Source organism: Actinoplanes sp. NPDC051537 (genome assembly GCF_055586105.1).
The window spans coordinates 1-57,376 of sequence record NZ_JBVJIU010000007.1; the positions used below are offsets into that span (position 1 = coordinate 1).

A 57,376-nucleotide genomic window follows, 5' to 3' on the forward strand; every position below is an offset into this window, starting at 1 on the left:
CCTGCCCCCCCCCCCCCGCCCCCCCCCTCCCCCCCCCCCTCCTTTCCTTCTCCCTCCCCTCTCCCCCCCCCCCCCCCCCCCCCCCCCCCCCCCCCCCCCCCCCCCCCCCCCCCCCCCCCCCCCCCCCCCCCCCCCCCCCCCCCCCCCCGCCGCGGGGTGAGGTGACGTCAGTACTTGAAGGCGCCCACCAGGTTGCGCAGCTCCTCGGCCGTGCGGGCCACCTCGTTGGCGGCCTGGCGGGTCTGCTCGACGCCCTCGGCCGACGTGGCGCCGGCGGTCGAGACGTCGGCGATGTTCAGGGCGATACGGTTCGAGCCGTTGGCGACCTCGCCGATGCTGCGGCTCATCTCGCCGGTGGTGGCGGTCTGCTCCTCGATCGCGGAGGCGATCGTGGTCTGGAAGTCGTTGATCTGGGCGATCACCTCGGAGATGCGGGAGATGACCTCGACGGCGCCGCTGGTGTCCTGCTGGATGGCCGCGACCCGGGCGCCGATGTCCTCGGTCGCCTTCGCCGTCTCCTGGGCCAGGTCCTTGACCTCGGAGGCGACGACCGCGAAGCCCTTGCCCATCTCGCCGGCCCGGGCCGCCTCGATCGTGGCGTTGAGGGCGAGCAGGTTGGTCTGCTCGGCGATCGCGGTGATCAGCTTGATCACGTTGCCGATCTCGGCCGAGGAGTCGCCGAGCTGGCGGATCGTCTCGGTGGCGCGGGCGGCCTCGGCCACCGCGACGGTGGCGACCTGCGCCGACTCGCTGGTGTTGCGGGAGATCTCGCGGATCGCGAGGCCCATCTCCTCGGAGCCGGCCGCGACCGACTGCACGTTGCGGGAGATCTCCTCGGCCTCGGCGGCGGCCGACGCGGTCTGGGTGCTGGTGTCGCCGGCGGCGTCGGCGATCGTGCCGGCCACGGCGGACAGCTCGGCCGACGCGCTGGCGAGCATGTCGGCGTCGCCGGCGATCGTGCGCATCGACTCGCGCAGCTCGTCGAGGGTGCGGTCGAGGTGCGCGGCCATCACGCCCAGCTCGTCCTTGCTGGTGATGCCGCTGCGCATGGTCAGGTCGCCCTTGGCCAGGCCGTCGACGACCTCGCCGAGCCGGCGGACCGGCTTGAGGATCGAGCGGACCAGCGGCACCGCGAAGGCGATCATGATGATCAGGCCGAGGAGGGCGACGATCAGCGCCAGCATCCGGGAGAACCGGACGGTCTCGTCCATCTTGGCCTGCTCGGCCTCGGCCGCGGCGGTGGCGCGGTCGGTGAGCGCGCCGAGCTCGTCGTCGGTCTTGTGGTTGCGGTCGGCGATGTCGCCGATCCGCTTGACCGCGGCGGCCCGGTCGGACTTGGCGTCGTTCGCGAAGTTCTTGACGAACTGGCTGAAGTCGACGAAGTCGGGCCGGATGGTGGTGAACGTGGCCAGCATGTCGGCGGCGAGGCCGGACGCGGCGACGGCGTCGGCGGCCTCGGTCGAGGACTGGATGTCGTCGGCGACGTCCTGGGTGACGTCCTGGCCGAGCAGCGAGCGGTAGGCGTCGACCTTCAGCTCGCTCTGCCGGGTGTCCAGGTGGTGCAGCGCGGCCAGGCCCTGGTCGAGCCCGGTGATGACCCGGCTCTGCGCGGCCAGCTTGTTCTGGCTGTAGAGGTTGATGCCCGCCAGCGAGGTGAGCAGCACGGCCCCGGTGCCGACGATGAGCCCGAGCCGGGAAGCGACTCCGATGTCTTGCAACTTCCGCATGGTCTCTGCCTCTGCCTCTGTTAGCCGAGCGTGGGTGGTTGCCACGCTGATCGGCGCGAGAGTCAGCTCACATGAGGCCGACAACCCTAAAGCAACAAAAGGGACGTCTTACCATTCGGCGACGATCTCGTCGACGGAGGCCGGAACGGCGGGGGCGGGCGCGTCCGGTGGGGTGCGGGCGAATCGCGGGGCCGGCGCCGGCTGCGGGACGCCGCCGACCTCGACGAAGGTCTTCCGGGCGCGGTGGTGCGGGTCGGCGGGGGCCTCGGCGGGGGAGAGCACGGGGGCCACGCACGCGTCGGTGCCGGCGAAGATCGAGATCCAATCCGCGCGCGTACGGGTGGCGAACACCGCCTCGAAGCGGGCGCGCAGCTCGGGCCAGCCGTCCCGGTCGTGCTGGTCCGGAAGGGCGGCGCCGGCCAGGCCGAGACCGTCGAGCAGCGCCGCGTAGAAGGCCGGCTCGAGGGCGCCGACCGCGACGAAGCCGCCGTCGGCGGTCCGGTACGTGTCGTAGAAGGGCGCCCCGCCGTCGAGCAGGTTCTCGCCGCGCGGCCGGGGAAACAGGCCGGACCCGTGCAGGAACGCGGTGAGCAGCGCCGAGCCGTCGACCATGGCCGCGTCGACCACCTGTCCGCACCCGGACCGCTCCCGTTCCAGCAGCGCCGCCAGGATCCCGACGGCGAGCAGCATGCCGCCGCCCGCGAAGTCGCCGATCAGGTTGAGCGGGGCGTGCGGCCGTTCCCCGGCGCGGCCGATCGGCTCCAGCGCCCCGGCGAGCGCGATGTAGTCGATGTCGTGCCCGGCGCGCGGCGCCAGCGGGCCGTCCTGACCCCAGCCGGTCATCCGCGCGTACACCAGCCTGGGGTTGATCTTCTCGCAGTCGATCGGCCCGAACCCGAGACGCTCGGCGACGCCCGGACGGAAGCCCTCGACCAGCACGTCGGCCCCGGCCGCCAGCCGCAGCAGATCGGTGACCCCGGCCCCGGTCTTGAGGTCGAGGGTCACCGTCCGGCGCCCGCGCTGCAACGGGCTGGGCGGCGCGACGGACCCACCCGGCCGGTCGATCTGGATCACCTCGGCGCCCAGGTCGGACAGGATCATGCAGCCGAACGGGGCCGGGGCCAGGCCGGCGAGCTCCACCACCCGTACCCCGGAAAGAGGCCCGCTCATGCCGGCACGAAGCGCTCGCCGTAGCGGGCGGCGAGCTCGGTGGCCCGTCCCGGGAAGTCGGTGTGCTGGTGCGCGAACCGCAGCACCCCGCCGGTCCACGCCGGGTAGCCGATGCCCAGGATCGAGCCGACGTTGCCGTCCTCCTCGGTCCGCAGCACCCCCTCGGCCAGGCATTTCCGGGCGTCGAGCGCCTCGGCGAACAGGAACCGGTCCTGCAGGTCGGCGAAGGGCACGGCGCGGCCGGCGTCGGTGGCGAGCTCGGCGAGGCCCTCCCACAACCCGGCGCGCTTCCCTTCCGCGTACGCGTAGAAGCCGCCACCGGCCGCGCGACCGGCCCGGTCGTGCTTGTCGACCATGGCGTCCACCAGGTCGTGCGAGGGCAGCCGGGCGAACGACTCCCCGGCCGCCGCCTCGAACTGCCGGCGGATCCGCTGCACGAGCGAGAGGCTGACCTCGTCGGCGAGCGCGAGCGGCCCGGTCGGGTACCCGGCCTGCAACGCGGCCTGCTCGATCGACGGGGCCGGGACACCCTCGGCCAGCATGCCGATCGCCTCGTCGATGAACTTGCCGATCACCCGGCTGGTGAAGAAGCCGCGCCCGTCGTTGACCACGATCGGGGTCTTGCCGATGCGCCGGCCGAGGTCGAACGCCCGGGCCACCGCCTCGTCCCGGGTCCGCTCGCCGACCACGATCTCCAGCAGCGGCATCTTCCCGACCGGGGAGAAGAAGTGCATGCCGATGAAGTCGGCGGGCCGGCTCACCCCGGCGGCGAGGCCGGTGATCGGCAGCGTGGACGTGTTCGAGGCGAGCAGCGCGCCGGGCGCGAGGACGGGCTCGACCTCGGCGAACACCTTCGCCTTGAGCGCGGGGTCCTCGAAGACGGCCTCGATCACGACGTCGCAGCCGCGCAGGTCCTCGACGTCGGCGGTGGTGGTGATCCCCGGGCCCGCCGCTCTCTCCGCGAGCGCAGGGGTCACGTCCTTGACCACGACCGGGATGCCGGCGCGGGCGCAGGCCTGGGCGATCCCGGCGCCCATCATGCCGGCGCCGAGCACCGCGACCTTGGTGGCCGGCAGCACCTCGGCGCGCGGCCGGGCCAGGCCGCCGTTGACCGCGCGCAGGTCGAAGAAGAGCGCGCCCATCATGTTCTTGGCGATCGTGCCGGTGAGCAGCGTGATCAGGTGCCGGGTCTCGATCGGCTGGGCGGTCTCGAAGTCGACCTGGGCGCCCTCGACGGCGGTCGCCAGGATCGCCTCGGGCGCCGGCAGCCGGTTGCCCTTGAGCTGCTTGCGCAGGGTGGCGGCGAAGGCCGGGAGCTGGGCGGCGAGCTTGGGGGTGGCCGGGGTGCCGCCGGGCATCCGGTAACCGGGCCGGTCCCAGGGCTGGGCCGCGTCCGGGTTGGCGGAGATCCACGCGCGCGCCTTGGCGATCATCTCGTCCGGCGACGAGGCGACCTCGTCGATCAGGCCGTTGGCCTGGGCCTCGGCGGGACGGTACCGCTTGCCGGTCAGCAGCCAGGACATCAGAGCAGGAGCAAGACCGAGCATGCGTACGGTACGGGTGACCCCGCCCGCGCCCGGCAGCAGTCCCAGGGTCACCTCCGGAAAACCGAGCCGGGTGCCGCGGGCGTCGAGGGCGATCCGGTGGTGGCAGGCGAGCGCGATCTCGAGGCCGCCGCCGAGGGCCGCCCCGTTGACGGCGGCGACGACCGGGCTGCCGTACGTCTCGAGCCGCCGCAGGTCGCGCTTGATCGTGCCGAGCATCTCGAACAGCGCCGGCGCGTCGGCCGGGGTGGCGGTGCTCATCATCGGCACGTCGCCGCCCGCGAAGAACGTCGTCTTGGCGCTGGTCACGATCACGCCGGTGACGTCGTCCCGCTCGGCCTCGAGCCGGTCGAGCGCCGCGGTCATCGCCGCGACGTACGCCGTGTTCATCGTGTTGGCCGACTGGTCGGGGTCGTCCATGGTGAGCGTGACGACGCCGTCAGCGGCGCGCTCGTAGCGGATCATTCAACCGTCTTTCTCTGCAGTGCGGCAACGCCGCCTTGACTAGGCAAGCCTCTCGATGACGGTCGCGACGCCCATGCCGCCGCCGATGCACAGGGTGATCACGGCCCGGCGCTGGTCACGCCGTTCCAGTTCGTCGAGCGCGGTGCCCAGCAGCATCGCGCCGGTCGCGCCGAGCGGGTGGCCGAACGCGATGGCGCCGCCGTTGACGTTGACCTTCTCCGGGTCGAGGCCGAGGTCGCGCTGGTACTTGAGCACGACGGCCGCGAACGCCTCGTTGATCTCGAAGAGGTCGATGTCGTCCACGCCGAGGCCGGCGATCGCGAGCGCTTTCCGCGTGGCCGGGATCGGCCCGGTCAGCATGATCGTCGGTTCCGCGCCGGTCACGGCCGCCGCGATGATGCGGGCGCGGGGGGTGAGTCCCGCCTTTTCGCCGGCCTGGGCTGACCCGATCGCGACGAGCGCGGCGCCGTCGACGATTCCCGACGAGTTCCCGGCGTGGTGGACGTGCTCGATCCGCTCGACCCAGTGGTATTTCTGCAGCGCCACCGCGTCGAAGCCGGCCGCCTCGCCGACCCCGGCGAAGGACGGGTTGAGCTTGCCGAGCCCCTCGCGGGTGGTGTCCGGCCGCGGGTGCTCGTCCTTCGCCAGCACGACCAGGCCGGCCGGGTCGCGCACCGGGACGATCGAGCGGTCGAAGTGCCCGGCGGCGGTCGCCTTCGCCGCCCGTTCCTGCGACTGCACCGCGTACCCGTCGACGTCGTCGCGCCCGAAGCCCTCGACCGTCGCGATCAGGTCGGCGCTGATGCCCTGCGGGACGAAACCGGTGGCCAGCGCCGTCTCGGGGTCGAGGAACCAGGCGCCGCCGTCGGAGCCCATCGGGTTGCGCGACATCGACTCGACGCCGCCGGCCAGGATCAGGTGCTCCCAGCCGCCGCGGATGCGGGCCGCGGCCTGGTTGACCGCCTCGAGCCCGGAGCCGCAGAAGCGGTCGAGCTGCACGCCGGCGACGGTGTCGGGCAGGCCGGCCAGCAACGCGGCGCTGCGGGGCAGGACGCCGCCCTGCTCGCCGATCGGGGTGACGATGCCGAGCACGATGTCGTCGACGGTGGCCGGGTCGAGGCCGGGGTTGCGCTCGCGGATGGCGTCGATCAGGCCGGTGACCAGCGAGATCGGCTTGACGCCGTGCAGCGACCCGTTCTGCTTGCCGAGTCCGCGCGGGGTGCGGACCGCGTCGTACACATAGGCTTCAGAGGACACGGGCGATCAGCTCCTTCATGATCTCGTTGGTGCCACCGTAGATCTTCTGGACGCGGGCGTCGGCGTACATCCGGGCAATCGGGTACTCGGTGGTGTAGCCGTAGCCCCCGAAGATCTGCAGGCACTTGTCGACCACCTCACACTGTCCCTCGGTGAGCCACAGCTTGGCCATGGCCGCGGTCGGCACGTCGAGCTCGCCGCGGGAGTGCCGGCCGATGCAGTCGTCGAGGAAGATCCGCGACGCCCGGGTGCGGGTGGCGCAGTCGGCGAGCACCATCCGGGTGTTCTGGTGCCCCATCAGCGGCTTGCCAAAGGCGGTGCGCTCCTTGGCGTACGCGACCGAAAGCTCCACAGCCCGCTGCATCGCAGCGACCGCGCCCACCCCGATGACGAGCCGTTCCTGGGGGAGCTGTTCCATCATCTGGAAGAACCCGGCGCCCTCCGCCTTTTCGCCGCCCAGCAGGTTCCCGGCCGGCACCCGCATCTCGTCGAAGAACAGCTCGGCGGTGTCGTTGGCGTGCAGGCCGATCTTGTCGAGCAGCCGTCCCCGGGTGAAGCCCGGCGTCTCGTCCCCGAGCTCGCACACCAGCAGGCTGATTCCGGCCGCGCCCTGGCTCGTGTCGGTCTTGACCGCGAGGATGAGCAGGTCGGCGAGGCCGCCGTTGGTGATGAACGTCTTCGACCCGGTGACCACGTAGTCCTCGCCGTCGAGCACGGCCCGGGTGCGGATCGCCTGGAGGTCGGAGCCGCCGCCCGGCTCGGTCATCGCGATCGCGCCGACCAGCTCGCCGCTCGCCAGCCCGGGCAGCCAGCGCTCCTTCTGCCCGGTGGTGCCGTAGCGCCCGATGTAGCCGGTGACGATGCCGCTGTGCACGGCCAGGCCGAGGCTGCCCTCGCCGCACATGGTCTGCTCGTGGATCAGCACCGCCTCGTGCGTGAAGTCGCCGCCACCGCCGCCGTACTGCTCGGGCACGCTCAGCCCGAGCAGGCCCAGCTCGCCGGCCCGCCGGTAGTGCTCGCGGTCGGGATGGCCCTGCCGCTCCAGGCGCTCGGCGTGCGGCAGGACCTCCTTGGCGAAGAACGCGCGGGCCAGCTCGGCCAGGTCGTCGTGCTCGGGCTTCAGCCACGGCGGGGCGTAGCCGTCCAGTCCGGGAGTGGGCATGCCGTCACTCTCCCGGCATTGTTGGCAGTGTGTCAACAACGCCGTTGCCGTAAGGTCCACTTCGTGAGTGTGGACGCGGGCCAGCGCCGCCGGCTGGAGCCGGACGCCCGGCGCGAGCAGATCCTGTCGGTCGCGGTACGGCTGTTCGGCGAGCGCGGCTACGCCGAGGTCTCGACCGGCGACGTGGCCCGCGGCGCGGGGGTCGCACGGGGTCTGGTCAACCACTACTTCGGGACGAAGAAGGAGCTCTACCTCGAGGTCATCCGGGTGATGCTGACCGTGCCCGAGGTGGCGCTGACCCGGTTGCCGCCGGCCGGACTGCCGGCGCGGGTCGACGCGATCGTCGCCTGGTTCCTCGACGTCGTCTCCCGGCACAGCACCTCGTGGCTGGGCGCGATCACGGCCGGCGGCATGGCCGGCGACACCGACGTCGACCGGGTGATCGCCGAGGCCATCGACGTGGCCGCGGACCGGGTGCTGACCGCCGTCGGGCTGCCGGTCACCGGGGGCGCGCTGCACGCGATGGCCCGCTCCTATGTCGGGCTGGCCACCTCGACCGCCCGCGAGTGGCTGCAGCGGGGCGAGCTGACCCGTGCCCAGGTCCACAAGCTCCTGGCGGCCACCCTGCTCACGATGGTGGACCAGGTGTTCCCCGACGCGTGACCGTTCGGGTGACGGTGCGGGCCGCGCACGAGGCGCGACGATGGGTATCTGTGCGCCCGGTCGGGCCACCTCAGCGGTGACCGACGCCCACGCCGAATCCTGGAGGCGGACCCATGCGCAACTTCCCGAAGCGCCACAGTGACGACACGCTCCTGTTCGTACCGCCCGCCTCGGCGGTGGCGGAGGCCTCGCCGGCCGATGACGCTCCGGCCGATTCCTCGCCGGCCGATGACGTTTTCGCCGACAAACCGGCCGGCCATCTCGGGGTCGCGTCGGTCAAGCCCTTCGGCCACGCCGCCGGCCACACCGATCTGGTCAAGGGCTGGGGCCACCTCCTCGCCCAGGCGCTCGGCCAGGTGACCGCCGTGCTCCACCAGCACGGCGTTGCCGCGTCGCTCGGCGCCGGCACCTACCTCGGCGGCCCGGCCGGCGTTCTGCCGATCACCGGCGACGTCGACGAGGTGCTGTCCATCCTCGACCCGGACCAGGCGGCGAACTGGGCGCGCGACCCGATCCACTTCGACGGCACGTTCGCCTTCGCCAGCAAGCCCTTCGGCCACGGCCTGGCCTTCGCCGAGGTGACGGTCGAGAACCCGCCGACCCCCGCGTGGGAGCCCCTGCCCGCGGGCCTGCGCCGGCCGGTCGTGGCGGTGCTCGACACCGGCGTGCGCGCGCACGCCTGGCTGCCCGCCACCCCCGCCGCCGACCCGGTGCTGATCGAGGCCGAGCAGCAGGACCCGCCGTGGCGGCCGGAGCTGGGCGGCGAGGGCAAGGTCGTCGCGCACGACGACGCGGGGCCGGACAAGGCCGGGCACGCCACCTTCATCGCGGGCATCATCCGGCAGGCGGCCCCCAGCGCCCAGATCCTGTCCGTACGCGTGATGAACGACCAGGGCCGGGCCAAGGAGTCCACGGTGTGCCGCGCCCTCGACTGGCTGATCGACTACCGGGAGCACCACCCGGTCGACGTGGTCTGCATGGCGTTCGGCCGCGAGCCCGGCGACGACTCCGACGGGCCGCTGGTTGCGGTCATGAAGCAGAAGCTCCAGACGCTCGCCGACGCGGGCGTGCAGCTCGTCGCGTCGGCCGGCAACGACCACAGCGCCGACGACGTCTATCCCGGCTCGTTCGACATGGTCACCGCCGTCGGCGCCGGGTTCGGCGGCTATCACGCCGGGTTCAGCAACTTCGGCCCCTGGGTCGACCGCTACCGGGACGGGGTCGACGTGCTCGGCATCCTGCCCGACGGCAAGTGGGCCCGATGGACCGGCACCTCCTTCGCGGCGGCCAACTTCGCCGCCGACCTCGCCCGGCCCCATGCCGCCGGCTGACGCGTCCCCGCCGGCCCGGCTGCCCGACAGCTCGCGCCCGGCCGGCGGTCCGGCGCCGGACCGCCGGCCCGAGAGCTCGCGCCCGGCCGACGCCGACGCTCACCTCGGCGCGCTGCTCGAGCGGGCCCGCGACGGCGACCGCGAGTCGCTGCGCGAGCTGGTGCGGGTGCTCGACCCGGTGCTCTGGCGGGTCGCCCGCGGCCAGGGCCTCAGCGCCGAGGACGCGGCCGACGTCGTCCAGACGTCCTGGCTGGAGCTGCTGCGCCGGCTCGACGAGATCCGCACCCCGCGGGCCGTGACGTCCTGGCTGATCACGGCCACCCGCCGCGAGGCCTGGCGGCGCCGCGAACGGGCCCGGCGCGACGTCCCCGACGGCACCGGCGCGCTGTCGGCGGCGGTCGATCCGGCGCCGCCGCCCGGCGAGCGCCTGATCGAGGACGAGCGCGACCGGGTCCTGTGGACCCACTTCGAGCGCCTGTCCGAGCGCTGCCGCGACCTGCTGCGCATCGTCGCCCAGGTGGACCGCCCCGACTACACGGTCATCGCCTCGGCCTTCGGCATGCCGCACGGCAGCATCGGCCCGACCCGCTCCCGCTGCCTGGCCAAGCTCCGGTCCATGCTGCTGGCCGACCCCGCCTGGAGCACGTCATGACCGACTTCGACGAGTTCGACCGCGACATCCTCGACCGCATCGCCCGCGACGACCCACCACCGCCCGACCTCGACGAGCGGGTGCTGTTCGCGCTGGCGCTGACCGACCTCGAGGCGGAGGTCGCCCGCCTGGCCGACGCGACGCCGGCGCTGGCCCGGGCCGGGGAGCAGGCTCGGACGATCACCTTCGACTCCACCAGCCGTACGGTGATGATCACCATCGTCGAGCGAACCGACAACCTGGTCCGCGTCGACGGCTGGCTCGCCCCCGGCGGCGCCCTCACGGTCGAGTTGCGCCTGCCCGAGCCGGCCGCGTCCCGGGTGGTCACCGCCGACGAGAGCGGCCGCTTCGTCTTCGACGAGGTCCCGCACGGCCTGGCCCAGCTGCTGATCCACCCGCCCGCGACCGGAACTCCCCGGGTGGTGACGCCATCGCTTCTGCTGTGACCGAGCCCGGCGCGCCGCCCGGGCTTCCGCCCCGGGCCGAGCGGCTCTATGCCGCCGGGCGCGCGGCCAGCGACGACGGCCGTCCGGCGCTGGCCGTCCGCCGGATGCGGGCCGCCCTGCGCGCGGCCGACCGGGCCGGGAACGCCGACCCCGCCGCCCGCGGCCGCCTGATGGTGAGCCTGGCCTGGTCCGAATCGGAGCGCGGCCGGGTAGCGCTCAGCTTCCGCCTCCTCGACGACGCCGAGCCGCTGCTGCCGCCCGACCGCCGCCCGGTGCTGCACGCCCAGCGAGCCGCCCTGCTGTGGCGAAGCGGCCGCCACGAGGAGGCGATGGCCGAGTTCGACCGGGCGGTCGGCGGCATCCACGAGCGGGACAGCCCCCTCGACCTGGTGAAGGCCCTCAACAACCGGGGCATCCTGCACCTCGACGCGGGCCGCGTCGGCGCCGCCCGCGACGACCTGCGCCGCGCGCTGCGCCTGGCCCGCCGCCACGACCTCACCCTGGGCGCCGCGCTGCTCCGCATCAACCTCGGCTGCTTCGACGTGGTCTCCGGCGACCTGCCCGCCGCGCTGGGCGCGTTCGCCGAGGTCCGCCCGGTCTACGAGCGGATAGCCCCCGGCCGCCTGCCGGCCCTGGCCGTCGAACGGGCTCGGGCCCTGATCGCCGCCGGCCTGTTCGGCGAGGCCGACCGCGAGCTGGCGGCTGCGGTCGCCCAGATGACGACGCAGGGCCAGGACCACAACCGATCCGAGGCCCTGATGACCCGGGCCGAGGCCGCATTGCTGGCCGGCCGCCCCCAAGCAGCGGCCTCCTGGGCGGCCGAGGCCCACGCCGGTTTCATGCGCCGGGGCAATCGCCGGAAGGCCGCCCTCGCCGAACTCCTCACCCTGCGAGCCGCCCTCCCCACCGCGACCGATCCACCGCCCGCTCCCGCTCCCGCTCCCGGTCCCGCGCCCGCTCCCGCGCCCGGTCCCGCGCCCGCACCCGCCCCCGGTCTCGCGCCCGGTCCCGCGCCCGCACCCGCCCCCGGTCTCGCGCCCGGTCCCGCGCCCGCTCCCGGTCCCGCGCCCGCTCCCGCTTCCGCCCCCGCGCCCGCGCCCGCCGAGCCTCCGAGCGGGCCGGGGGACCCCTCTTTCGAACCGGCCGATCCCTCCCTCGCGCCGGCCGACTCGCCTCGCGCCGCGGCAATGGCCGACCCGCCGAACGCGCCCGCGCGCCCGGCCCCGGTGGCCGCACGGGCCGAACGCCTCGCCGCGCGCCTCCAGCGGCTCGGCCTGCCCGAGGATGCCCGCGTCGCCCTTCTCGTGGCGGCGCGGTCGACCGTGACCCGCTCGCCGAGGGCGGCCGGACGGCTCATCGCGCGGGCCGGGGCGCCCGGGCGGCTCGATCGGCTCGACACGCGGCTGCTCTGGCGGCTCGCCCGCGCCGAGGCGGAGACGGCGTCGGGACGGCCGGGAGCGGCCTCGCGGCAGCTCGCGGCCGGGATGGAGACGCTGCATCGATATCGAGGGCGGTTCGGGTGCCTCGACCTCCAGACCGGAGCCTCGGCGCACGGGCGGGACCTGGCGCTCGCCGGGCTGGCGGGGGCGATCTCGTCGGGGTCGGTGGCCGGGGTGTTCCGGTGGGCCGAGCGGGGGAGGGCGCAGGCGTTGCGGTTGCCCCCGGTGCGGCCGCCGGACGATCCCGACGTCGCCGCCGCGCTCGAGGAACTGCGGCAGACCCGCCAGAACCTGCGCGCGGCCGAGGTGGCGGGCCGGCCCGCGGCCGGGCTGCGCGGGCGGGCCGAGACGCTGCAACGCCGGATCCGGGAGAGCGCCTGGTCGGTCCGCGGCGCGACGGGCGCGCCGCGCGGGGCGGCGGCCGGCAAACCGGGCCACGACGCGGGCGGCGGCAAACCGGGCCACGATGCGGGCGGCGGCAAGGCGGGCCACGATGCGGGCGGCGGCAAGGCGGACCGCGACGCGGGCGGCGGCGAGCCGGGCCACGACGCGGGCGGCGGCAAGAGGGACCGCGACGCGGGCGGCGGCAAGGCGGGCCACGACGCGGGCGGGAGCGCGCCGGATCAGGGGGCGGGCGTGGCGTCGCTCGCCTCGGTGCGCCGGGAGCTGGGGAGTGCGGTGCTCGTCGCGTACGTCTGCGCCGGTTGGGAATTGCATGCTCTTGTTGTTGATCGGCGGGGCGTGCGGCTTCGGGGGCTCGGGACGATGGCCGCGGCCGAGGAGGCGGTGCTGCGGCTGCGCGCCGACCTGGACACCAGCGCCGGGCGGGCGATGCCGGCCCGGCTGGCGGCGGCGGTGGGGGAGGCCACCCGGCGGGATGCGGCGGCGCTGCAGGCGCGGGTGCTCGATCCGGTGCTGGAGCTGGTGGGAGACCGGGATCTCGTGGTGGTGCCGACCGGCCTGCTGATGACGGCGCCGTGGGGGATGCTGCCGGCTTGTGCGGGGCGCCCGGTGACCGTGGCGCCGTCCGCCACCGCCTGGCTGGCGGCCCGGCGGCGGCCCCGGCGCTATGCGAGCGCCCTGCTGGTGGCCGGGCCGGACATCTCCCGTGCCGGTGAGGAGGTGGCCCGCATACGGCAGATCCGGCCCAGCGTGGCCCTGACCGACGAGGCCGCGACGCCGGCGGCCACCCTCGCGGCGCTGGACGGCGTGGACGTCGCGCACCTCGCGGCGCACGGGCGGCACGAGGCGGAGAACCCCCTCTTCTCGGCGCTCGATCTGCACGGCGGGCCTCTTCTGGGGTACGACCTCCCGCGCCTCCGCCGCCCGCCGGCCCTCGTGGTGCTGGCCAGCTGCGAGCTCGGGCTCACCGAGGTGCGGCCGGGCGACGAGACGTTCGGGATGGCGTCGGCGCTGCTCGCGGCCGGGACCGCGACCGTGGTGGCGAGCGTCGGGCGGGTCGCCGACGACGCGGCCACCGATCTGATGGTCGGCTTCCACCGCGCGCTGGCCGGCGGCGACTCCCCGGCCGCGGCGCTCGCCCGCGTCGGGGCCGGAACCGGCTTCGTGTGTTTAGGGGGTTAGAGCGCCTCGAACGCCCGGTTGATGTGGCGCTCGATCTGCCGGCGGGCCTCGTCCGGCACGTCGGTCAGCGCCAGGCCGAGCTCGACCTCGCCACCGACGTCGCGGCGCCGCACGACCCGGCCGGCGAGGCTGACCCGGACGCCGTTCAGCTCCGTCTCGGCCTGCACCTGGTCGCCGACCGCCATCGCCGTCCGGCCCGGCACCGTGCAGCCCATGCCGCCCTCGCTGAGGTCGGTGAGCCGCCCCTCGGCCGCCGGCCGCGACGGCGCGCGCAGCGTGACCGCGCCGTCGGCGGCGAGCCGGTCGGCCCGGCGCCGTTCGAGCCGCTCGGCCACCTCGGACAGGTCCTGGATCTGCGCCATCGTCGCGTCGACCGTGCTGTTGAGCCGCTCGACGATCTGATGCTGGTCGTCCGCGATCCCGTCGAGCAGGCCCATCGCCTGCTCGATCTCGCCGACGTCCTGCACGATCGCGGTCAGCGTGCCGCCCATCTGCTGCACGTCCGCCTCGAGCGCCGCGATCGTGGCCGCGATCTGCTCGGTGGAGTCGGCCGTCGTGTCGGCGAGGTTCTTGACCTCGTCGGCCACCACCGCGAAGCCCTGGCCGGTCGGGCCGGCCCGGGCCGCCTCGATGGTGGCGTTGAGCGCGAGCATCCGCGTCTGCGAGGCGATCTCCGAGATCACGCTCGCGATGCCGGCGACCTGGTGCAGGCTCTCGTTGAGCGCGGTCGCGGCCTCGTCGGCGCTGCGGGCCCGGCGCACCATCGTGGTGGCGGCCTGGCTGGTCTGCGCGACCCGGTCGTGGGTGGCCATGGCGGCCTGCCGGGCGGCGCCGACCTGCTCGACGACGTCCCGCAGCCGCTCGCCGATCACCGCGCCGGTGTCGTCGATGGCCTCCTTGGCCCGCCGCCGCAGCCGCCCGTTGACCAGGCGCTGCTCCTGCTCGGAGTTGCGGATCCGCTCCTCGCGGTCGACCCGCATCTGCTCGATTTCGGCCTGCCGCTCGGCCAGGATGACGGCGAGCGAGGCGAGGTCCGGGCCGGCGGGGGCGCCCACCGTGGCCGCATCCGCGGGCCAGACGGCCGAGATCTCGGCGGCGAACTCACGCTCGTCGGCGGCCCGCTGCCGGCGACCGCCCAGCACGTACGCCCCGGCTCCCACCCCGATCATCAGACCGATCCAGACCCAGGTCACGCCGCAGCCCCCGGGACTCGCACGACGTGAATCACGGCTCTCCGTTCCGCCGCGAAGGCCGGATGTCTGACGATGGCGCCTACGGTGTTCTGTTCGGCGGTTTGGGGCATTCCTTTAGATTCCGGGTCATCAACCGCCCCGAGTTCGTTTCGCGGCCGCCGACATCGCTCTAGGTAGCTCCCGGACCCCGTCGCGGGAACAGCGTGTAGCTGAACGAGATGACGAAGTCGACCGCCAGCACGATCCCCCACACCCCCATCACGCCCCACATCGGCGCCGCTCCCGAGGTCAGCGCGCTGAGGGCGCCGAGAATCACGGCCGCGATCCCGAACGCGGTCACATGCCGGATCCACTGCTTCCTCTCGTACGCGGCGTGCTCGCGCCCGGTCCGGGGCGGCTTCACCGGCGGCGGGCCGCCCGCGAACCGGTGCGCGAACCGCTGGTCGGCCCAGGCGATCATCTGCGACCCGAACACCACGGTGATCCCCAGATAGACCGCCGACAGCCCGTGCGCGGTGTCCGCCGTACCCCCTCTCCGCAGGTCGATGAGGGTGACCGAGAGCAGCACCAGATCGATGGCCGGCACCGCGAGCAGCAGCACCGTGCTCAGCCGGCGGGCCTTGAGCAGGTAGCGCGCGGCCAGCCCGGCCGCCAGGAACGCCCAGAACCCGATCTCACAAGCGACGATCAGCGCGATCATCCTTCGTTTATAACACGGTCGTGCTATATAAAATGCATGCCGAAGGTTGTCGACCACGACCAGCGCCGCCGCGAGCTGGCCGCCGCCGTCTGGCGCGTCATCGTGCGGGACGGGGTCGCCGACGTCTCGATCCGCGGGGTGGCCGCCGAGTCGGGCTGGTCCACGGGCGCGCTGCGGCACTACTTCGCGACCCGGGCCGAGCTGCTCGCGTTCGCCTGCGAGGAGGTGATCGCCCAGGTCACCGACCGGATCCGGAGCATGACTCCGGCCCCGGGCATCCGCGAGGCCACGGCCGAGGCGCTGCTCGAGACCATGCCGGCCGACGAGCGGCGGCACACCGAGGCGGCGATCGCCTTCTCGTTCCTCGCGCTCGGCCTGCGAGATCCGGCGCTCGCCCGGGTGCAGCGACTGCACTTCACCAGCATGTACGAGTTGTGCGCCCGCCTCGCCCCACCGCCGGCGGCCCGGCGGCTGCACGCCGTCGTCGACGGGCTCACGGTGCACGTGCTGGCCGGGCACCTGTCGCCGGCCGAGATGGTCGCGGAGCTGAGCGCGTACCTCGACGAGCTCTTCGCCGCCGAAAGCTGAAATCATGCGAGGATGCCGCTGCTCGCCGCGCTCCTCGACCCCGCCGATCTCGACGCCGCCCTGACCACCGGAGAGGGGACGTTCGCGCGGCACGACCTGCTCGGCTGGGCCGCGTCGATCGCCGCCGACCTGGCCGGCGCGCGGATCGTGGCCGTCGACGCCCGGCCCGGCGCCCCCACCATCGCCGCGATCGCCGGCGCGCTGCTCGCGGGCGTGCCGATCGTGCCGATCCCGCCCGACGCCGGCGAGCTCGAGCGCGCCCACATGCTGCGCGACTCGGGCGCCGAGCTGCTGCTGACCGACGACCCCGCGGCCCCCGATCGCCCCGCCCTCGATCGCCCCGCCGCCCCCGATAGCCCCGCCGCCGCCGATCTTCCCTCCACCGGCCCGGCCGGACGAGCCGCCGCCGCGCGCCTCCCCACCGTGCCGATCACCCGGGCCGCGCGGGCCACCGAAATTCCCGCCGAGCCGGCCCCCGACCGCCCGGCCCTCATCCTCTACACGAGCGGCACCACGGGCGCGCCGAAGGGCGTCGTCATCTCCCGCGCCGCCATCGCCGCCGACCTCGACGCCCTGGCCGAGGCCTGGAACTGGACCGCCGCCGACACGCTCGTCCACGGCCTTCCGCTCTACCACGTGCACGGCCTCGTGCTGGGTGCGCTCGGCCCGCTGCGCACCGGCGGCCGGCTGGTCCACACCGGAAAACCGAGCCCCGACGCGTACGCCCGAAGCCTGGGAACCATGTATTTCGGAGTGCCCACCGTCTGGTCCCGGATCGCCGCCCGGCCCGACGCCGCCCGCCGCCTGTCGGCCGCGCGCCTGCTCGTCTCCGGCAGCGCCCCCCTGCCCGGCTCGGTGTTCGACACCCTGCGCGCGCTCACCGGGCAGCCGCCGGTCGAGCGCTACGGCATGACCGAGACCCTGATCACGGTGAGCGCCCGCGCCGACGGCGAGCGCCGTCCCGGTCAGGTGGGCCTGCCGCTGGCCGGCATCGCCACGCGGCTGGTCGACGAGCAGGGCTCGCCGGTCGCGCACGACGGCGTCACGATCGGGCATCTGCAGGTGGCGGGCCCGACCCTGTTCGACGGCTACCTGCGGCCGGGCGGCGTCGAGCCGTGGGGGAGCGGCTTCTACCCGACCGGCGACGTCGCGACGATCGCCCCCGACGGCTGGCACCGCATCGTCGGCCGCGCCTCGACCGACCTGATCAAGACCGGCGGGTACCGGGTCGGGGCCGGCGAGGTCGAGGACGTCCTGCTGCTGCACCCGGCCGTCCGCGAGGCCGCCGTCGTCGGCCTGCCCGACGACGACCTCGGCGAGCGCATCACCGCGTTCGTCGTCGGCGACCCGGTTCCGGAGCGCGAGCTGATCGACTTCGTGGCCGCGCGCCTCGCCGCCCACAAACGCCCGCGCCGCGTCGTCCTGGTCGAGGCCCTGCCCCGCAACGCGATGGGCAAGGTCCAGAAGGCGCGCCTCAAAGGTTAGGACGGCAGCAGCGGCCGCATGAAGGTTCGCTCGTACCGCACGACACACCCCGACTCGTCGCGGATCCGGTCGGCCGCGACGAACTCAGGATCAACACCGAACCTTTGCCGGTACGTCTCATAAGCGGCCAGACTTTCGAAGCTGAACAGCGCCTCGGCCCGGTCGCTGGCCCCTTCCGCCGGCAGGAAGTACCCGTGGTGCACGCCGCCGTGCTCGGCGACGAGCCGCATCCACGCCCGGGCGAACCGTTCGAACGCGTCGATCTGCTCCGGGTCGATCGTGTAGTGCACTACGCAGGTGATCACGACCCCACCATGCCCGCCGATCGCCGCCCGGTAACGGCCAGGAGCCCGTCCGCGAAGGTGCGCCGCCAGTTGATGTAGTCGTGGCCGCCCACGAACTCGGCGTAGGACACGTCGTAGCCGTGGCCGCGCAGCGTGTCCCGCATCTCGCGGACCACGGTGAGCTGGTCGGGGGCGCCGCCCGGCCCGGGCATCGTCTCGCGGACGCCGACGTCGAGGTAGAACCGCACGTCGACCGGCGGATAGCGCGGGATCTGCCGGATCAGCCAGCCCGGCGCGCCCTCGGCCGGCCGCGGCCACCAGAAGCTGCCGGACTGGGCGATCACCGCGCCGAACAGCTCGTGCGCGCACAGGCCGACGTAGGCGGCGGCCAGCCCGCCGCGCGAGACGCCGGCGATCAGGTTGCCGCCCGGCGCGATGCCGACGTGCGATCGGGCCCACGGCATCAGCTCGTCCTCGACGAACGTGGCGATCGGGCGGGTCGGCTGGAGGTCGTCCTCGCGGGTGGCGTCCTGGCTGCTCACGAACAGCGCCACGAGCGGCGGGATCACCCCGGCGGCGATCATGTTGTCCAGGATGGTCGGCACGCGCAGCACGTGCCGGGCCAGGAACCCGTCGAACACGACCAGCGCGGGCAGGCCCTCGGCCGGGGTGCCGGCCGGGCGGTAGATCGCGACCGGGCGCCGGCCGCCCAGCGCCTGGCCGGGCATCTCGACCTCGGTCAGCGTCCCGGCCGCCACGCCCGGGCGCGGGTCGCTCCACGTCGCCGGCGGCGCGGCCGGCAGCGACAGCACCGACACGTACCCGGGATGGTCGTCGGGGTCGGCCGGATCGGCCGGGAAATGCAGGTGGTGCGGGTTCGCGAGATCCACATGGGTCGCGCCCGCGCCGGACAGGTCCGCGGGCGCACCCTGCGGATTCTCGTGCGCGATGCAGTACGTCGTGAGCAGCGCCGCCGGCATCACCTGGCTGCCGTGCCACAGGTCGCTGCCGGGCGCGCGCTTCATCGGCACGTCGACGCCCCACCACGCGCTCGTCACCGGCGCTTCGCCCCGCCACAGGAACGTGACCAGGACCGACTCGTCGTCACACGGCTCGATCAGCGGGGTGCCCGTCGCGGCGATCTCGGTCCAGAACTCCTCCACGGCTCTCGGCGACAAAGCGGACAGCAAACGTCTGATACGTGGACTCTGCAAGACTGCGGCTCTCCCACGTTCCGTGCCCCGTGAAGGTTCCCGCAACCGAGCGTTCCAAGTTGATCACCAAGTGTCAAGTGACTGAAATCGATGAGTGAACCTCATGCGGCGTGCGTGCGCGCTCCCGCCGGACGGTCATTCCGCGCAGGCGCTTCGCCCCGCCGGCGATGCCCGGACGGTCATTCCGCGTAGGCGCTTCGCCCCGGCCGGCGATGCCCGGACGGTCATTCCGCGTAGGCGTGCAGCCCCGTGAGCAAGGCCGCGAGACCGGTCTTGGCGTCGGCGAAGAGCATCGCGGTGCGCGGGTCGGTGTAGAGCTCGTTGTCGATGCCGGCGTAGCCGTGCCCGAGGGAGCGTTTGAGCACGATCACCGAGCGGGCCTTGTCGACGTCGAGGATCGGCATGCCGGAGACCGGGTTGCCGGGCCGTCGCGCCGCCGGGTTGGTCACGTCGTTCGCCCCGACCACGAGCACGACGTCGGTGCGGGCGAACTCCGGGTTGCTCTCCTCGAGGTCGCGCAGTTGCGGATAGGGCGCGTTGGCCTCGGCGAGCAGCACGTTCATGTGTCCCGGCATGCGCCCGGCCACCGGATGGATCGCGTAGGTCACCTCGACGCCCCGTTCGGTCAGCGCCTCGGCCAGCGCCACCGCCTCGTGCTGCGCCTGCGCGGCGGCCAGCCCGTAGCCGGGAACGATCACGACCTTTCCCGCGTAGGCGAGCTGGATCGCCGCGTCGTCCGGCTTGATCTCGCGTACCGGCGCTGCTGCCGCCCCTGCGGTGACCGCGACGGCGTCGCCGGTGCCGTAGCCACCCGCGATGATCGCGCCGATCGGCCGGTTCATGGCGTCGGCCATCAGCTTGGTGAGGATCGCGCCGGCCGCGCCGACAAGCCCGCCGGCGATGATCAGCGGGGTGCTCTCGAGGACGAACCCGGCCATCGCGACCGCCGTGCCGGTGCAGGCGTTGAGCAGCGAGATCACCACCGGCATGTCGGCGCCGCCGATCGGCAGCGTCAGCAGCACGCCCGCCGCCAGAGCCACCACCGCGACGCCGGCGAGCAGCGCGGGTTGCTGGTCGCCGGCCACGAACCAGACGCCCAGCGCGACCGCGACCGCCGCCAGCCCCGCCGAGATCGGCCGCCCGAACGGCACCACGATCGGCCGGCCCGGCACGCGTCCCGCCAGCTTGCCCGACGCGACCAGCGACCCGGTGAACGTGACCGCGCCGATCGCGACGTCGAGCACGCCGGTCACCGCGGCCTGCGCCGACGCCGCCCGGTCGCCGAGCGCGATCAGCGCCGCCGCCCCGCCGCCGACCGCGTTGAACAGGCTCACCAGCTGCGGCATCGCCGTCATCAGCACCCGCCGCGCCGCGATCAGCCCGGCCGCCGCCCCCGCGACCGCCCCGACCGTCAGCGCGATCACCGCCCCGGTCGTGGCCACCCCGTCGTGGGCGAGCACCACCGCCGTGGTCAGGATCGCGACCGCCATGCCCGCCGCCGAGATCCGGTTCCCCCGGCGGGCGCTGGCGGGCGCGTTCATCAGGTGCAGCCCGATCACGAAGCAGACCGCGGTGCCGAGATAGACCAGGTGGACGACGCTGTCGAAGGCGCTCACGATCGCGCCCCGTTCCTCTTCGCCTGCGCCGCGTCCGGTCTCGCCCGGAACATCGCCAGCATCCGGTCGGTGACCACGTAGCCGCCGGCCACGTTCATCGCGGCGCAGAACGCGGCCACCGCCAGCAGCACGTACCCGCCGGCGCTGGTCACCGTCGCGGCCAGCAGCATCACGCCGACGATCACCACGCCGTGGATCGCGTTGGCGCCGGACATCAGCGGCGTGTGCAGCGTCGCCGGCACCTTGCTGATCACCTCGAACCCGACCAGCAGCGCGAGCGTGAACACGGTCAGGTCGGCCAGCAGCATCGGGCTCATGGGTGATCCTCCCTGCCGTCGTGCGCGAGCACGGCCTTGGTGATCTCGTCGTCGAGGTCGAGGACGACCTCGCCGTGGGGCATCAGGTGGGTGAGCAGGGCAAGCAGATTGCGCGCGTACGCCGTGGACGCCGCCCCCGGCACGGTGGACGCGAGATTGCCGGCCCCGATGACCGCGACACCGCCGTCGGTGACCGTGCGAGTGTCCGGAATCGATCCCTCGACGTTGCCCCCGTCGGCCGCCGCCGCGAGGTCGAGAACGACCGAACCGGCCCGCATCCCCTTCAGGGCCTCGGCCGTGACCAGCACCGGCGCCCGCCGCCCCGGCACCTGCGCCGTCGTGATCACCACGTCGAACCGGGGCACCGCCGTCGTGAGCCCCCGCAGCTGCGTCTCCGCCTCGTCCTCGGTGAGGCCGCGCGCGTACCCGCCCTCGGCCTCCGCCCGCGGCGTGGCGAGGTCGAGCACCGCGGCCCCCGTCGAGGCGATGTCGCCGCGCGCCGCCTCGCGCACGTCGTAGCCCGTGACCTGCGCGCCCAGCCGCCGCGCCGTGGCGATCGCCTGCAGTCCCGCGACTCCCGCGCCCAGCACCAGAACCTGCGCCGGCCGGGTCGTCCCGGCCGCCGTCATGAGCAGCGGGAAGAAGCCCGGATAGGCCTCCGCCGCGAGCAGCGCCGCCTTGTACCCGGCGACGTTGGCCTGCGAGGTCAGCGCGTCCATGGCCTGGGCCCGGCTCAGCGTCCGGGGCAGCCGATCGAGGCTGATCGCGCTGACGCCCGGGTTGACGACCGGCGCCGCCCCCAGCAGCCCGATGAGCAGCTGACCGCGGCGGGTGACGGCGGCGTCCCCGGGCGGATGCAGGCACAGCAACACGTCGCTACCCGCGTAGACCAGCTCTCGCGTGACCACGGTGGCGCCGGCATCGGAGTACCCGATGTCGTCGAACCAGGCCCGCCGCCCCGCCCCCGCCTCGACGAGCACGTCGACGTCCTGCTTGCGCAGCCGCCCGACGACCTCCGGCGTGAGCGCCACGCGCCGCTCCCGCCCGGCCGTCTCGGCCAGCACACCGACCGTAGTCATGATCACCTCATTGTCGATCCGCCCGGTTCAACATCGATGCTGTCCCACACAAGCCCACGAAGCCACTCAGGGGCAACCGTGCCACTCCGTTCCGTCGTGTTCGACCTCCTTCGAGCCCACTCCTTTGTGGCGCTTTGCCACCATGGCCGCCCGGGCACGGCCCACCTTGGGGTCTCCCCCATGGGGAGAGTCAAGCCCGCACCCGGGGCGAAAGTCCGGACGCCGCGCGCAAGGATGGACCGAGGAGGTGGAGCCGAATGCTCGGATGGCAGGTGACCGACCGCGCCCTGCGGCGGCGGGAGATGGCGGTCCCGCGCCCCGGCCCGGGCGAGCTGCTCGTGGCGGTGGACGCGTGCGGGGTCTGCCGGACCGACCTGCACGTCGCATCCGGCGAGCTCCCGCCCCACCGGAAGGGCGTCGTCCCCGGTCACGAGGTCGTCGGCCACGTGACCGCGATCGGCGACGGCCTCTCCGGCTTCACGATCGGCGACCGGGTGGGCGTCGCCTGGCTCCGATCGACCTGCGGCGAGTGCCGCTTCTGCCGATCCGGCCGGGAGAACCTCTGCCCGCGGTCCCTGTACACGGGCTGGGACGCCGACGGCGGCTATGCGGAGTACACGACCGTCCGGGCCGACTTCGCCTACCGGCTCCCCGGCGGTTACCCGGACGCCGAGCTCGCGCCCCTGCTCTGCGCGGGGATCATCGGCTATCGCGCGCTCCGCCTGGCCGACGTCCCGGACGGCGGCCGGCTCGGCATCTACGGTTTCGGCGCGTCGGCGCACCTGACCGCGCAGGTGGCGATCGCCTCCGGGGCCCGCGTGCACGTCCTCACCCGCTCGGCCCGGGCGCGGAAGCTCGCCCTCGATCTGGGCGCGGCGTCGGCGGCGGCCGCCGGTGACGGCCCGCCGGAGAAGCTCGACTCGGCGATCATCTTCGCCCCGAGCGGTGACCTCGTTCCGGTTGCGCTGCGTGCGCTCGATCGGGGCGGAACCCTCGCCGTGGCCGGCATCTACCTCACCGACATCCCGTCGCTGAACTACGACCGCGAGCTGTTCCAGGAACGGACACTGCGGAGCGTCACCTCCAACACCAGGCAGGACGGGCGCGAGCTGCTCGATTTCGCCGCGCGGCATCGGCTGCGGGTGACCATCACGCCGTACGGGATGGATCGCGCCGCCGACGCGCTGGCCGATCTGGCCGGCGGGCGGGTCGAGGGCGCGGCTGTGCTGACCCCCTGATCCTCCGTTAAGGTCGGCGCATGGCGGAGCGCGTGGGGCCCGGCACCTGGTCGATCCAGGGGGAGACGGTCACGCTGCCGGTGACGATCACCGATGCGCGGCTCACGGCCGCGGTTTTCACGGCGCCGGCGGCCGATGCTCGCCGCCTCCTGGACGGTGTGCCGCTGTCACCGATCGTGTTGTTCGAGCGGGCGATCACGCTGCTCATGACGATCCACTACGGCGAATGGGCGCTCCGGAGCTACGACGAGGTCGGCGTCGGGCTGCTCGTGCGCGGGCCGGGCGGACGCCCCGGCCTGCACCTGGTCGACCTGCCGGTGACGGGCGCGTTCACCCGCGAGGCCGGGCAGGACTTCTGGGCGCTGCCGAAGTGGCTGATGGAGGCCGACCTGACGTTCGGCGCGTCGGCGACCGGGGTGACGGTGCGTGAGGGCGGCGCCTTCGCGATGCAGGCCTCGATCCGGAACGGCCGGGTGCGTCTGCCGTTCCGGACGAGGCTGTCGCTGCCGTCGTGGTCCTTCCTGGATCACGGCGCGCAGGCGGGGCGCCTGCTGCGCGGCCGGCTTCCGATGCATCTGTCGGGCATGCGGGTGGGTCGCGGCGGTTATGCCGTACGGCTGGGAAAGCACCCGATGGCCGACCGGATGCGCGCCCTCGGCATGTTGGGCCGGCCGTGGCTGACCGTGACCGGGGCGCGCATGACCGGACCGCTCGGTGAGTTCCGTGACGTCACTCAAGGCAACCGGAGCACCATGCCCGGCCGGATGTGATCCGGGTCGGGCCCGATCACGCCGCGGTTCAGCTGGTAGAGCGGCTTCCACCCGCCGTTCAGGTGCAGCCGGCCGGCGATGGCGGAGAGGCTGTCGCCGCTCTTGACCGTGTACTTGCCCTGGTTGTGCGCCGGCGGTGGCGGGACCGGCTTGCGCCCCAGAATCTCCCGGCGCGCCTTGGCCAGCATGTCGTCGGCGTCCGCGGGCGCGCCCATGAACTCGAAATGCATCGGGTCCTTGTGCTTGCCCTTGTAATTGCCACCCCAGGCGAATCCGTACCGATTCCACAGCGGAACCACCCACGACGGAAGATCGGTGTGCAGGACGCCGTGCCAGTTCTCCGGATTGCGTTCCCAATTCAGGTCGACGGCCAATCCCCACGAATGATTGCTCGGCTTGTTCGACTTGCGGACCGCCCGGTTCGCGTACCCGCCGCAGGTGTGCGGGTGAAGCCGGTACCCCCGGCGCTCCGTCTCGTCCAGCAGGATGTCGATCAGCGGCGCCACCCGCCGATGCACGTTGATGCCGGTGCCGGACCGATCGGCCTTGACCCGGGCCATGTCCCGGGACCGGTTCGTCGGCCAGCCGTCGCCCCAGCCCTTGCCCTTGGCGCTGATCGAGTAGTTACGAATCGAGAACCGCATCGGACACCTCCTCGGGCTCCGGCTGGTCCGACTCTTCGACCGCGTCATACTCGTCCGGGTCGTCGACCTCCGGCGGAACGGGCAGAGAATCATCCATCTCCGCCAATCGCCGCTCGTCGCCGGCTTCGATTGTGTCACTCATGGTCGCTCTCCTTTCTGAATGCCAGAATGGAAAGCGGAATTGCGCAGGTCAACGCACACGTCACATCCGAGACGAAATGTATCTGGGTGGTGCCGCCCGCCCCGGCGAATGCTCGTCCGGGCCGCCGAGACCGGGGAAAGCCCCAGCTCAGGCCGTGCCGCGACGCCAAGCGATGCGCTGGATCAGGCAGTGCCGCAACGCCAAGCGATGCGATCGCTCAGGGAGTGCCGCGACGCCAAGCGATGCGATCGCTCACGGAGTGCCGTGACGTCAGGCGATGCGCAGGCTGAGGCAATGCCGTGACGTCAGGCGATGCTCCGGCTCAGGGAGTGCCGCGACGCCGAGGAGGCGCCACCCGGGCCCGGGTGGCGACACCGGTCGAGGTTCAGCCGATGGCTCGAGCGAGACGGAGGGCTTCGGCCTGGAGTCGAGGGTCATCGGCACGCCCGGCGACCGCGGCGAGCCCGGCAAAGTCGGCGCGCGCCCCCGTGGCGACGGCCGCTTCGGTCGTGACGGAAAGCAGCGCCGCAAGCCCGTCTCCGCCCGGATCGAGGCGAAGCAGATCCGGAACCACCGTGTAGGCGACCGCCCACACGACATGCCAGGCCCCCGCCCGCCCGATGCCGCCGAGCGCATCGGCCGCATGCCCCGAGTCGGCGATGCCCGCCACCAGCAGCAGGCGAATCTCGCGCCCGAGCAGCCCCGCGTCGAGCCCGCCGTTCCGCACGAGGTGCATGACGGCATCGACGGCGGCCCGCCGTTCACGTTCGCGGCAGGCCATCAGCCCGTAGGCCAGCGAGGCGGCCATCGCCACCCCGAACGGCCCCGACGACCGCGCCAGCCGAGGCAGCACGTCCGCCGCGTTCCCGCCGTCCCCCTCGGCGCAGCACCCCGCAAGATATGGCAGACAGTGCGCCGCAACAATCTCCCGATGACTGGGCAGCACCATCGGCCAGCACCGCATGTCCGGCACCACATCGCCCGGCCCGGCCCGAGAACAGCCATCGCCAACGACCGCGGTCCCACCCGAGCCCACGGCAGAGCCCACGCCTGCGTCTGAGCCCAAGCCCTCGCCGTCAACGCCCGCGCCACCAGCGCCCGCGCCACTAGCGCGCTTGGCGGCAGTGCTCGAGCCGGCACTCCCCGCGCTGGTGGTGCCCGCGACAGCGATGCTCGCACCGGCTGCGCCCGCGGAAGCGCCCGCGGCGGAGGCGCCCGTGGCGGTAGTGCCCGTGGCGGTAGTGCCCGTGGCGGTAGTGCCCGTGGCGGCAGTGCCCGCGCCGGCAGCGCCCGTGGCGGCGGTGCCCGTGGCGGCAGTGCCCGGTGCGGCGGTGCCCGTGCCGGCGGTGCCCGTGCCGGCGGTGCCCGTGGCGGCAGCGCCCGCGGCGGCAGTGCCCGCGGCGGCGGCGCCCGGGTCGGCAGTGGCCGCTCCGGCCACGCCCGAAGCGGCGGCCAAGGCCAGCGGATCACCGGGCGGCGTGGCCAGCAAGCCCGCCAACGGCTCGGCCATGCCGCTCTGGGCCTTTGCCGGCGCCACGGCTCGGGCTCGGGCGGTCTCCGGGTTCAGGCCCTGGAGGTCGGTCCAGTCGAAGGCCGCCCGGCGGTGGCGGTGGGCGCCGGGGACCGTGCCTACCGTGGTGACCGGGTCGGGCAGGCCGCCGGCGCGCAGCCACTCGGCGTAGCGGCGACCGGCCGGCGAGACCAGGCGGCCGGCGGCCTCCGTCACGGCGGCGTCGACGTTCCTCGGCAGTCGCAGCAACGCCTGCGTCAGGTCGTGCGGGCCGGGCTGCCAGCCGTCGCGCTCGGCCTCCAGCAAGCGGAACAGCACCCGCGCGGGGCTCACGTGGCCGTCCACGGTGGCGGGGGTCGCCAGCAGGGCCGGCGGGCCGCCGGGTGCCGACAGCACGTCGGCCACCTCGCCGATCCGGGCCAGCAGCATCGCCTGCGGTGAGGACGGCCGGGCCGGGCCTTGGCGGTATTCGGTTGTGGGTGTCTCCCGGGAATCACCATAGCCAGGCCGCGCGGAAAGCGCGTCGGACCCAGGTCTGATTTCCGGGATCAAGGCCTCGATCAAGACATCGAGCGGGGAGCGGTCGGCGTCCACAAGGGACGACAGGGTGGCGGTGAGCTCGGCGCGGTCGGATCGGGCGAAGGAGACGAGGGCGGCCAGGAGGCGTTCGAGGGCTACCGGTTCCCAGGGGTCGGCGCGGAGGGTGGCCATCTCGGTGGCGAGCTCGGCGACCGAGGCGATCGGCGAGGGCATGGCGTCGGGCGGCCGAGGCGAGGACGCTCGCGGGAAGTGGCCCCGGCGAGAAACGGGGGCGGCGGCAGCCTGAGGGGCAGGGGCGGCAGCCTGAGGGGAAGGGGCAGGGGCGGCAGCCTGAGGGGCAGGGGCGGCAGCCTGAGGGGGAGGGGCGGCGGCCTCAGGGAGACGGACGGCGGGGGTCTGAGGACCGGGCGACGGGACCGGCGCGGAAATCAGGAACGGCCGCCCCTCAGGGTGCCGAGCCAGAGCCTCCCGCGCCAGGCCGGCGATCTCGGGCGAGGAGCTCCGGAGACCCTCGGCCACCGCCTCCAGCAACGGAACGGCGCGCTCCGGACGCCGGGCCAACGACCTGGTCAACCAGGCCAGATGGGTGCGGATCAGCTTCTTCTCGGTGCGGGCCATCGCCGCCCGGGTGGCCGCCACCTGCACGGCCATCTCCAGGCGACCGGCCTCCTCCAGGGTCTCGAGCGCCCGCTGGGCGACGGCGGCCACCGAGGAGCTCGGGGCGGCCAGCAGGCGTACGGGATCGGCCTGGTTGTGGGAAAGCTCGTCCGGCGTGGGCGCGAGCAGGCGGAAACACGCGATCGCGATCCGCGGGGAACCCGGGCGCGACGGGTCGGCCATCCGCCGCAGGGCCAGGCCGATCAGGGTGTCGCGGGCGAGGCGGCCATCCTCGGCCAGGGCGGCCAGCGCGGGCGGCCAGCGGTCGTCGACGACCACCCCGCCGGGTGGGGAGATGATCCGCGGGAGCATGCGGTCCAGCCACTCGTCGGCGGCCAGGAGCTCATGCAGAACACCAGGACTCTTCCCGTACGCCCGGAGCCACTGCCGGGCGAACGCATCGGTCCCGGGCGGCGGCACGCCCGCCGCGCGCAGGATCGCCTCGGTCATCGGCCACGCCGCCCGCGTGCGCAACTGCTTCGCCACGCCGGTCGCCACCGTGGTGAGCGAGGGGCGGCCGGGGGCCGACAGCACGCGGATCACGTGGTCGGCCGTCTCGGCGGCCGGCTCGTGGTGGAAGCGGCTCGACCGCAGCCACGCGATGACCCCGTCGGCGCTGGGCAGGCAGGCCGCGCCGGCCACCAGCAGGACGCCCTCGCGTTCCGCCGTCGGGCCGCCGGGCCGGGGCAGCAGCGCGGCCAGCGCGCGGCGCCCGGGCTCGGTGAGCATCAGCATCGCGTCGGCCATGTCCTCGGCCGTGCCGTGGTCGAGCAGCGCGCGGAACTCGTCCGCGCCGAGGCGGCGCTCCGGCGGTGCGCCCGCCGCGCGACCGGGCGCCGGCCGGCCACCGGGCCGGGAGGCGACGGTCTCCATGATCGCGACCGTACCGGGCGAGATGCGTATTTTGCGCCGGAACGGCGAACCCGCTCAGTACCGGAACCCGGAAACCAGCTCGCTCAGCTCGGTCGACAACCGGGCCAGGTCCACCGTCGCCTGCTCGGAGTCGGCGGCGCTGCGGCTGGTGGACCGGGCCGACTCGGCCACGCCGGTGATGTTCTGGGCGATGTCGTTGGTGCCGGTGGCGGCCTCGTTCACGCTGCGGCTCATCTCCGACGTCGTGGCCGTCTGCTCCTCCACCGCGGAGGCGATCGTCGTCTGGAAGTCGCTGATCCGGGCGATCACCCGGGTGATCTCCTCGATCGCGACGACCGCGCCCTCGGTGTCGGCCTGGATCGTGGTGACGCGGCGGGAGATGTCCTCGGTGGCCTTCGCGGTCTCCTGGGCGAGGTCCTTGACCTCCGACGCCACCACCGCGAAGCCCTTGCCGGCCTCGCCGGCCCGGGCCGCCTCGATCGTGGCGTTCAGGGCCAGCAGGTTGGTCTGCTCGGCGATGGACGTGATCGTCATGATCACGTTGCCGATCTCGGCCGACGACTCGCCCAGCTTGCTCATCGTCGACGACGTCTGCGCGGCCAGGCCGACGGCCTCGCCCGCGACCTGGGCGGCCTCCGAGGCGTTCTGGGAGATCTCGCGGATCGAGGCGCCCATCTCCTCGCTGCCGGCCGACACCGAGTCGACGCTGCGGGAGATCTGCTCGGCCGCCGCCGAGACGGTCTGGGCCTGCGCGGCCGTCGACTCGGCCGAGGAGGCGATCTGGGCGACCGTGCCGGCCATCTGCTGGGTGGCGTCGTTGAGCCGGCCGGCCGAGCCGTCGATGGTGGCCACCGTGGTGCGCAGGCGTTCCATCGCCCGGTCCAGGGATCGGCCCATCTGACCGGGCTCGTCCGCCGACGTCAGCCCGGAGGTGCGCGTGAGATCGCCCTCGGCGAGCCCGTCGCAGACCGTCTTGACCTTCGTGAGCGAGGCGACGATCGTGCGGGCGATGTAGACGCCCAGCGCCAGCGCGATCAGGGCGCCGACGACGACCATGACGATGGCCCGGATCCGGCTGTTGCGGGCGGCCGTGCGGGCCTTGGTGGCGAAGGTGGTGGCGTCCTTCACCTCGGCGATCCGCAGCTTGTCGACGTCGTCGCCGGCCGCCGTCATCATGTCGGTGACCTGCGCGTCGCGTACGGACTGATAGCCCTTCATGTCGTTGTTGCGGCCCAGGGCCAGCAGCTTGTCGTCGGCCACCTGGACCAGCGCGTTCCACTTGGTCTCGAGGTCGTCGACCACCGCCGGGTCGCCGGCCGGGCCCGCCGCCCGGTAGCTGGCCATGGCCGCGGTGAACTCGGCCTGGTCGTCCTGGAAGGACTTCGTGTACGTGTCGACCGTGGCGTCGTCCTGGGAGATGGCCTCGTTCGCGAGGTCGAGCTGGCCCTGGGCCAGCGCGGCGTCGACCCGGCCGATCGCCAGCACGCTGGGCACGTTGTTGGCGAACAGGTTCTGCGCCGAGTCGCTCGCCGAGTTGAGCGAGACGATCCCGGCGATGCCGACGATGACGGCGACCGCGACGGCCACGCACACGGCGGCCGTGATCTTGACGTTCACTCCGAGGGCCACGCCAACAAATTACGGCGCTTTTCCGAGTCCAACTCGCAAACCGGGCATTCGGCTAATGTCCGACCTTCGTGACGACTATCGGGAAGTTCCTCATCCCATGGTCCGACCGTGCCGATCGGTCCATTGCGAGATGCGACAGAGAGGCGCGGGGATGGGACTGGCGAAAGCGTTCGACAACCGGTCGCTACGGACCAAGATAGGCGCGGCCGTCCTGACCGCCACGGTCAGTGGCCTGATCGTGGGCGGCGTCGCGATCGTGACGTTGCGTGGGCAGAACTCCGACGCGGCGGCGGCGCAGCGCAAGACGATCGCGGTGGAGTCCGCGGCGGCCGCGTTCGCCAAGAACGTCGAGTCGTACGGCGGCAGCGTATCGGCCCTGCAGCTGTACCCGAGCCTGGCCGACACGATCAAGCAGGGCCTCGAGGTGACCAAGGCGGCGATCGACTCCTCGCTGACCAGCCTCGAGAAGGACCTGGCCGCCGACCCGGCCGGCGCCGCCGCGGTCGCGAAGGCGAAGACGGACTGGCAGGCGTACCTGGACTTCAACAACACCGACCACTCCAAGCTGACGACCAAGGCCGACTTCGACAAGCTCGTCCAGCAGTACAACGAGATCTACGGCGCCGTCGTCGCCGACGAGACCGTGCTCCAGGACCGGGCACAGGCGCTGTCGAACGCGAGCGTCACCGCCGCGCAGCACGCCACCCGCAACGCGACCTGGGTCGTGACCGGGCTGCTGGCGCTCGGCGTCCTGCTCAGCCTGAGCATCGGCTTCCGGGTGGCCGGCCGCGTGCGCGGCGCCGTCCAGAGCGTCTCGCACCTGGCCGACGGCCTGGCCGACGGCGACCTGACCCGCACGTCGGGAATCGAGACCCAGGACGAGCTCGGCCGGATGGCGGCGTCGCTGGACAAGGGCATCACCCGCCTGCGCGAGGACCTGGTGCAGCTGGCCGGCAACGCCAGCACGCTGAACTCGGCCGCCAGCCAGCTCACCGCGGTCTCCGGCGAGGTCGACGCGGCCGCGTCCGAGGCCTCGGCCCAGGCCGGCTCGGTCGCCGCGGCCGCCGACGTGGTCTCGAACAACCTCCAGGTGGTCAGCGCCGGCTCGGAGGAGATGGGCTCGGCGATCCGCGACATCAGCGTCTCGACCACCGAGGCGTCCGAGGTCGCGGTGCAGGCGGTCGAGGTGGCGTCGCAGACCAACGCGATCGTGGCCCGGCTCGGCGAGTCGTCGAGCGAGATCGCGTCGGTGGTCAAGACGATCACCGCGATCGCCGAGCAGACCAACCTGCTGGCCCTGAACGCCACCATCGAGGCGGCCCGGGCCGGCGAGTCGGGCAAGGGCTTCGCGGTCGTCGCGGGCGAGGTCAAGGACCTGGCCCAGGAGACCGCGAAGGCGACCGAGGACATCTCCCGGCGGGTCACGGCGATCCAGGCCGACACCGACGGCGCGGTCAGCGCGATCGGCGAGATCTCGGCGATCATCGAGCGGATCAACGGCATCCAGCTGGCCATCGCGTCCGCGGTGGAGGAGCAGACGGCGACCACGCAGGAGATGAACCGGACGCTGTCGGAGGCCGCGGCCGGCGCCGGCAACATCGCCCAGACGATCGGGACCGTCTCGGACGCGACCCGGCGCACGTCGGGCGCGGTCGGCGAGACCCGCCAGGCGGCGGACGAGCTCGCGGTGACCTCGAGCCAGCTCCAGACACTGGTCTCGCGCTTCCGGTACTGAGGTTTTGAAGGGGGGTCGCCGCGAAAGCGGCGACCCCCCTTTTTCAGCGCTCGAAAGCGTGGGCCATCGTGGCCTGCTCCTCCAGCACTTCGGAGATCCTGGCCTGTACGGCGTCCATCTGCCCGATCGTGTCGCTGGTGGTCCGGATCCCGGAGGCGACGGACTCCGCGCTCGCCTGGAGCGCGGCGATCTGCTCGCTCACCCGCTTGGTCGCCTCGGCGGTCTCCCGGGCCAGCTCCTTGACCTCCCCGGCGACCACGGCGAAGCCCTTGCCGATCTCGCCCGCCCGGGCCGCCTCGATGGTCGCGTTGAGAGCCAGCAGGTTGGTCTGGTCCGCGATCGAGGTGATCACCTTGATCACGTCGCCGATCGAGTTCGACGCCTCGCCGAGCGCGGTCACGTCGCCGGTCATGTCCGACGCCCGGCCGACCGCCTCGTCGGCGACCCGGGTGGCGTCGTTGGTGGCCGTCCGCAGCCGGTCCACGGTGTCGAGCAGGAGCCGCGCGTTCTGCGCCGACAGCTCGGCGTTGCGGACGATGTCCAGTCGCTGCGAGACGAGCTGCTGCACGTTCCGCAGCGACGACGCCCGCGACTCGCTGAGCTCGATGAAATCGGTCGTGAAGAAGTCCATGGTGCCGACGATCCGGTCGCCGGTGATGATCGGGAAACAGACGCCCGAGCGCACCCCGGCGCGGGTGGCGGCCGGCGCCCGTACGCAATCGGTCAGCTCTCCGATGTTGCGCACGAAGACCAGGTCGCGCTGCCGCCAGGCGCGCCCGGAGAGCCCGACCCCCTCGGCGAACGTCGCGGCCAGGGTGACCTTGCGGAACTCGTCGCCCGCCGACCCCGACTCGACCTGGAACTTGAGGACGTTCTCCTCGTCGTCGACCTGCCAGTAGGAGCCGTAGGCCCAGCCGAACGCGGTGCGGACCGCGTCGAGGGCCGAGCGGATGGCCACCGACGAGTCGTTGGTGTGCCCGAGGGCGCCGACCACGTTGGTGACGGCCAGCCGGTCGTCGGCGAGCTGCCGGGTGATGAACGCGCCGAGGGCGCCCTGCCGGGCCTGCTCGGCGACCCGCATGATCGCGCCCCACTTGGAGATCAGAGCGCTGTCCACGGCGACCTCGGTGCTGCCGTACATCTCCAGCACCGCGGTGACCCGGCCGTGCTCGACGACCGGCAAGGCGACCGCGGCCCGCGCCCCGGCCCGGAACGCCGCGGCCAGGCGGGAGTCGGCGTCGCGCTGGGAGTCGTCGGCGTAGACCGCCTCGCGGCTGCGGATCGCGTTGTTCACCAGGCCGGGCTGGCCACCGGTGCCACCGAGCGCCGACTGGATGCGGCCGACCTCGAACTCGAGGCGGGGGAGCCCGCCCTCGACGCACCAGACCGCGCCGTACTCCATGTCGTAGAACTCGACGTACGTCGACGCGAGGATGCGCCAGGTGCTCGCCTCGTCCGTGGCACTCTCGAGGTTGGCGACGAACTCCTCCAGCGCCTCGATGTCGCGGGGGTTGCGCGCCCGCGCCTCGGGCCGCACGGCGGCCCGATTACCGAACAGACCCATACGGTCAGCGTACGGAGATCAGGGGACATCGGTGCCCGGTTCGGCGCAAACGCCGCGCCGCTCGGCGCACCCGACTGGACGCGGCCCCGGAAAGGGTGCTGACTGGCAACCATGGGCGAATATCAGCGGCAGTACGAGCGGAGCCTCGCCGATCCCGAGGGCTTCTGGCGGGACGCGGCCACCCTGGTCGACTGGGTGACGCCGCCCGGCCGGGTCCTCGACGACGACAACCCGCCGTTCTACCGCTGGTTCCCCGGCGCCGAGCTGAACACCTGCTTCAACGCGCTCGACCGGCACGTGGAGGCCGGCCTCGGCGAGCAGCCGGCGCTGGTGTACGACAGCCCGGTCACCGGCGGCGGCCGGACGTACACCTACCGGGACCTGCGCGACGAGGTCGCGGTCTTCGCGGGCGCGCTGCGCCGGCTGGGCGTCGGCAAGGGCGACCGTGTGGTGATCTACATGGCCATGGTGCCGGAGACGGTCGTGGCGATGCTGGCCTGCGCCCGCCTCGGCGCGGTGCACTCGGTGGTGTTCGGCGGGTTCGGCGCGAAGGAGCTGGCGGCCCGGATCGACGACGCCCGCCCGGTGGTCGTGGTGGCCGCCTCCTGCGGGGTCGAGGCCGGCCGGGTCGTGCCCTACCTGCCGATGCTGGACGCCGCCCTCGCCGCCGCCGAGCACCAGCCGCGGCACTGCGTCGTGCTCCGGCGCCCGCAGCATCCCGGCGAGCTGCGGGCCGGGCGCGACCTGGCGTGGACCGAGGCGATCGAGGGCGCGTCACCGGCCGCGTGCGTGCCGGTGGCGGCGACCGACCCGCTCTACATCCTCTACACCTCCGGCACCACCGGTAAGCCGAAGGGCGTGGTCCGCGACAACGGCGGGCACGCGGTCGCCCTGCGCTGGTCGATGCGGGCGATCTTCGACACCGCGCCCGGCGAGGTCTTCTGGGCGGCCTCCGACGTCGGCTGGGTGGTGGGGCATTCCTACATCGTGTACGCGCCGCTGCTCACCGGCGCGACGACGGTCCTCTACGAGGGGAAGCCGGTCGGCACCCCGGACGCCGGCGCGTTCTGGCGGGTCGTCGACGATCACCGGGTCACCACCATGTTCACGGCCCCCACCGCCATCCGCGCGGTCAAGAAGGAGGACCCGGCCGGCCTGCTCATGCGCGGGCGGGACCTCAGCTCACTGCGCACGCTCTTCCTGGCGGGAGAAAGACTCGATCCGCAGACGTACGCCTGGGCGGGCGAGCTCCTGAACGTGCCGGTGATCGACAACTGGTGGCAGACCGAGACGGGCTGGCCGATCGTGTCGAGCCCGCGCGGCATCGAGACGCTGCCCACCAAGCCCGGCACGCCCTCGGTCCCGGTCCCCGGCTACCGCGTCCGGGTGGTCGCGCCCGACGGCTCCGACGTGCCCGGGGGTTCGGACGGCTCGATCGTCATCCAGCTGCCGCTGCCGCCCGGCTGCCTGCCGACGCTGTGGGGCGACGACGAGCGGTTCGTCCGCTCCTACCTGTCGGCGTTCCCCGGCGCCTATCTCACCGGCGACGGCGGCCGATTCGACGACGACGGCTACCTGTACGTGATGGGCCGCACCGACGACGTCATCAACGTGGCCGGCCACCGCCTGTCCACCGGCGCCATGGAGGAGGTCCTGGCCGGCCATCCGGCGGTCGCCGAGTGCGCGGTGATCGGGGTGGCCGACCCGCTCAAGGGCCAGCTGCCGCGCGGTTTCGTGGTCCTCAAGTCGGGCGTGGACGCCGACCCGATCGGCCTCGAGCAGGAGCTGGTCGCGATGGTCCGCGCCCAGATCGGCCCGGTCGCGTCGCTGCGCCGGGTCGACGTGGTGGCGGCCCTGCCCAAGACCCGGTCCGGCAAGATCCTGCGGCGCACCATGCGCGGCATCGCCGACGGCCGGGACGAGCAGCCACCGTCCACCATCGACGATCCGGCCGTGCTGGAGTCCCTGCGGCCGATCCTGCTGGACCAGCGCGGCGCATAGCCTCTACCCTGCGGCGCATGGGCATCCGAGACTGGTTCTCCCCGTCGCGCCGCATACCCCGCAAGGCCGGTGACAAGATCCAGCGCGGCGTCCTGGCCATCGCCGTCGTCATGCTGCTCGGCATGATCGCCGTGTCGATCTTCCTGACCGTCACCACGAACGACGGCGGCGCGGGCGTGACGGCGTTCGTGCTGTTCGTGGCGGCCGCCGCGGTCGGCACGGTGCTGGGCTTCCTCTTCGGCCTCCCGCGCGCCCGGGTCGCCGACTCGACGGCCACCGAGGGGTCGAGCGCGTCGACGTTCTACCTGACCAACTCCAACCTCATCAAGGTCTCCGACTGGCTGACCACCATCGTCATCGGCCTCGGCCTGGTCAACCTGGGCAAGGTCGTGCCCGGCCTGCGGTCGCTGGGCCACGCCCTGCACGCGCCGCTGGGCGGCGCCGCCTATTCCGGCGCGGTCGGCATCTCGGTGCTCATCGTCGGCGTCCTGGCCGGCTTCATCCTGGACTACCTGTGGACCAGCATCCGGGTGCGGGAGCTGCTGGAGGAGGCCGAGCGCCAGAACCAGCAGACGGTCCCCGAGCTGCGCAACCAGACGCTGGGCGAGGCCCGCGAGACGGCGAGCCGCAACAACGTGACCCTGCTGGTTCCCGAGGACGCCCCGGACTCGTCCCTGGTGACACGCCAGGCGGTGGCCCCCGGCACGACCGTCCCGTCCGGCACGACGGTCGCGATCAGCACGGTCGACCCGCCCACCAACCCCTGAATATTCGGTCGCCGTCGCCCGGCCGCGGGCGGTAGAACCACACGATGACCGAAGAAAAGCTGGACGGCGGCCGCAGTTTCGGGGCCGTGCGCACCGGCGACGAGGTCCGGCGCCCCGCGCAGCCGTGGACGGCGACCGTCCACACGGTGCTGCGGCATCTGGCGGACGCGGGCTTCGCGGGGGCGCCGCGTCCGCTCGGCTTCGACGACCAGGGGCGCGAGCGGCTGACGTTCCTGCCCGGCGAGACGCTGGGCGAGCCGTCGCCGTGGCCCGCGTGGGTCCGCTCGGACGAGGCGCTGCGGCAGGTCGGGGCGTGGCTGCGGCGGCTGCACGAGGCGACCGCCTCCTACCGGCCGCCCGGCGACGCCGTCTGGTTCACCGGCCGGCCCTGGCAGCCGGGCCTGGTGATAAGTCATCTCGACGCGGCGCCGTGGAACGCGGTGTGGTCCGGCGGCGACCTGGTCGGCTTCGTCGACTGGGACACGGCGAGCCCGTCACGGCCCGAGGAGGACCTGGCGTTCTCGGCGCTGACCTGGGTGCCGCTGCTGACCGCTTCGATCGCCGTGCCGGCCGGTTTCCCGGACCCGGACGACCGCCACCGGCGTTTTCATCTGCTGCTCGACGCGTACGGCTACGCGGGCGACCGCACCGCGATCCGCGACGCCATCGCCGGTCGGGTCGAGCGCAACGTCGCGGTGATCCGCGAGCTGGCCGCGGGCGGCCAGCCCACCTTCGAGCGCATGCTGCCGTGGGCCGCCGACCTGGAACGTTCCGGGGCCGAGGTGGCCGCCCTGCCCGACGCGTTCTGGCGCTACTGAGGACCGGCCTCGACGATCGCGACCCGGTCCGGCAGCGGCGCGGGCGGCACCTTCACGAGGGTGAAACCCAGCTCGCGGTAGGTCTGCTCGTGCACGGCCTCGAACGCCAGCGAGTCCTCGAAGGTGATGCGCCGGGCGGCGGTCGGCTCGACGAAGCCCTGGTTCTCGATGAAGAACACGGTCTCCGCGTACGTCCGCGACGCCACCAGCCGCTCGACCTCCTCGAGCAGGAGGCGGGACGGCGGGCGGCCGAGGTGGCGGCTCAGCGCCAGCGTGCACACGGGGGAGCGGTCGAAGTAGACGGCCCCGGGCCGGAACCGGTCGGCGGCCAGCTGGCGGCGTCGCTGGAGGGCCACGATCCGGTCGGTGAAGGCCGGGTCCCGCCACGGCTCGGAAACGCCGAGCGCGTGCCGGAGGGCGATCACGGCGGTGGCGGCCTCCTCGACGACGGGGTGGCCGTTCAGCTCCAGCTGGCGCAGGACGGCCGTCTTCCCGGAGCCGGGGGTTCCGGTGAGGATGTGATGCGGCATGTCCACAGGATGAAGCCCGGGGCAGCGCGCCGCGTGCCGCCGGTGATACAACCGGCCCATGCCCTGGCAGACAGCGGAATGGCGGATGCTCTTCACGACGCTGCCGCGTGCCCACCGGGGGCTGGCGGCGGCCTGGTGGGCGCTGACCGTCGTGCGGGCGCTGCTGCCGGCCGGGCTCGTGGTGGCCACCGGCGTGCTGATCGGGGCCGTCGACCGGGCGGGCCCGCTCGGGTGGCCGCTGGTCGCGGTGGCGGCGATGTTCGTCCTCACCCAGGTGCTCAGCCCGATCCACGACGCGGTCAGCACCAACCTCGGCGCCCGGGTGGCCGGTGATCTGCACGAGCGGCTGCTGACCGCGGCCACGGCGGCGGACGGGATGGCGCATCTCGAGGAGCCCTCGCTGGCCGGCGACTTCAGCCTGGCGCGCGACTTCGATCTCGGCATCACCGGGCCGCCGATCTCGGTGTGCATGCCGTTCGTGGCCAACGGGCTGGTCGAGCTGTGCGGCGGCCTGGCGTCGGCGGCGATCCTGTTCTGGTACCGGTGGTGGGCGGCGCCGGTGCTGATCGTCTGCTGGCTGGCCACGCACCGGCTGCTGCGCGAGAGCACGATCTGGCGGGACTGGCGCAGCGACGAGGTGGTGGCGCTGCAACGGCGCGCCGAGTACGCGTACCGGATGGCGGTGGCCGCGCCGGCGGCCAAGGAGGTGCGGCTGTTCGGGCTGGCCGGGTGGGTGGTGGACCGGTTCGGGTCGGGGCGGCGCAGCCTGCTCGACCTGTCGCTGGAGGCGCTGCGGCTGCGGCAGCGGTCGCTGGTGTGGGCGCTGGTCGTGGTGGCAGCCGGCAACGGGCTCGTCTTCGGAGTCCTGGCCGCGGACGCGGTGGGCGGGCGGGTCGGCCTCGGGGCGCTGGTCGTCTTCGCCGGGGCGGGCATCGGGACCGCGGTCCTCGGGGTGGCCGACTTCGACTGGTGGTTCCACACCGCCGCCCGGCCCGGGCCGGTGGTCGATGCGCTGAGCGCCGCGATGCCGGCGTTCGGGCGGCTGGCGACCGGCCGGTCCGAGGTGGGCGAGAGGCCGCGCGAGGAGATCCGGCTGCGGGACGTCAGCTTCGCCTATCGCGGCGGGGAACCGGTCTTCGACGGGCTCGACCTGCGCATCCCGGCGGGGGCGTCGCTGGCGATCGTGGGGCGGAACGGCGCCGGCAAGACGACCCTGGCCAAGCTGCTCTGCCGGCTCTACGACCCGACCGGCGGGGCGATCCTGGTCGACGGCGTCGATCTGCGCGAGCTCGACCTGGGGGAGTGGCGGCGGCGGATCACGGCGGTCTTTCAGGACTTCATCCGGTACGAGTGGACCCTGCGCGACAACGTCGCACCGGCCGGCGCCACCGACGCCGACGTCGAGTGGGCCCTGGAGCAGGCCGGCGCGGCCGGGCTGTCGGAGTTGTCGACGGTGCTGTCGAAGTCCTACGCCGGCGGGACCGACCTGTCCGGCGGGCAGTGGCAACGGGTCGCCCTGGCGCGTGCGATGTGCTCCGTGCGTACCGGCGCCGGGATCGTCCTGCTCGATGAACCCACCGCCCAGCTGGACATTCGCGGCGAGGCCGAGATCTTCCGCCGGCTGCTGGAGGCCACCCGGGGGCGCACCACGATCCTGATCTCGCACCGATTCTCCACCGTGCGGCAGGCCGACCTCATCTGCGTGCTCGAGCACGGAAAAGTCATCGAGCTGGGCTCGCACGACGAGCTGATGGCGCGCAGCGGCCGCTACCACACGATGTACTCGCTGCAGGCCGCCCGGTTCGAGGACGCGTCGTGACCGCGCCCGGCAAGCGGAGAGATGAGCCCGGCAAGCGGGGACATGAGCCGGGCGAGCCGCGCACGCTGCCGACGCTGTGGCGCACGCTGCGCCGGGCGTACGACGCCGAGCCGCGCCTGGCCCTGCTCGCGCTGCTCGTCACCCTGATCGGCACCGCACCCGGCGCCCTGCTCGCGCTCTGGATGAAATACCTGGTCGACGGAGTCTCCCGGCACGACCGCGCGCTGGTCTGGCTCGGCGCGGCCGGCATCGCCGCCTCGTGCGTGGCGACCTGGCTGCTGCGGCTGGTCTCGGCCCGGGTGTCCCGCAAGTTCCGGATGCGGATCGCGGTCGCCCTGGAGACGCACGTCGCGCGCATGCAGGCCACCGTGGACACGATCGAGCACCACGAGCGCCCGGAGCACCTCGACCGGCTGGCCGTGCTGCGGGAGGCCACATTCCAGCTCGACCACCTCTACCAGTCGCTGTTCTCGACCCTCAGCGCGCTGGCCTGCCTGGGCCTGACCGTCGCGGTGCTGGCGACGGTGAGCCCGTGGATGGTGCTGCTCGTGCTGGCCGCGGCGCCGACGATCGTCGTGTCGGCGTGGCGGTCGGGGGCGGTGCGCCGCGCCGAGGAGCTGTCGGCGCCGTCCACCCGGCTCCAGCGGCATCTGTTCGCGCTCGGCACCTCGGCCGGCCCGGCCAAGGAACTGCGGGTCACCGGCAACGAGCGGCAGATCGTGACGGCCTGGCGCGAGGCCTGGGGCCGGTGGTACTCGATCATGTCCCGGGCGCAGTGGGCGTCGGGGTGGTGGCAGGCCGGCGCGTGGGGGCTGTTCGCGGCGGGGTACGCGGGGGCGCTGGCCTGGACGATGCTCGGGCTGCACGCGTCGGCGGCCTCGACGGTGCTGGTGGTGACGGCGGGGGCGCGGCTCGGGCAGTACGTGGCGATGACGGCGGGGGAGGCCGACTTCGTGCGGCTGTGGCTGGACGCGTCGCGGCGGCTGGCCTGGCTCGAGGACTACGCGGCGTCGCACCGGCGGGAGGCGTCGCTGCCGCCGCCGGCCCGGCTCCGGTCGGGGATCGCCTTCCGCGACGTGAGCTTCCGCTATCCCGGCACCGATCGGTGGGTGCTGCGGGACGTCTCGCTGCGCATCCCGGCCGACTCGGTGGTGGCCGTCGTCGGCGAGAACGGCGCCGGCAAGAGCACCCTGGTCAAGCTGCTGTGCGGCCTGTACGCGCCGACGAGCGGCGAGATCTCGATCGATGGCGCCGATCTGGCACACCTCGACCCCGAACGGTGGCGCGGCAGGCTCGCCGGATCGTTCCAGGACTTCGCCCAGTTCGAGTTCGCGGCCCGGCGCAGCATCGGGCTCGGCGACCTGCCGCACGCCGACGCGCCCGAGCACGTGGCCGGCGCGGTCGCCCGGGCGGGCGCGTCCGACGTGGTCGACCGGCTGCCCGACGGCTACGACACCCAGCTCGGCGCGGCCTGGCCGGGCGGCGCCGAGCTCTCCTTCGGCCAGTGGCAGCGGGTCGCGCTGGCCCGCGGCTTCATGCGCGAGGACCCGCTGCTGACCATCCTCGACGAGCCGACGGCGGCGCTGGACGCCGAGACCGAGCACGCGCTCTTCGAGCGATACGCCGAGCAGAGCCGCGCGGAACGGCGCGACGGGCGGGTCACCCTCCTGGTCTCGCACCGCTTCTCGACCGTACGCATGGCCGACCTGATCGTGGTCATCCAGGGCAACCGGATCGCGGAGTTCGGCACCCACGAGGATCTGATGGCCCTCGGCGGCACGTATGCCGACCTGTACACGATCCAGGCCGACGCCTACCGGTAGAGCGCCGCATCGAGCTCGGCGAACAGGGCGTCCGGCACCGGGGGGCGGCCACCTCCGGCCAGTACCGGCGGCCGCAGGCCCAGGCGGCGGCGATGGCCCGGCGCAGCGACTCCGGATCGGCGGTGGCCGTCGTCTCGTGCAGGGCCCGCACGACCTCCGGCGGCAGATCGTTCTCGGCGTTGCGCGACGGGGTCAGCCAATGCCGCGTCCGGCGCTCGGCCAGCCGCGCCATCCACAGCAGGTGCCGCCGCGCGTGGGCCAGGGCGTCGATCGCGCGCAGCAGCTCGCCCCGCGCGGCCACGTGATGGGCCAGCACCAGCCAGTTCGCGAAGCGGCCGCACAGCTCGCCGGCATCGTCGGGGAGGGCGGGCGCGGCGGGCAGCGCGTCGAGGGCGCGGCGCAGAGCCCCGGTGCGGTCGACGACGATCATCCGGTCGGCCGGGCCGCCGCGGGCCGGCCACTCGCGTACCGCGTCGATGTCGCCCGCGGTGGCGAAGTGGAACTCGCCGCGGATGAGGCCCGGGAAGAACGCGACGTGGGCGCCGAACTCGTTGACGACCACGTGCCGGGCCGGGCCGACGCCGTCGAGCCAGGCGCGGGCGTCCGGCGGGGCCGCGAAGAACAGCCAGAACTCGATGTCGCTGTGCGCGTCGGCCTCCCCGCTGACGAACGAGCCGTAGGTGAGCGCGGCGACGAGCCGGTCGTCGGCGCGGCAGCGTTTTGTGACGGCGGCGATCAGGCGTTCCTGGGCAAGCACGCGGCGAATATATGTCGTGAATCTCGCCGAAACCGCCGCGGCGCCGGCCTCGCCCTGCCGGCCGCCGCCTGTTGCTGCCGTGACGGACGAGCGTCCGGCTGGGGTGAACGGGCAACAACGTTGACAACCTCTATCGAAAAGCATCGATGAAGCTCATCATGCGGGAATGAAGCGCGCCGCCGTCGTCATCCTCGCCGTGGTCGCCGCCCTGCTCGTCGCGCCGGTCGCGGCGGGCGCCGCCACCACCGTCTGCTCGGTCTACTGCGACACCCGCGACCCGTCGCTGAGCAGGCAGGACACGTTCCCGGTCGCCGACCGCACGCAGAACGGCCGGCGGATCTCGTTGCACCTGTCCGACGCCGACGCGATGGCCTGGGGCAGCATCGACAACGGCACGAGTGGCGACGCGGTGTGGCTGGACCGCACCTGGGACGGCGGCGGCACCTGGGACGGCCTGCTCGGCAAGGCCTCGATCCCGGGCACGTGGACCGGCACCCGCACGCTCATGTACAACCTCGCCGACCCGTCCGGCCACCGGCGCGGCATGGTCCGCGCCTGCGGCGACGCGAACGGCGTGCAGTGCACCGACTGGGTCCGTCTCCAGGCCTGCGACATCGCCTGCGACGGCGCCGACCCATCGACGGCGGCCGGCGATCGGCAACCGGTCGGAGCGGCCACGCTGAGCGGCCGCACGATCGCGCTGCACGTGGACACCCGGGGCATGGCCTGGGCGACGATCGCGGGCGGCGCGGCCGGCGACGAGATCTGGCTGGACCGGTCCTGGGACGAGGGCAGCTCCTGGCCCGGCGGCTCCTCGCTGGGCCGGGTCGGCACGCCGCCGGGCGCGACCGGCACCCGTACGGTCATGGTCGCCACCCGCGACGTGAAGGCGCTCCTCTACGGCGCCGCCGTCCGTGCCTGCGGCCGGGCCGTCACCGGCAACAACGGCGCCTGCACCGCCTGGGCGCGACCGGCGAACGACCGGGCCGCCGCGGCCGCCGACGCGCTGATGCAGGCCTACCACCCGGACACCGCGTGGTGGCCGTCGAGCTGGTGGAACTCGGCGGTCGCCGTCACCACGGTGATGGACTGGATGAAGCGCACCGGCCGCACCGACTATCTGTGGGTCGTCGACCGCACCTTCACCGTCAACAAGGCCGCGTTCCCGGCCGGGGTGAAGAGCAGCGACGCGATCGAGGGCGACTTCATCAGCCGGGCGATCGACGACGCCGCCTGGTGGGGGCTGGCCTGGGTGCAGGCGTACGACCTGACGCGCGACCCGCGGTATCTGAACGAGGCCGTGACCATCGCCGGCTACGTGAACGGGTACTGGGACACCTCGACCTGTCACGGCGGCGTGTGGTGGAACCGGGAGCGCACGTACAAGAACGCGGTCACGATCGGCCTGTACGTGCGGCTGGCGGCGAGCCTGCACAACCGGATCGGTGGCGACACGACGTGGCTCGGGCGGGCCGTGACCGGGTGGAACTGGTTCACCGGCAGCGGCATGATCAACGCGGCCGGGCTGGTCAACGACGGGCTCACGGCCGGCTGCGCCAACAACAACGGGACCGTCTACACGTACAACCAAGGATTGGCTGTTGGTTCCGCCGTCGAGGTCTATCGCGCCACGGGTGACATCAATGTGCTGGCCACCGCGAGACGGCTCGCCGACGCGGGGATCTCCCAGTTGTCGAAGAACGGCATCCTCACCGAGTCGTGCGACGCCCCCGACCGGACCTGCGACGACAACGGCAAGCAGTTCAAGGGCGTCTTCATGCGCTACCTGATGGACCTGGCCGATCTGACCGGGCAGGCGAGCTATCGGACGTACGCACGAACGCAGGCCGACAGCGTGTGGAACGCCGACCGCGACTCGCTCAACCGCCTCGGCGAGCGCTGGAACGGGACGAGTCCCGCCGGGTACCCGAACGCCCGCGACTGGCGAACCCAGGCGTCCGCCCTGAGCGCGCTCCTGGCGGCACAATGATCGGGTGACCGGCGTCTGGCTGCTGCACGTCGACCTCGACCAGTTCTTCGCCTCGGTCGAGGTGCTGCGGCGCCCCGAGCTGCGCGGCCGGCCGGTGATCGTGGGCGGCACCGGCGATCCGGCCAAGCCCCGGACGGTGGTGGCGACCGCCTCCCGCGAGGCGCGCGCGTGCGGCGTCCATTCCGGGATGCCGATGCGCCTGGCCGCCCGCAAGTGCCCCGACGCGGTCTTCCTGCCGTCGGACATGCCGGCTTATCGGGAAGCGTCGGCCGGGGTGATGGCCACCCTGCGCGATTTTCCGGTACGGGTGGAAGTGTGGGGCCTCGACGAGGCGTTCGTCGGCGGCGACGTCGACGACCCCTCGGGCCTCGCCCGCGACCTCAAGGCGGCCGTCCTCGAGCGGACGGGGCTGACCTGCGCCGTCGGGATCGGCCGCAACAAGAACCAGGCGAAGATCGCGGCACGGTTCGCCAAGCGTTCCCCCGACGGCGTCGCGACGCTGACCGGCGAGACCTGGATGCCGACGATGGGCGACCACCCGGTCGGCGACCTGTGGGGTGTCGGGCCCAAGACGGTCCGCAAGCTCGACGAGCTCGGCCTCACGACGATCGCCGAGCTCGCCGCCGCCGACCTGTCCACGCTCGCCGCCCGCTTCCCGCCGCGAGCCGCGACGTGGCTCCTGATCATCGCCCGGGGCGGCGGTGACACCGAGCTGGCGACCGAGCCGTGGGTGGCCCGCTCGCGGAGCAAGGAGGTCACGTTCGACCACGACCTGACCGACCGCGCCGCCATCGAGGAGCAGGTGGTGACGCTGGCCCGGGCCCTGACCGCCGAGGTGGTGGCGGAGGGCCGCCGGGTGATCCGGGTCGGCGTGAAGGTGCGGTCGTCGTCGTTCTACACCCGCACCCGCGAGGCGAAACTGCGCGACGGCCCGACCACCGACCCCGACGTCGTCGCCGGGACGGCCCTGACGGTCCTCGGCAAGTTCGAGCTGGACCGCCCGGTGCGGCTTCTCGGCGTACGGGCGGACCTAGAATTGCTCGAATGAGCGACCATGCCTCGCTCCTCACCGGAATGCTCGACGACCTGCTGGAGCATGACTCCGAGATCGTGCTCGCCGCCGCGGAGTCGGAGATCGAGGCGGCCGAGTTGCGCGAGCCGGTCATCCGGCGCTTCGGTGAGGCCCTGGCCGCGTGCGGCCCCGAGGAGCAGCGGCTCGTCTACCTCGACGCCCAGGCCGCCGCCGACCTGCGGGCCATCGAGTCGTCCGTGGCCACCTTCCGGAGGTGGGCCCGCGTCACCGCAGCGGCCGTCATCGGGGTGGTCGCCGGCGCCGCGACCCTGGTCTGGGCGTTCGGGAATCCACTCTGGATCGTGCTCCTGGTCGCGGCCGCCTCCCTTCTGGTGGCGGCCGGCGTCCTGCGCGCGCAGGTGCTTCTGGTCCGGCGGCGGGGGCGCGTGATGCTGGCCGGCGCCCGTCACCAGGAACTGCTCACCAGCCGCCGCAGCGCCGAGCGGGACTGGCGCGACTCCCTCCGCGACCGGGGACTCAAGCCGCTCATCCGCGACGAGATCAACGACCGGCTTGCGCGCTACCAGTCCGTCGTCGGCGAGCTGCGGGCGGACGGCCTGGCCGAGATACGCAACCCGTCGCACGTGGTCGAGTCGGAGGGGCCGCCCGCGGTCGAGCGGCTCATGGAACTGATGCCGGGCGGCAGCATCGGCATCTCCGGCTCGCGGGGCGCCGGGAAGACCACGTTGCTCGAGCACTTCTGCGATCCGGGCTTCGCCCCGCGCGGGGACACCGCCGTTCGCGTGCTGCTGCCGGCGCCGGTGCGCTACGACGCCCGCGAGTTCGTGCTGCACCTGTTCGCGACGGTCTGCTACGGGGTTCTCGGACCGGCCGATCGGCTCGGCCTGCGGTACGAGATCGAGGACGCCGAGCCCGAACGGGGTTCCTGGCCGCTGGTCCCGGCGCTGCTGTTCGGCGGGACGGCCGGTTCGCTGCTCGGCGCCTACCTCGTGATCGCGGCCCTGGCCGGTGTGAAGGTCGATCCCGCCCTGTCGGCGGGCGTCCTGCTGATCACCGGCTCGGTGGCCGCCGTCGTGATCGGCCTGCGGCGGATCCCGGCGCGGCGCCCGGCCGAGCCGGACGATCCGCTGGCCGCCCGGGCCCGCGCCCTGCTGGCCGTCCTGGCGTTCCAGCAGTCGATCGGCCGGGGCCGGAACAGCGCGTTCAAGCTGCCGGCCGGGTTCGAGCTGGGCGCCTCGTCGTCGACGACCATGACCGAACGCCCGCTGAACTACCCCGAGATCGTCGCCCTGCTCCGCGAGTTCCTCGGCCGGGTGGCGGCGACCAGGCGGGTCTGCATCGGCATCGACGAGCTGGACAAGTTCGACTCCACCGAGGACGCGCGGGCGTTCCTGAACGACATCAAGGGCGTTCTCGCCATCCGCGGATGCTTTTTCCTGATCGCCGTGTCGGAGGACGCGATGAGCGCCTTCGAACGGCGCGGGCTGCCGCTGCGGGACGCGTTCGACTCGACCTTCGACACCGTCGTCGAGGTGCGCTCGCTCGTGTTCGCCGACTCCCGCCGCCTGCTGCGACGGCGCGTGATCGGCCTGCCGGAGCAGTTCATGGCGCTCGTGCACGTCATGTGCGGCGGCCTGCCGCGCGACCTCATCCGGGTCGCCCGGGACTTGGTCGGGTTGTCGCGGCGGAGCGGACGGCACGACCTGGAGACCATCGCCGCCGAGCTGACGAGCCTGGAGGTGCGGCGCAAGCTGGCGGCCGCCCGCCCGATCGCCCAGCGGGACGGGCCGCCGGCCGCGGCCGAGGCGCTGGCCCCGGACGAGATCCCGGACGATCTGCGGGCGGCCGCCCGCGGTCTGCTCGCGGCGTCACCCGCCGGCGTAGCGGCGGAGGCGGCGACCTATCTCTACTTCTGCGCGACCGTACGGGAGTACTTCGCCCGCCTCGCCCAGGCCGGCCGCGTCGACGGTGCCGCCATGGCGAAGGCCGCCCGCGACGCCGACCGCCTGGCCGCCTGCCGGCGCTCGTTCGCGGCCGGGCAGCAATACGCCTGGTCCTCGATCTCCCACTTCCGCGCGGCGAGCCACCTCGACGCCTGGGAGGCCTAGCGGAGCCTCGAGCCCGACGCGCGGGCGGCTAGCATGCGATCCGTGCGCTACGGATACCTCGGTTCGATGAAGACGAAGCCAGGCCATCGCGACGAGGTGGTGGATCTCCTGGTGAGCGGCGCCGGCGCGCTCCGGGCGCTGGGATGCGACCTGTACGTGGTGGGCGTCGCCGACACCGACGACGTGACGATCTGGGTCAGCGAGGTCTGGCAGTCCAAGGAGCAGCACGACGCTTCACTGCAACGCCCCGACGTGCGAGCCGCGATAGCCCGCGCGATGCCCCTGCTGACCGGCGACTTCACCAGCCAGGAGCTGACCGTCCGCGGCGGCCTGCTCCCGTGACCGCGAGACGCCCGGTGCGGACGACCCCGCCGGGACGGGAGCAGGCAGCGACGCGCGGACCGGCTACGAGGGGAGCGACCAGTCGCGCACCTCGGGCATGTCCTCCAAATGCTCGACCACGTACTCCTCGTGGCGGGCCAGCTGCGCCTCGCACCAGGCCTTCAGCTCGGCGGCGCCGCGGGGGAGGCGGCGGGCGTTGTTGATGGCGTCCATGACCAGGTGGTAGCGGGACGCCTTGTTGCGGACCGTCATGTCGAACGGGGTGGTCGTCGTGCCCTGCTCGATGAAGCCCCGCACCCGGAAGCGGTCGGCGTCGGGGCGGCCGTGCACCAGCTGGTGGATCGCGCCGGGGTAGCCGTGGAAGGCGAAGACGACGTCGACCGTGTCGGTGAACAGCTCGGTGAACAGGGTCGAGCTCATGCCGTGCGGGTGGTCCTTGGGGCGGATCAGCGTCATCAGGTCGACCACGTTGACCACGCGGGTGCGGAAGCCGGGCAGGCGGTCGCGGAGGATCTGGGCGGCCGCCACGGTCTCCATCGTGACGATGTCGCCGGCGCAGGCCAGCACGATGTCGGGATCCGTCGTGCCGTCGTCGGTGCCGGCCCACTCCCAGACGCCGGCGCCGCGGGCGCAGTGGTCGACCGCCTCGTCCATCGTCAGGTACTGCAGTTGCGGCTGCTTGTCCTGGACGATCAGGTTGACGTACGACTTCGACCGGAAGCAGTGGTCGGCCACCGAGAGCAGGCAGTTCGCGTCCGGCGGGAGGTAGACGCGGGCCACGTCGCCGCGCTGGTTGAGCACCACCTGGATGAGGCCGGGCCCCTGGTGGGAGAAGCCGTTGTGGTCGTTGCGCCACGCCGTCGAGGTCAGCAGGATGTTCAGCGAGGGGACGCCGGCCCGCCACGGCAGCCGCTTGGCCTCCTGCAGCCACTTGCCGTGCTGCACCGTCTGCGAGGCGCTGACCATGGCGAACGCCTCGTAGGTCGCGAACAACCCGTGCCGCCCGGTGAGCGTGTAGCCCTCCAGCCAGCCGTGGCAGTTGTGCTCGGAGAGCACCTCCATGACCCGGCCGTCGGGGCCGAGCTTCACGTCGTCGGGGAAGACCGGCTCCATGAACGCGCGGTCGGAGGCCTCGAAGACGGCGCCGAGGCGGTTGCTGTTGGTCTCGTCGGGGCAGAACAGCCGGAACCGGTCGGGGCTGGACCGGTAGATGTCGCGCATCAGCTCGCCGAGCTTGCGGGTCGACTCGGCCCGCTCGGTGCCGGGCGCCTTGACCTCGATCTGGTAGTCGCGGAAGTCGGGCAGCGCCAGCTCCTCGGTGACCAGGCCGCCGTTGGCGTGCGGGCTGGCGCTCATCCGCAGCGTGCCCTCGGGCGCCTGCTCGCGGATCAGGCCGATCGGCGCGCCGGAGTCGTCGAAGAGCTCCTCCGGCCGGTACGACTTGAGCCACTCCTCCAGCATCGCCAGGTGCTCGGGGTTGTCGCGCACGCCCGACAGCGGCACCTGGTGCGCGCGCCACGTGCCCTCGACCCGGACGCCGTCGACCTCGTGCGGCCCGGTCCACCCCTTCGGCGACCGCAGAATGATCATCGGCCACGGTTCGTCCGACCCGGCCTTCTTGTCGGCGATGCGCTGGTAGGCCGACGCGAGCGCGGCGGCGAAGCGGTGGTGCATGCCGGGCAGATCCTCGCCGGAGACCTCGATGACCTGGTAGCCGTGCCCCTCGAAGAGCGACCGCACCTCGGCCGGATCCTTGCGCCCGAGCACGGTCGGCCCCGAGATCTTCGCGTCGTTGAGGTGCAGGATCGGCAGCACGGCGCCGTCGCGGGCCGGGTTGAGGAACGAGATGCCCTTCCACGAGCCCTCGAGCGGGCCCGTCTCGGCCTCGCCGTCGCCGACCACGGCGATCGCGAGCAGGCCGGGGTTGTCCATCACCGCGCCGAACGCGTGGACCAGCACGTAGCCCAGCTCGCCGCCCTCGTGGATCGAGCCGGGCGTGGTCACCGACACGTGGCTGGGAATGCCGCCGGGGCTGGAGAACTGGCGGAACAGCCGGTTCATGCCGGGCTCGTCCTGGGTGACCTTCGGATAGATCTCCGAATACGTCCCCTCGAGGTAGCCGGCGGCGACCAGGGCCGGGCCGCCGTGGCCGGGACCGGCCAGGTAGATCGCCTCCTGCCCGGTGTGCCGGATCAGCCGGGACACGTGCGCGTAGATGAACGACAGCCCGGGACTCGTGCCCCAGTGGCCCAGCAGCCGGGGTTTGATGTGCTCGGCGGCGAGCGGCTCGCGCAGCAGCGGGTTGGCCCGCAGGTAGATCTGGCCGATGGTCAGGTAGTTCGCCGCCCGCCACCAGGCGTCGAGGCGATCGAGATCGGCCTGGTCGGGCTCGGCCAGCGTGTGGGCGAGATCGGGACTCACAGCAGATTTCCCTTCGACGAACGAAGTGCGGGCGAAAAGGCTCCTTGAAGTTAAGCCCGCCAGGTAGCGCGCGTGTAAGGGACTTTTGACCCTGTGGACAACTTGAACCCCGGACCCCCGTAATCCGTGTCCATACCCGTGCAGCTCCACGTCAAAAGGCCGGCGATCCTCACCACGCTGGCCGGCATCATCGTCTTCGCCGCTCTGATCTTCCCGAACATCGTGTCCCGGCTGAGCCCGGCCGGTTTCCTGCGCATCCCCGTCGAGGGCGCCTTCCTGATCGCGCTGATGCTGCTCCCGAGGCGCCCGCGCCGGATCGCCGGCGTCGTCCTGGGCGTCCTGCTCGGCTGGCTGGTCATCGAGAAGTGCCTGGACATGGGCTTCTTCTCGGAGCTGAACCGCCCGTTCGACCCGGTCCTGGACTGGGTGCTGTTCGACGACGCGTACAGCTTCGTCGTCGACTCCTACGGCCGGGCCGCGGCGATCGGCGCGGTCGCCGCCATCGTCCTGCTGGTCGGCGCGGTCATGGCGCTGACCACCTGGTCGGTGCTGCGGATCGGCGAGCTGGTCGGGAGAAATCAGAGGCGTTCCCTGTACGCGGCGGGCGGCACAGCGGTCGCGTGGGCGGCCACCTTCGCACTCGGGCTCTCCTTCACCGGGACCGTTCCGATCGCCGCGCGCAGCACCGCCACGTACGCCTGGGATCGCGCCCACCAGGCGCAGGCGGGTCTCAAGGACGAAGCCCAGTTCGCCAAGGAGGTCAAGCAGGACGCGTTCGCGAACGTGCCCGCCGGCCAGATGCTCACGGCGCTCAAGGGCAAGGACGTGATCTTCACGTTCGTGGAGAGCTACGGCCGCAGCGCGATCGAGCACCCCACGCTCGCCCCGATGGTCGACCCGGTGCTGGACCGGCTCACCGGCAGCCTCGGCGCGGCCGGGTTCCAGGCGAGGAGCGGCTGGCTCACCTCACCCACCTTCGGCGGCGGCAGCTGGCTGGCCCATTCGACGTTCGAGTCGGGCCTGTGGATCAACAACGAGCAGCGCTACCGCAACCTGGTCTCCAGCGACCGGCTCACGCTCACCCGGGCTTTCCACAACCAGGATTTCCGTACGGTGAGTGTGATGCCGGGTGCGACCCGAGCCTGGCCCGAGGGCGCTTTCTACGGCTACGACCAGGTGTGGGACTCGCGGAACCTCGGCTACCAGGGTCCGAAGTTCAGCTGGGCGCCGATGCCCGACCAGTACACGCTCAAGCAGCTCAACACGGTCGAGTACAAGAAGGCCCCGCGCAAGTCGCTGATGGTCGAGATGCCGCTGGTCTCCAGCCACACCCCGTGGGCGCCGATCCCCGACTACCTCGACGACTGGGACCGGATCGGCGACGGCTCGATCTACCGCTCGATGGTGGCCGACGGCAAGAAGCCGAAGGCGCTGTGGGCCGACCCCAAGCAGGTGCGCCCGGAATATGGGAAATCGATCGTCTACTCGGTGACTTCCCTGGTCAACTGGGTGCTGAAGTACGGCGACGACAACCTCGTCCTGGTCTTCCTCGGCGACCACCAGCCGTCGCCGATCGCGTCCGGCGCGGGCGCGAGCCACGACGTCCCGATCTCGATCGTGACCAAGGACAAGTCGGTGCTGGAGCGGATCACCGACTGGCGGTGGGCCGACGGGCTGCGTCCCCAGGGAGACACGCCGGAGTGGCCGATGAACGCGTTCCGCGATCGGTTCTTCACGGCGTTCGGCACGAAGGCGGCGGCGTCCTGAAGCTCTACCTCGACTGCGACACCGGCGTCGACGACGCCCTGGCGATCGCCTACCTGCTGGCCTGCCGGTCGGTGACGATCGCCGGGATCGGGACGGTCAGCGGCAACACGTCGGCGCCGCAGGCCGCGCGCAACACGCTGGGCCTGCTCGCGATGTCCGGCCGGACGGACATTCCGGTCTGCGTGGGCGACGGGGATCACCGCGGCGGCGCCGAGGTCGTGCACGGCGGCAACGGCGTCGGGGGCGTCGAGCTGCCGCCGGGCGGGGCGGCCGACCCGCGTACGCCATGGGAGCTTGTGATCGATCTTGCCCGGGCGAGCCCCGGCGAGCTGCACCTGGTCGTCACCGGGCCGTGCACCAACATCGCCCGGGCGTTGCGCGAGTGCCCGGAGCTGCCGGGCCTGGTGGCGAGCGTGACCGTGATGGGCGGGGCGGTGCGCGCTCCCGGCAACGTCACGCCGCGCGCGGAGGCGAACATCCGCGGGAACCCGCAGGCGGCGGCCGACGTCATCGCCGCGCCGTGGCCGGTCACGCTGGTGCCGCTCGACGTGACGATGCGTCACCGGTGGACCGAGGGCGACCGGGCCGCGCTGCGGGCCGGGGGGACGGCGCTGCACGAGACGCTCGCCGACATGCTGCCGGTCTACTTCGACTTCTACGAGCCGGGCCTGGGCGTCCGGGAGATCCCGCTGCACGATCCGCTGGCGGCGGCGATCGCGGTCGGTGAGATCGTTCCTGCGGATGCTCCGGAACTGCCGCTGCGCGTCGACCTCGAAGGCGCGGTGCGGGAGGATCCGGCGGCTTCTTCCCGCGTACGCGTGGTGCTCGCTCTTGATTCGCCGGCCGGCCCGGTGATCCTCCGCCAGATCCTCACCGGCACGGAATCGGTGGCGTAGCCCCTCCCGCAGTGAGCTGATCATTGGTAGCGTCGCGCCATGCCGACGGATTCCGGAGTTGATCGCTCTCGTCTCGCCTCGCTCGCCGCCCGTGAGCGGGCCCTGTTCGCCGAGCGCAACCGGCGGTCGGCCGAGGCGCACGGGCGCGCCGGGCACCTGTTCGGCCGGGTGCCGATGACGTGGATGAACAAGACCGCCGGCGGTTTCCCGGTGTACGTGGCGACGGCCCGCGGCGCGCGCGTCACCGACCTCGACGGCAACGACTACGTCGACTTCTGCCTCGGCGACACCGGCGCGATGGCCGGGCACTCGCCGGCGCCGGTCGTCGAGGCCGTCACCGACCGCCTGGCCACGCTCGGCGGCGCCAGCACGATGCTGCCGACCGAGGACGCGTCGGTGGTCGGCGACGAGCTGGCCCGGCGCTTCGGCGTGCCGTACTGGAGTTTCGCGCTGACCGCGACCGACGCGAACCGGTGGGCCATCCGGCTGCTGCGCGCCGTCTCCGGCCGGCCGAAGATCCTGGTCAACAGCTACTGCTACCACGGCTCGGTCGACGAGTCGCTGATCGTGGTCGGCCCCTCCGGCGAGGGGGTGAGCCGCGAGGGCAACGTCGGTGCGCCGACCGATGTCACGACGACCAGCCGGGTCGCCGAGTTCAACGACCTCGCGGGCCTCGAGCGCCAGCTCGCGCACGGCGACGTCGCGGCCGTGCTCATGGAACCGGCGCTCACCAACATCGGCATCGTGCTCCCGCAGCCCGGCTACCTGGCCGGCGTCCGCGAGCTGACCCGCCGTTACGGCACGTATCTGATCAACGACGAGACCCACACGTTCTCGGCCGGCCCGGGCGGCGCGACCGCGGCGTGGGGCCTCGAACCCGACGTGCTGACCATCGGCAAGGCGATCGGCGGCGGCATTCCCGTCGGCGCGTACGGCTTGTCGGCCGAGCTCGCCGACGGCCTGCTCTCCCGGCCCGACCTCGACCTGGTCGACATGGGCGGCGTCGGCGGCACCCTGGCCGGCAACCCGGTCTCGATGGCCGCCACCCGGGCCACGCTGACGTCGGTGCTGACCGAGGCCGCGTTCGAGGGCATGATCGCCACCGCCGGAGCGTTCGCCGACGGCGTCGGCAAAATCATCGACGGCCACCAGCTGCCGTGGTCGGTCAGCCGGCTCGGCGCCCGCGTCGAGTACCGCTTCGCCGATCCCGCCCCGCGGAACGGCACCGAGTCGGCGGCCACGGCCGACGGCGAGCTGGAGGACTTCCTGCACGTTTACCTGGCCAACCGGGGCATCATGCTGACCCCGTTCCACAACATGGCCCTGATGTCCCCGGCCACCACCCTCGACGACGTGAACCGCCACCACGAGATCTTCGCCGCCGCCCTCGACGAGCTCTGCCGATGATCACCGCCCGCACGCGGGACCACCTGCCCGCGTGCGCGCAGGGCGCCGGTCTGACCACTCCGGACGGCGACCTGGCCGGTTTCGCCGTGGGCCACCTGGAGCGCAACGGCCCCGAGGATCATTTCCTCCTGCAGGAGCTGTGCGTACGCCCGGGACAGCAGCGCCGGGGGCACGGCACCACGCTGCTGGACGCCCTGCGCGCCCGGCTGCCCGGCGTCCGCCATTGGTACCTGCTGACCGCACGAGACAGCGACGCCGCGAAGTTCTACGAGAGGAACGGCTTCCGCCCCGCCCCGCGGATGGCCGTCTTCGTCCGCCCGTAGCCGCCCCGCGCGCCCGGCAGCCGTCCGCTGCCGCCGGGACGGTCGAGGAGGGGAACTGCCCGAGGCGGCAGTGTTGCGTGAGGTTGTCGAGGAGACCGGCCCGGACGGGTTCCGGGTGGAGCGCTGCCGCGGGGAACCCGCTGCACCCGCCGGGCGAAGCGGGGTAGCCGGGCGGCTGGGCCGTGGTGGGTCTGGACCGCATGGGCGACGATGGATGCATGGTGGCTACGACGGAGGCCCTCCGGTCGTTCTGCCTGCGGCTCAGGCGGCTGCGCCTCGAGGCCGGGGGGCCGACGATCGACTCGCTCGCCCGCAACGACGCGATCCCGCTCGCGCGCAGCCAGCTGTACGCCGTCCTGAACGGGGACGTGAAGGAGCCCCCGCAGTGGGACTTCGTCCGTCCCTACGTCGAGACCTGCGTCGCCTATGCGCGGACGCACGGCAACGCGCTCGGCGTCCCGGACGACCCCGCGTGGTGGCGGGCCGAGCTGCACGCGCTGGTCGAGCTGACCGACGCCGACCGGCGGCGGCGCCGGGCCGAGGACGAAAGGACGCTCGCGACCGAGTCGCTGCCGCCGGACATCGCCGACTTCGTCGGGCGGCAGGCGGAGCTGGAGCAACTGCTCGCCGACGACGGGAAGACGGCCGTGTTCCTCATCGACGGCATGGCCGGGGCCGGGAAGACCGCCGTCGCGATCCACGCCGCCCATCGGCTCGGCGACCGCTGCCCGGACGGGCGGCTCTTCCTCAACCTGTGCGGCCACCGGCCCGACCGCGAGCCGCTGACCACCGCGGAAGCGCTCGCCGCCCTGCTCGGGGCGGTCGGGGTGCCGGCCGCGGTGATGCCGGCCGACGTGGACGCCCGGGCCGCCGTCTGGCGGCACCAGACGCACGGCAAGCGGTTCCTGCTGCTGCTCGACGACGCGGCCGGCGCCGAGCAGGTGCAGCCGCTGATCCCGAGCGCGCCGGGCGCCCTCGTGCTGATCACCAGCCGGAACCGGATGCCGACGATGATCCACGCCCGGCCGGTGCGGGTCGGCACGCTCACACCCGAGGAGGCGTACGACCTCTTCCTCGGCATCGCTGGCGGTGACCGGGCCAAGCAGAGCGAACAGATCCGGGCCGTCGTGGCCCGTTGCGGGCACCTGCCGCTGCAGGTGGCGCTGGTCGCGGCCCGGCTGCGCACCCATCCGTCGTGGACGGTCGAGCGGCTGCTGCAGGAAATGGGCAGCACCAGCGAGATGGGGGCCGCGCTCGACGTCTCCTACCGCGCGCTCGGCCCCGCGCTGCGGGAGAGCTTCCGGCGCCTGTCCGTGCACCCGGGCACCGACCTCGACGCCTGGGCGGCCGCCGCCATCCTCGGCACCGGCGTGGAGGAGGCCGCCGCCCGGCTCGAGGACCTCTACCGCGACCATCTGCTCGACGAGGCCCGCCAGGACCGGTTCCGCTTCCACGACCTGGTGCGCGAGTACGCGATCGGCCGCGACGACGACCCGGCGGAACGGGCGGCGGCCGAGGGACGCCTGCTGCGGTACTTCCTGGCCACCGCCCGCCGGGCCGGCCACTTCTATGCTCTGCGGCCGTCCGAGGTAGACGACGTGAACGGTCCGCGCATCGACAGCCTCGAATCGGCGACCCGCTGGCTGCGGACCGAGATCACCAACATCGCCGGATCCGTCGCGCAGGCCTGGGAACGACACCCCGGGACCGCCGCCGCGCTCACCGACGCGATCTTCCCGTACGTACGGCAGGCCGGCCCCTGGGACCTGACGCTGCGCCTCTACGAGATCGCCGTGCGGGCCGCCCGCGCCACCGGCGACCCCCGCGCCGAGGCCGCCGCCCTGCTCGAGTACGGCGTGGCCGGCATCCTCGCCGACCGGTACCCGGACGCGATCGCCGCCCTGCGCGAGTCCGCCGACCGGGCCACCACCGGCCTCGACCGGGCCGACGCGCTGACCCAGCTCGGCATGGCGCTGCGCTTCGACGGTCAGGTCACGGCCGCGATGGACGCGCTGAACGACGCCATCCGCCGGTTCGCCGAGCTGGGCGACGCGACCGGCGAGACCCAGGCGACCTACGCGCTCGCCGTCACCTCCCGGTTCGCCGGCGACTACCGGACGGCCCGGGACATCGCCGAGCGGGCCGTCGCGATCTCCCGCCGCACGACCTATCTGCCGGCCCGGGCGATCGCGCTCAGCGAGTTCGGCGTGACCCAGTACCTGCTGGCCCAGTACGAGGACGCGGCCGCCTCACTGACCAGCGCCCTCGACCTGGCCCGCGGCCTGGAGAACCGGCTCGGCGAGGCGACCGCGCTCAACTACCTCGGGGCGGCGCAGTACCTCGGCGGCGACCCGTGGGCGGCCATCGACTCGCTGACCCAGGCCCTGGCGCTGTTCCGGGGGCTGGGGGAGCGGCTCGGGTCGGCCGACGCGCTGTCCCAGCTCGGGGTCGCGCGCTGCCTCGCCGGGGAGTTCGCGGCGGCGGCCGGCCTGCAACGGCAGGCGATCGGGGAGTTCCGGGACCTCGGCAACGCCCTCGGCGAGGCGGTGGCACGCAACGAGCTGGGCACCGCGCTGCGCGGCGCCGGCCGGGCCGGGGAGGCCCGATCCGAGATCGTCGCGTCCGTCGCGACCCTGCGCACCCTCGGCTACCGGCCGGGTCTCGAGGAGGCGCTCAACAACCTCGGCCGCACGGAGCTGGCACTGGGCCGGCCGGCGGAGGCGCTGCGGCATCACGAGGAGGCGCTGGCCCTCTCCGGACACACCCGGATCCCGCTGGAACGGGCGCGGGCCCGCGAGGGCATCGGGCGGAGTCTCGCGGCGACCGGCGACGACGAGGCCGGTGAGCATCTGCGGGCGGCGCTCGCCGCGTACGAGGAAATGGGAAGCCCGCTGGCCGCCGCCCTGCGCAAGGATCTCGGCGAGGCGATCGGGTGGGGCCGCCGCCCCGGCCCCACCCGAACATCCGGCGAGACGATCCCCGAGTAGTAGGTCGCCGGCTGTCCTTCGAGATTGCGGCATCGGCGAGATCGACGGAAGTCATCCCGGACGACACCGGACGGGACAGGAGTCAGCGGCGCCCGCCGAACTGCCAGGGATGGGTCTCGACCGAGGCGTAGTGCGACGGGTCGAGGATCGCGGACCCCTCGGCCAGGACCGCGGTGCCGAGCCAGGTCGTGCCGTCCTCGGCGTACAGCGGGCCCTGCACGATCACCCGATCGTCGCCGGCCGGCTCCGGCGGGGAGGCGCCCGGCCGGGCGTGACCGAGGATCAGGAAGCGGCCCTCCTCGTCGGTGCCGGGGAACTGCCACATCGTGCGGCCCGACCGGTTCTCGAAGCGGCGGATCAGCACGTCCG

45 protein-coding genes (1 of these 45 cut by a window edge) are annotated in these 57,376 nt (G+C 73.2%); 24 read left to right on the forward strand and 21 right to left on the reverse strand.

Going from position 1 to position 57,376, the window contains the following annotated elements:
• Positions 1–167 precede the first annotated feature (167 nt).
• From ACZ6TB_RS17735 to ACZ6TB_RS17755, 5 genes are all read right to left on the reverse strand, one after another.
• Entirely contained in the window at positions 168–1,727 is a 1,560-nt protein-coding gene (locus ACZ6TB_RS17735; protein WP_465555578.1) for a methyl-accepting chemotaxis protein, read from the reverse strand.
• A 108-nt stretch (positions 1,728–1,835) separates the two neighbouring features.
• Positions 1,836–2,897 (reverse strand): CaiB/BaiF CoA transferase family protein, encoded by a 1,062-nt coding sequence (locus tag ACZ6TB_RS17740; protein WP_465555579.1) that lies wholly within the window; start codon positions 2,895–2,897, stop codon positions 1,836–1,838.
• On the reverse strand, positions 2,894–4,906 hold the full coding sequence (locus ACZ6TB_RS17745) for a 3-hydroxyacyl-CoA dehydrogenase NAD-binding domain-containing protein (protein ID WP_465555580.1): 2,013 nt from the start codon (positions 4,904–4,906) through the stop codon (positions 2,894–2,896). Before ACZ6TB_RS17745 ends, ACZ6TB_RS17740 begins: the two co-directional genes overlap by 4 nt.
• 39 nt (positions 4,907–4,945) lie before the next feature.
• Positions 4,946–6,163: an acetyl-CoA C-acetyltransferase gene (locus tag ACZ6TB_RS17750; protein ID WP_465555581.1), complete on the reverse strand. Its 1,218-nt coding sequence runs from the start codon at positions 6,161–6,163 to the stop codon at positions 4,946–4,948.
• Positions 6,153–7,325, reverse strand: a complete 1,173-nt coding sequence (locus tag ACZ6TB_RS17755) for an acyl-CoA dehydrogenase family protein (RefSeq protein WP_465555582.1) — start codon at positions 7,323–7,325, stop codon at positions 6,153–6,155. Before ACZ6TB_RS17755 ends, ACZ6TB_RS17750 begins: the two co-directional genes overlap by 11 nt.
• 63 nt (positions 7,326–7,388) lie before the next feature.
• Here ACZ6TB_RS17755 and ACZ6TB_RS17760 point away from each other — a divergent pair, with 63 nt between their 5' ends.
• From ACZ6TB_RS17760 to ACZ6TB_RS17780, 5 genes are all read left to right on the forward strand, one after another.
• On the forward strand, positions 7,389–7,988 hold the full coding sequence (locus ACZ6TB_RS17760) for a TetR/AcrR family transcriptional regulator (protein ID WP_465555583.1): 600 nt from the start codon (positions 7,389–7,391) through the stop codon (positions 7,986–7,988).
• Positions 7,989–8,101: 113 nt separating this feature from the next.
• Positions 8,102–9,319: a S8 family peptidase gene (locus tag ACZ6TB_RS17765; RefSeq protein ID WP_465555584.1), complete on the forward strand. Its 1,218-nt coding sequence runs from the start codon at positions 8,102–8,104 to the stop codon at positions 9,317–9,319.
• A complete protein-coding gene (locus ACZ6TB_RS17770) occupies positions 9,306–9,971 on the forward strand; it encodes an RNA polymerase sigma factor (protein ID WP_465555585.1) in 666 nt (221 codons plus the stop codon). Before ACZ6TB_RS17765 ends, ACZ6TB_RS17770 begins: the two co-directional genes overlap by 14 nt.
• Positions 9,968–10,417, forward strand: a complete 450-nt coding sequence (locus ACZ6TB_RS17775; RefSeq protein ID WP_465555586.1) for a hypothetical protein — start codon at positions 9,968–9,970, stop codon at positions 10,415–10,417. Before ACZ6TB_RS17770 ends, ACZ6TB_RS17775 begins: the two co-directional genes overlap by 4 nt.
• On the forward strand, positions 10,414–13,440 hold the full coding sequence (locus ACZ6TB_RS17780; protein WP_465555587.1) for a CHAT domain-containing protein: 3,027 nt from the start codon (positions 10,414–10,416) through the stop codon (positions 13,438–13,440). The genes ACZ6TB_RS17775 and ACZ6TB_RS17780 overlap by 4 nt, the downstream gene beginning before the upstream one ends.
• Here the strand turns inward: ACZ6TB_RS17780 and ACZ6TB_RS17785 are convergent.
• Positions 13,437–14,609: a methyl-accepting chemotaxis protein gene (locus ACZ6TB_RS17785; RefSeq protein WP_465555588.1), complete on the reverse strand. Its 1,173-nt coding sequence runs from the start codon at positions 14,607–14,609 to the stop codon at positions 13,437–13,439. The genes ACZ6TB_RS17780 and ACZ6TB_RS17785 overlap by 4 nt on opposite strands.
• A 193-nt stretch (positions 14,610–14,802) precedes the next feature.
• Positions 14,803–15,333, reverse strand: coding sequence for a hypothetical protein (locus ACZ6TB_RS17790; RefSeq protein ID WP_465555589.1), 531 nt, complete (start codon positions 15,331–15,333; stop codon positions 14,803–14,805).
• Positions 15,334–15,369: 36 nt separating this feature from the next.
• Between ACZ6TB_RS17790 and ACZ6TB_RS17795 the strand changes: the two genes are divergently transcribed.
• On the forward strand, positions 15,370–15,921 hold the full coding sequence (locus ACZ6TB_RS17795) for a TetR/AcrR family transcriptional regulator (RefSeq protein ID WP_465555590.1): 552 nt from the start codon (positions 15,370–15,372) through the stop codon (positions 15,919–15,921).
• Positions 15,922–15,933: 12 nt separating this feature from the next.
• The gene (locus ACZ6TB_RS17800) at positions 15,934–17,406 is read left to right on the forward strand and encodes an AMP-binding protein (RefSeq protein ID WP_465555591.1); all 1,473 of its coding nucleotides are present in this window, start codon (positions 15,934–15,936) and stop codon (positions 17,404–17,406) included.
• On the opposite strand, the gene ACZ6TB_RS17805 is transcribed toward ACZ6TB_RS17800, so the two are convergent.
• From ACZ6TB_RS17805 to ACZ6TB_RS17825, 5 genes are all read right to left on the reverse strand, one after another.
• Entirely contained in the window at positions 17,403–17,711 is a 309-nt protein-coding gene (locus ACZ6TB_RS17805; protein WP_465555592.1) for an NIPSNAP family protein, read from the reverse strand. The two genes, ACZ6TB_RS17800 and ACZ6TB_RS17805, sit on opposite strands and share 4 nt — an antisense overlap.
• A complete protein-coding gene (locus tag ACZ6TB_RS17810) occupies positions 17,708–18,853 on the reverse strand; it encodes an alpha/beta hydrolase-fold protein (protein WP_465555593.1) in 1,146 nt (381 codons plus the stop codon). Before ACZ6TB_RS17810 ends, ACZ6TB_RS17805 begins: the two co-directional genes overlap by 4 nt.
• Positions 18,854–19,128: 275 nt before the next feature.
• On the reverse strand, positions 19,129–20,520 hold the full coding sequence (locus ACZ6TB_RS17815) for an NAD(P)(+) transhydrogenase (Re/Si-specific) subunit beta (protein ID WP_465555594.1): 1,392 nt from the start codon (positions 20,518–20,520) through the stop codon (positions 19,129–19,131).
• Positions 20,517–20,837, reverse strand: coding sequence for an NAD(P) transhydrogenase subunit alpha part 2 (locus ACZ6TB_RS17820; RefSeq protein WP_465555595.1), 321 nt, complete (start codon positions 20,835–20,837; stop codon positions 20,517–20,519). Before ACZ6TB_RS17820 ends, ACZ6TB_RS17815 begins: the two co-directional genes overlap by 4 nt.
• A complete protein-coding gene (locus tag ACZ6TB_RS17825) occupies positions 20,834–21,916 on the reverse strand; it encodes an NAD(P) transhydrogenase subunit alpha (protein WP_465555596.1) in 1,083 nt (360 codons plus the stop codon). The genes ACZ6TB_RS17820 and ACZ6TB_RS17825 overlap by 4 nt, the downstream gene beginning before the upstream one ends.
• A gap of 257 nt (positions 21,917–22,173) precedes the next feature.
• Between ACZ6TB_RS17825 and ACZ6TB_RS17830 the strand changes: the two genes are divergently transcribed.
• Positions 22,174–23,154, forward strand: coding sequence for a zinc-dependent alcohol dehydrogenase family protein (locus ACZ6TB_RS17830; protein ID WP_465555597.1), 981 nt, complete (start codon positions 22,174–22,176; stop codon positions 23,152–23,154).
• A gap of 20 nt (positions 23,155–23,174) precedes the next feature.
• Complete coding sequence (locus ACZ6TB_RS17835) at positions 23,175–23,924, forward strand: acetoacetate decarboxylase family protein (RefSeq protein ID WP_465555598.1); 750 nt, start codon at positions 23,175–23,177, stop codon at positions 23,922–23,924.
• Here ACZ6TB_RS17835 and ACZ6TB_RS17840 read toward each other — a convergent pair.
• The 4 genes from ACZ6TB_RS17840 to ACZ6TB_RS17855 all read right to left on the reverse strand — a co-directional run bounded on the left by ACZ6TB_RS17840 (position 23,888) and on the right by ACZ6TB_RS17855 (position 29,919).
• Positions 23,888–24,568 (reverse strand): M15 family metallopeptidase, encoded by a 681-nt coding sequence (locus tag ACZ6TB_RS17840; protein ID WP_465555599.1) that lies wholly within the window; start codon positions 24,566–24,568, stop codon positions 23,888–23,890. The genes ACZ6TB_RS17835 and ACZ6TB_RS17840 overlap by 37 nt on opposite strands.
• On the reverse strand, positions 24,549–24,710 hold the full coding sequence (locus tag ACZ6TB_RS17845; protein WP_465555600.1) for a hypothetical protein: 162 nt from the start codon (positions 24,708–24,710) through the stop codon (positions 24,549–24,551). The genes ACZ6TB_RS17840 and ACZ6TB_RS17845 overlap by 20 nt, the downstream gene beginning before the upstream one ends.
• Positions 24,711–25,095: 385 nt before the next feature.
• Positions 25,096–28,290, reverse strand: a complete 3,195-nt coding sequence (locus ACZ6TB_RS17850; RefSeq protein ID WP_465555601.1) for a hypothetical protein — start codon at positions 28,288–28,290, stop codon at positions 25,096–25,098.
• Between the two features lie 54 nt (positions 28,291–28,344).
• Positions 28,345–29,919: a methyl-accepting chemotaxis protein gene (locus ACZ6TB_RS17855; RefSeq protein ID WP_465555602.1), complete on the reverse strand. Its 1,575-nt coding sequence runs from the start codon at positions 29,917–29,919 to the stop codon at positions 28,345–28,347.
• A gap of 151 nt (positions 29,920–30,070) precedes the next feature.
• Here ACZ6TB_RS17855 and ACZ6TB_RS17860 point away from each other — a divergent pair, with 151 nt between their 5' ends.
• Positions 30,071–31,654, forward strand: coding sequence for a methyl-accepting chemotaxis protein (locus tag ACZ6TB_RS17860; RefSeq protein WP_465555603.1), 1,584 nt, complete (start codon positions 30,071–30,073; stop codon positions 31,652–31,654).
• Between the two features lie 43 nt (positions 31,655–31,697).
• On the opposite strand, the gene ACZ6TB_RS17865 is transcribed toward ACZ6TB_RS17860, so the two are convergent.
• Positions 31,698–33,218, reverse strand: a complete 1,521-nt coding sequence (locus tag ACZ6TB_RS17865) for a methyl-accepting chemotaxis protein (protein ID WP_465555604.1) — start codon at positions 33,216–33,218, stop codon at positions 31,698–31,700.
• A gap of 111 nt (positions 33,219–33,329) precedes the next feature.
• Between ACZ6TB_RS17865 and ACZ6TB_RS17870 the strand changes: the two genes are divergently transcribed.
• The 3 genes from ACZ6TB_RS17870 to ACZ6TB_RS17880 are packed head-to-tail and all read left to right on the forward strand — an operon-like array spanning position 33,330 to position 36,804.
• The gene (locus ACZ6TB_RS17870; protein WP_465555605.1) at positions 33,330–35,219 is read left to right on the forward strand and encodes a propionyl-CoA synthetase; all 1,890 of its coding nucleotides are present in this window, start codon (positions 33,330–33,332) and stop codon (positions 35,217–35,219) included.
• A gap of 17 nt (positions 35,220–35,236) precedes the next feature.
• On the forward strand, positions 35,237–35,986 hold the full coding sequence (locus ACZ6TB_RS17875; RefSeq protein ID WP_465555606.1) for a PASTA domain-containing protein: 750 nt from the start codon (positions 35,237–35,239) through the stop codon (positions 35,984–35,986).
• Positions 35,987–36,030: 44 nt separating this feature from the next.
• Positions 36,031–36,804: a phosphotransferase gene (locus ACZ6TB_RS17880; protein ID WP_465555607.1), complete on the forward strand. Its 774-nt coding sequence runs from the start codon at positions 36,031–36,033 to the stop codon at positions 36,802–36,804.
• On the opposite strand, the gene ACZ6TB_RS17885 is transcribed toward ACZ6TB_RS17880, so the two are convergent.
• The gene (locus ACZ6TB_RS17885) at positions 36,798–37,334 is read right to left on the reverse strand and encodes an AAA family ATPase (protein WP_465555608.1); all 537 of its coding nucleotides are present in this window, start codon (positions 37,332–37,334) and stop codon (positions 36,798–36,800) included. The two genes, ACZ6TB_RS17880 and ACZ6TB_RS17885, sit on opposite strands and share 7 nt — an antisense overlap.
• A 58-nt stretch (positions 37,335–37,392) precedes the next feature.
• On the opposite strand from ACZ6TB_RS17885, the gene ACZ6TB_RS17890 reads away from it, so the two are divergent.
• Positions 37,393–39,153, forward strand: coding sequence for an ABC transporter ATP-binding protein (locus tag ACZ6TB_RS17890; protein WP_465555609.1), 1,761 nt, complete (start codon positions 37,393–37,395; stop codon positions 39,151–39,153).
• A complete protein-coding gene (locus ACZ6TB_RS17895; protein WP_465555610.1) occupies positions 39,150–40,976 on the forward strand; it encodes an ABC transporter ATP-binding protein in 1,827 nt (608 codons plus the stop codon). Before ACZ6TB_RS17890 ends, ACZ6TB_RS17895 begins: the two co-directional genes overlap by 4 nt.
• On the opposite strand, the gene ACZ6TB_RS17900 is transcribed toward ACZ6TB_RS17895, so the two are convergent.
• Complete coding sequence (locus ACZ6TB_RS17900) at positions 40,870–41,733, reverse strand: hypothetical protein (RefSeq protein WP_465555611.1); 864 nt, start codon at positions 41,731–41,733, stop codon at positions 40,870–40,872. The genes ACZ6TB_RS17895 and ACZ6TB_RS17900 overlap by 107 nt on opposite strands.
• 166 nt (positions 41,734–41,899) lie before the next feature.
• Here ACZ6TB_RS17900 and ACZ6TB_RS17905 point away from each other — a divergent pair, with 166 nt between their 5' ends.
• The 4 genes from ACZ6TB_RS17905 (at position 41,900) to ACZ6TB_RS17920 (ending at position 47,206) form a co-directional block, all read left to right on the forward strand.
• Entirely contained in the window at positions 41,900–43,723 is a 1,824-nt protein-coding gene (locus ACZ6TB_RS17905; RefSeq protein ID WP_465555612.1) for a glycoside hydrolase family 76 protein, read from the forward strand.
• 4 nt (positions 43,724–43,727) lie between these two features.
• Entirely contained in the window at positions 43,728–44,771 is a 1,044-nt protein-coding gene (locus ACZ6TB_RS17910) for a DNA polymerase IV (RefSeq protein ID WP_465555613.1), read from the forward strand.
• Positions 44,768–46,864 (forward strand): hypothetical protein, encoded by a 2,097-nt coding sequence (locus ACZ6TB_RS17915; RefSeq protein ID WP_465555614.1) that lies wholly within the window; start codon positions 44,768–44,770, stop codon positions 46,862–46,864. Before ACZ6TB_RS17910 ends, ACZ6TB_RS17915 begins: the two co-directional genes overlap by 4 nt.
• A gap of 66 nt (positions 46,865–46,930) precedes the next feature.
• The gene (locus tag ACZ6TB_RS17920; protein ID WP_465555615.1) at positions 46,931–47,206 is read left to right on the forward strand and encodes a putative quinol monooxygenase; all 276 of its coding nucleotides are present in this window, start codon (positions 46,931–46,933) and stop codon (positions 47,204–47,206) included.
• A gap of 63 nt (positions 47,207–47,269) precedes the next feature.
• On the opposite strand, the gene ACZ6TB_RS17925 is transcribed toward ACZ6TB_RS17920, so the two are convergent.
• On the reverse strand, positions 47,270–49,627 hold the full coding sequence (locus ACZ6TB_RS17925) for a phosphoketolase family protein (protein WP_465555616.1): 2,358 nt from the start codon (positions 49,625–49,627) through the stop codon (positions 47,270–47,272).
• A gap of 126 nt (positions 49,628–49,753) precedes the next feature.
• Between ACZ6TB_RS17925 and ACZ6TB_RS17930 the strand changes: the two genes are divergently transcribed.
• The 5 genes from ACZ6TB_RS17930 to ACZ6TB_RS17950 all read left to right on the forward strand — a co-directional run bounded on the left by ACZ6TB_RS17930 (position 49,754) and on the right by ACZ6TB_RS17950 (position 57,007).
• On the forward strand, positions 49,754–51,394 hold the full coding sequence (locus ACZ6TB_RS17930) for an alkaline phosphatase family protein (RefSeq protein WP_465555617.1): 1,641 nt from the start codon (positions 49,754–49,756) through the stop codon (positions 51,392–51,394).
• Complete coding sequence (locus ACZ6TB_RS17935) at positions 51,328–52,290, forward strand: nucleoside hydrolase (protein ID WP_465555618.1); 963 nt, start codon at positions 51,328–51,330, stop codon at positions 52,288–52,290. Before ACZ6TB_RS17930 ends, ACZ6TB_RS17935 begins: the two co-directional genes overlap by 67 nt.
• Positions 52,291–52,329: 39 nt before the next feature.
• Positions 52,330–53,697 (forward strand): transaminase, encoded by a 1,368-nt coding sequence (locus ACZ6TB_RS17940; RefSeq protein ID WP_465555619.1) that lies wholly within the window; start codon positions 52,330–52,332, stop codon positions 53,695–53,697.
• On the forward strand, positions 53,694–54,020 hold the full coding sequence (locus tag ACZ6TB_RS17945) for a GNAT family N-acetyltransferase (RefSeq protein WP_465555620.1): 327 nt from the start codon (positions 53,694–53,696) through the stop codon (positions 54,018–54,020). Before ACZ6TB_RS17940 ends, ACZ6TB_RS17945 begins: the two co-directional genes overlap by 4 nt.
• Positions 54,021–54,238: 218 nt before the next feature.
• Complete coding sequence (locus ACZ6TB_RS17950; RefSeq protein WP_465555621.1) at positions 54,239–57,007, forward strand: ATP-binding protein; 2,769 nt, start codon at positions 54,239–54,241, stop codon at positions 57,005–57,007.
• Positions 57,008–57,089: 82 nt separating this feature from the next.
• Here the strand turns inward: ACZ6TB_RS17950 and ACZ6TB_RS17955 are convergent, their stop codons facing one another.
• A protein-coding gene (locus ACZ6TB_RS17955; protein WP_465555622.1) for a YciI family protein crosses the window boundary here: on the reverse strand, positions 57,090–57,376 show its 3' portion. It continues 238 nt past the right edge of the window; 287 of the gene's 525 nt are visible here — the last part of the coding sequence; its start codon lies beyond the right edge, outside the window; the stop codon is at positions 57,090–57,092.

Coding starts and splice junctions, on each gene's coding strand:
- ACZ6TB_RS17735 (WP_465555578.1), bottom strand. CDS start 1,727: ATGCGGAAGTTGCAAGACATCGGAGTCGCTTCCCGGCTCGGGCTCATC.
- ACZ6TB_RS17885 (WP_465555608.1), bottom strand. CDS start 37,334: ATGCCGCATCACATCCTCACCGGAACCCCCGGCTCCGGGAAGACGGCC.
- ACZ6TB_RS17745 (WP_465555580.1), bottom strand. CDS start 4,906: ATGATCCGCTACGAGCGCGCCGCTGACGGCGTCGTCACGCTCACCATG.
- ACZ6TB_RS17840 (WP_465555599.1), bottom strand. CDS start 24,568: ATGCGGTTCTCGATTCGTAACTACTCGATCAGCGCCAAGGGCAAGGGC.
- ACZ6TB_RS17870 (WP_465555605.1), top strand. CDS start 33,330: ATGGGCGAATATCAGCGGCAGTACGAGCGGAGCCTCGCCGATCCCGAG.
- ACZ6TB_RS17920 (WP_465555615.1), top strand. CDS start 46,931: ATGAAGACGAAGCCAGGCCATCGCGACGAGGTGGTGGATCTCCTGGTG.
- ACZ6TB_RS17950 (WP_465555621.1), top strand. CDS start 54,239: ATGGTGGCTACGACGGAGGCCCTCCGGTCGTTCTGCCTGCGGCTCAGG.
- ACZ6TB_RS17880 (WP_465555607.1), top strand. CDS start 36,031: ATGACCGAAGAAAAGCTGGACGGCGGCCGCAGTTTCGGGGCCGTGCGC.
- ACZ6TB_RS17915 (WP_465555614.1), top strand. CDS start 44,768: ATGAGCGACCATGCCTCGCTCCTCACCGGAATGCTCGACGACCTGCTG.
- ACZ6TB_RS17770 (WP_465555585.1), top strand. CDS start 9,306: ATGCCGCCGGCTGACGCGTCCCCGCCGGCCCGGCTGCCCGACAGCTCG.
- ACZ6TB_RS17850 (WP_465555601.1), bottom strand. CDS start 28,290: ATGGAGACCGTCGCCTCCCGGCCCGGTGGCCGGCCGGCGCCCGGTCGC.
- ACZ6TB_RS17860 (WP_465555603.1), top strand. CDS start 30,071: ATGGGACTGGCGAAAGCGTTCGACAACCGGTCGCTACGGACCAAGATA.
- ACZ6TB_RS17740 (WP_465555579.1), bottom strand. CDS start 2,897: ATGAGCGGGCCTCTTTCCGGGGTACGGGTGGTGGAGCTCGCCGGCCTG.
- ACZ6TB_RS17790 (WP_465555589.1), bottom strand. CDS start 15,333: ATGATCGCGCTGATCGTCGCTTGTGAGATCGGGTTCTGGGCGTTCCTG.
- ACZ6TB_RS17765 (WP_465555584.1), top strand. CDS start 8,102: ATGCGCAACTTCCCGAAGCGCCACAGTGACGACACGCTCCTGTTCGTA.
- ACZ6TB_RS17945 (WP_465555620.1), top strand. CDS start 53,694: ATGATCACCGCCCGCACGCGGGACCACCTGCCCGCGTGCGCGCAGGGC.
- ACZ6TB_RS17865 (WP_465555604.1), bottom strand. CDS start 33,218: ATGGGTCTGTTCGGTAATCGGGCCGCCGTGCGGCCCGAGGCGCGGGCG.
- ACZ6TB_RS17820 (WP_465555595.1), bottom strand. CDS start 20,837: ATGAGCCCGATGCTGCTGGCCGACCTGACCGTGTTCACGCTCGCGCTG.
- ACZ6TB_RS17940 (WP_465555619.1), top strand. CDS start 52,330: ATGCCGACGGATTCCGGAGTTGATCGCTCTCGTCTCGCCTCGCTCGCC.
- ACZ6TB_RS17755 (WP_465555582.1), bottom strand. CDS start 7,325: ATGCCCACTCCCGGACTGGACGGCTACGCCCCGCCGTGGCTGAAGCCC.
- ACZ6TB_RS17845 (WP_465555600.1), bottom strand. CDS start 24,710: ATGAGTGACACAATCGAAGCCGGCGACGAGCGGCGATTGGCGGAGATG.
- ACZ6TB_RS17800 (WP_465555591.1), top strand. CDS start 15,934: ATGCCGCTGCTCGCCGCGCTCCTCGACCCCGCCGATCTCGACGCCGCC.
- ACZ6TB_RS17905 (WP_465555612.1), top strand. CDS start 41,900: ATGAAGCGCGCCGCCGTCGTCATCCTCGCCGTGGTCGCCGCCCTGCTC.
- ACZ6TB_RS17795 (WP_465555590.1), top strand. CDS start 15,370: ATGCCGAAGGTTGTCGACCACGACCAGCGCCGCCGCGAGCTGGCCGCC.
- ACZ6TB_RS17785 (WP_465555588.1), bottom strand. CDS start 14,609: ATGATCGGGGTGGGAGCCGGGGCGTACGTGCTGGGCGGTCGCCGGCAG.
- ACZ6TB_RS17825 (WP_465555596.1), bottom strand. CDS start 21,916: ATGACTACGGTCGGTGTGCTGGCCGAGACGGCCGGGCGGGAGCGGCGC.
- ACZ6TB_RS17835 (WP_465555598.1), top strand. CDS start 23,175: ATGGCGGAGCGCGTGGGGCCCGGCACCTGGTCGATCCAGGGGGAGACG.
- ACZ6TB_RS17830 (WP_465555597.1), top strand. CDS start 22,174: ATGCTCGGATGGCAGGTGACCGACCGCGCCCTGCGGCGGCGGGAGATG.
- ACZ6TB_RS17890 (WP_465555609.1), top strand. CDS start 37,393: ATGCCCTGGCAGACAGCGGAATGGCGGATGCTCTTCACGACGCTGCCG.
- ACZ6TB_RS17775 (WP_465555586.1), top strand. CDS start 9,968: ATGACCGACTTCGACGAGTTCGACCGCGACATCCTCGACCGCATCGCC.
- ACZ6TB_RS17875 (WP_465555606.1), top strand. CDS start 35,237: ATGGGCATCCGAGACTGGTTCTCCCCGTCGCGCCGCATACCCCGCAAG.